Consider the following 54,449-nt stretch of genomic DNA (forward strand, 5'->3'; position numbering starts at 1 on the left):
GCATGGCGTGTTGGGCGAGGAATTTGCCCGGGTCTATGGCATCGTGAAACGCGCGGAATATGAAGAATTCCTGCAGGTCATCTCGCCATGGGAGCGGGAGCATCTGCTGCTGAACGTGTGATGTCAGGGGGCTTTGCCCCCTCGGCCTGCGGCCTCACCCCCAGGATATTTTTGAGCCAAAGAAGGACTGGACCGCGCCATGAACCTGCTGTTTTCCAATGATAAACAGGGGCAGTATCCGGATAGCTGGTACGCGGCGACTGCGGAGCTTCTTGACCCCTTTGCGCCCTTGCGCGGCGAGGTGCAGGCGGATGTCTGCATCCTGGGCGCGGGCTATACCGGGCTGTCGGCGGCGCTGGAACTGGCACGGGCGGGGCGGCGCGTAGTTGTGCTCGAGGCGCATCGCGTGGGGTTTGGTGCATCAGGGCGCAATGGTGGGCAATTGGGCTCGGGGCAGCGGGTGGACCAGCAGGCACTGGAAAAGATGCTCGGGCGCGCGGATGCGGCGAAATACTGGCAGATGGGAGAAGAAGCAAAGGCGCTGGTCAAGCGGCTGATCGCCGAGCATGAGATTGATTGCTACCTGCGTCCCGGCGTGGCCTGGACCGGGTCGAGCGACACAGAGGTTGCGGAGCTTTATGAATACGCCGGGTTCCTGCGGGATCGTTATGGCTATGACGCGATGGAGCGGCTCAATGCCGAGGCTTGCCACACGCTTTGCCCCTCGCCCGATTACAAGGGCGGTGTGATCGACTGGGACGCCGCGCATCTGCACCCGTTGCGCTATGTGCTGGGTCTGGCGCGTGCGGCGCGGGATGCCGGGGCGGTGATCCATGAAAACAGCCATGTGCATCGCGTGACGCCGGGGCTGGTCCAGACGGATCGCGGGCGGATCAGGGCCGATCACATCATCCTTGCCGGCAATGGGTATCTGGGCGGGCTCAACCGCAAGGTTTCTGCCCGCGTCATGCCGATCAACAATTTCATCGCCGCGACCGAGCCACTGGGCGCGCGAAAGGCAGAGGTGCTGACCCGCGACGTGGCGGTGGCCGACAGCCGATTTGTGGTGAATTACTTTCGCCTGTCCCATGACGGTCGGCTGCTCTTTGGCGGCGGTGAGACCTATGGATACCGCTTCCCAAGCGACATTGCCGCCAAGGTGCGCGGACCGATGCTGGAGATTTTCCCGCATCTGAAAGATGTGAAGATCGACTATGCCTGGGGTGGCACGCTTGCCATCACCATGAAGCGACTGCCCTATCTGGCGCGGGTGGGCACGGGCATTCTGTCGGCCTCGGGCTATTCCGGTCACGGCGTCGGCACCGCCACCCATGCCGGATGGCTGATGGCGCGCGCGGTGATGGGGGAACAGGACGGGTTCGACGCCATGGCCGCCCTGCCCGTCCCGGCCTTTCCCGGCGGAGGCATGTTCCGCACCCCGCTCCTGACCCTTGCGATGAGCTGGTACGCGCTGCGCGACCGGCTTGGGGTCTGACTTTTCCGGCACAGTTTCGCCCGTCTTCACCTGGTCATGGAAATTTCACTTTTGCGCCCAGCTCCTTTGTTTTACTTTTCCTGAAAGGCTAATTAAGGAAAAGCAAAATGACAGCCATGATGCAGGCCCCGAATGTCCATGATGCCGAACCGATCCCCGAGGCGGCCCGGGAAGAGATAGACCGTCTCCTGCAATCCGGAGACCTGTTCCGCTACACCGCGCCGGAAAACGCGCCGGTGTCTTTGCTGGAAGCCGAATTCGCCGCTTTCATGGGCGTGAAATACGCGCTGGCGGTGTCCTCCTGTTCCGCTGCGCTGTTCCTGTCGCTCAAGGCGTTGGGCCTGCCGCGTGATGCCAAGGTACTGATCCCGGCTTTCACCTTTGCCGCAGTGCCGTCGTCGGTCGTGCATGCGGAATGCCGCCCCGTACTTTGCGAGGTGGGCGACAATTACCGGGTCAACCTGGCGGATTTCGAGGCCAAGCTGGACGAGGTCGAGGCCGTCATCATCAGCCATATGCGCGGCCATACCTCGGACATGGACGCGATCATGACCATGTGTAACGCGCGCTCCATTCCCGTGGTGGAAGATGCCGCGCATTCGCTGGGCACCCGCTGGAACGGGCAGAAGATCGGCACCATGGGCAGGATCGGCTGCTTCAGCTTCCAATCCTACAAGCTGGTCAATGCGGGCGAAGGCGGGATCATGATCACCGACGATCCCGAGATTGTGGCCAAGGCGATCATCATGTCGGGTGCCTATGAGCATAACTGGAACAAGCACCCGGTGCTCATGGATGTGTTCCCCGCCATTCAGAATACCCTGCCGCTTTATAACCTTCGCATGTCCAACCTGTCGGCGGCGGTGATCCGCCCGCAGCTGGCCCATGTGGAACGGCGCGTGTCGGACGGGCGGCGCAACCATGATCATGTGGCCGCAAAGCTGAACCAGAGCCCATGGATCACCGTACCCGACAAGCTGCCCGCCGAAGAGCGCGCGCCGGATTCGATCCAGTTCAACCTTGATGGCATGAGCGAGGACGCGCGCCGCGACTTTGCCCGCATCGCCGCCGAAGCCGGGGTCAAGGTGCAGATCTTTGGCCTGTCGGCGGACAATGCGCGTGCCTTCTGGAACTGGCATTTCGTGCCGGACCTGCCCCGCGACCTCCCCGCGACACGCGCCATGCTGATGCGCGCCTGTGACGTGCGCCTGCCCGCACGCCTGACACCTGCGGAATGCGATTTCATCGCCGATGTGCTTGTCAGTGCCGCAGAGCAGGCCGTGACGCCGGAACGCGCCTACGGGACGTGAGCAGACACGGGGCCATCCGTCGCATTCTGCCGCAGATTGGGCGAAAACAGATTGACGGGGCCGACAATTGTCTGGCATCCCAAAGATACGACCGGAGTTGGCGCACCACATGCGCCAGCAACTAAGGGAATGCAGTGCGGCACCCCGCCAAATCTGCAGCTGCCCCCGCAACTGTAAGCGGAGAGCCGGGCCGAATACGCCACTGGAGAAATCCGGGAAGGCCGGTCGCAGGTGTTGACACGCGAAGCCAGGAGACCTGAGCGGTCCAACAAGAACACGCGCCTTCGGGTGAGAAGGAATATGGAGACAGAAATGACAACACAGACCGTCGCAGTCAAAAGCACCTCCCGCATCAGCGCCGCCATTCTGGCCGTGGCCTTTGGCATTGGCATCGTTGCGATCACCGGCCATGTTCAGGCCGCAGCGCTGCACGACGCGGCACATGACGTGCGCCACGCCACCGGCTTCCCCTGCCACTGACCTCATGTTCACACGGATTTTGACCAGCGCGCTGTTCGCTGGTGCTGCAGCAGGGCTGATTACCGCCCTGCTGCAGCTGTATTTCGTGCAGCCTGTGCTGCTCCATGCGGAGCTGTACGAGGGCGGCGACCTTGTGCATTTCGGCGCACAGGAGCTGGCCCCGGCAGTACAGGAGCTTGGCGGTTTCGACGCGGTGCGGGACGGGCTGAGTATCATCTTCACCATGCTGATCTATGCGGGCTATGCGCTGGTGCTCGTGGCCCTGATGTCGGTGGCCGAGGAGCGCGGTGCCTCCATCAACGGGCGCAGCGGCTTGATCTGGGGCGTCTGCGGTTTCATTGCCGTACATTTCGCGCCGGGTCTGTCGCTCGCACCGGAAGTACCGGGGGTGGCGGCGGCGGATATCACCGCACGGCAAATCTGGTGGGGGGCCACGGTGCTGGCTGCCGCGATTGCCATGTGGCTGATCGCCTTTGGTCAAAGCTGGACCGCCTGGGGCGCGGCGGTGGTGCTGTTGCTTGCGCCGCATGTGGTTGGTGCGCCGCAACCTGACGTCTTCACCGGCCCCGTCCCGACCGAGCTTGGCGCGCTGTTTGCCGCGCGGGCCTTTGGTATCGGGCTTGCGGCCTGGGTCATGCTGGGCGGATTCGCGGGATATTTCTGGTCCCGCGACGAAACCGCCTAGGGGCATGGATAATCTGCCTGTGCCTACCGATGGCCGCAGATAACCAAGACGACAACCGGGCTGCGAAACCGCAACGCGGCCCGGATTTAACTTCGCATTGAGCTATTCGGAGGACCACATGGATCGCTCCATTCCTCTATTCCTGATCGGGCTGGTCTTTGGCGGCGGGCTGGGGTTCACCTATGCGGCTGGCAACGGGATCACGCTGGATGGTCACGACCATGCGGACCCGGCCCATCACGGCGCGCTTGACGGCGGGCATGCCGGGCATGGCAAGCATGACGAAATGCTGCAGATCGCGCTGGGCAGCGATGCGCCGACGCTCATGACGCATATCACACCTGACCCGGCGAGCGGCTGGAACCTGCATATCATGACGCAGAATTTCGCCTTTTCTCCGGAACGCGCCAGCCTTGACCACGTGCCCGGCGAAGGCCATGCGCATGTCTATATCAACGGGGTGAAACTTGGGCGCGTCTACAGCCCCTGGGTGCATCTGGACAATCTGCCCGAAGGTGAGGTCGAGGTGAAGGTCTCGCTGAATGCCAATGACCATCGGCTGCTTGCCGTCGGAGACAGGGCATTGGAGGCGGTTCAGGTGATCACGGTGGCCCCGGGCGACTGACGCGATCTCTCTAGACCAGCGCCGGCACCCGCCCCTTGAGGCAAAAGCGCAAGCGACCACAGGCTGTTGCATCCTCGATCCAGCCCGCATCCGCCGCCAGATAGGCGTGCAGCGTGGCGATGATATCCGCGCAATCGGCCTCGGGATCGATCCCGCCAAAGAAATAGGTCGCCCGCCCCGGCCCCTGAAGCGCGAGCGAGACCGGATCGGAACAGCCATTCATGCAGGATTGGAACGCCAGCCGGACAGGCACGTCAAAGCTGGCCTGTTCCAGCGCAGCCTGCAACGCGTGTGCCCCCTGCCCCGGACAGGTGGCGCATAGCTGCAGCACGACAGCCCCGGGTGCAAAGCCATCCGGGCTGTCCGCCTTACGCATGTCGCCGTTCATCGCGCGGGTTACTTGTTCATCTTCGACAGCTTGGATTGCAGATCGGCGAGCTGCTTCTTGATCTCGTCCAGATCCTCACCCTCGGCCGCCTTCTCGGACCCACCGCTTTCGGAGGTATCCTTGGCCTCCGCGCCCGGAGCGGTCCAGCCGCCGGTCATCGCCTTCATGAAAGCTTCCTGCTGCGCCTGCATGGCCTCGAACCCGGGCATCTTGGCCATCGGGTTCATTTCCATCATCTTATTCTGGCCCTGCCGCAGCATGTCAAATGACGCGCTCAGGAACTGAGGCACCACGCTTTGCGCCTGTGTCGTGTAGCTGCGCACAAGATCGTTGAGCACGCCCAGCGGCAACACGTTCTCGCCGCGGCTTTCATGTTCTGCAATGATCTGAAGCAGATATTGCCGTGTCAGGTCGTCACCGGATTTCAGATCGATGATCTGAACATCGCGACCATCGCGGATGAAACCCGCGATATCTTCCAGCGTCACGTAATCGCTGGTTTCGGTATTATACAGCCTGCGGCTGGCATACCGTTTGATCAGCAATGGTTTCGATGCATCTGACACAAGCGACCCTCCCCGGACTTTTCAGCGCTGCAGCAAACCCTACGCTACCGCAGAAAAAAAAGGAAGTGCCGCGATGATGCGACGCAGCATGTCGCTGCACAACGAAAAAGGCGGACCCGGTCGGGCCCGCCTTTCCAATGATCCGCGCCTCAGGGAGGAGGTCGGCGCGAGATGCATGTCTTACTTTGCAGCGGCAGTCGCTTTCTGAACGGCAGCCGAAGCTTCCGCCTGGAAGGATTTGCCAGCCGACATGATCAGCTCAACGGTTTCGCTTTGTGCTTTCTTGGCGATCTCGGCAAAGGCGGCCAGGTTTTCGCTCACAACGGTTTGTTGGGCAGTTGCGAAATCGGTCACGGCCTGTGCGTAGTCAGCGGGCTGTGCTTTGGCTTTGGACACGTCGCCCAGCTTGGCCAGAGTGTCCTGGGTCCATTTGGTGGACAGCTCAGCGGATTTGGTTGCGGCTTCCAGAGCAACACCGGACAGCTTTTCGTTCAGGTCGGCCTGGTTCTTGAAGGCACCTTCCAGAGCGGCGGTGTCAACGGGAACGGCACCCATCATGTCTTTCAGCATTGCGGTGACGTCTTGTGCGGTTTTGGCTTTTGCAGCGGCCATGATCTTAATCCTTGTTTTGCGGCGAACGGGCCAATCCCGTTCTGTTATCGTCTGAACCCAAAGTAATTGCTGCACCGCGGCATTTCAAGTCTTTTTTCTGCACTGCAGCATTTTTCTTCGAGCGGGCAGCAACACGTTGCACCAACAAAGAAAAAGACGGGCTCTTTCGAACCCGTCTTTCCGAATGACAAGCGCCTCAGGGAGGAGGTCGGCGCTCTGGTCAATTCTTACTTCGCAGCAGCGGTCGCTTTCTTGGCGGCAGCAGTTGCTTCGTCAGTTGCTTTTTTCACAGCGGCAGTTGCTTCTTCGGAGAAGTCTTTGCCAGCCGCCATCATCAGCTCGACGGTTTCCATTTGCACTTTTTTCGCAACTTCAGCGAAGGCAGCCATGTTCTCGGCAGCAACTTCGGCCTGAGCAGAGGCGAAATCGGTCATTGCTTTGGCATAGTCAGCCGGCTCTGCCTTGGCTTTGGAAATCTCGGCCAGTTTGGCCAGAGTGTCTTTGGTCCATTTCGAGGAGATCTCGGTGGACTTTTCAGCGGCTTCCAGAGCAACACCGGACAGCTTTTCGTTCAGGGTTGCCTGAGTTTTGAAAGCGTCTTCGAATGCGGCGGTGTCTACCGGGAACGCGCCCATCATGTCTTTCAGCATTGCGGTGACGTCTTGTGCTTTTGCAGCGGCCATGTCTCAAATCCTTTGTCAGCTGTACGGGCCCACCCCGTTGTTTCTGCAGCTGCAAAATATATACATGCTGCGGCGCGGCATTTCAAGTATTTTTTCTGCGCCGCAGCATTGGAAATTTCTGCCGAAAAATCAGATGGCTGCCTTGGCCTTCACATAGGTTCCGGGCGCATCAGCAAGGGGCGGATGCTGGGAATCACCCGGTTCGCGCGCCTCGACCATCTTGCCCGCGCGGCCGCGCAGCCAGTTCTCCCAGCGCGGCCACCAAGAGCCTTCATGGAACTCCGCACCCTCCATCCAGGCGTCCGCCGTATCCGGCAGGTCGTCATTGGTATAGTGGCCGTATTTCTTCTTGCTCGGCGGATTGACGATGCCCGCGATATGGCCCGACTGTCCGACGATGAAGGTCTTGGACCGGCTGCCGGTCATCAGGAAACCGCGATACACGTCTTTCCATGGCGCGATATGGTCGGTCTCGGTGGCAATGGAACAGAGCGGCACGCTTACATCGCGGATGTTTAGCTTTTCACCCAGAATTTCGAAACCGCCTTCGATGAATTCATTGCGCTGACACAGCCCGCGCAGATACTGCACCGTCATCTTGCCCGGCAGGCCCGAACCGTCGCCGTTCCAGTAGAGCAGGTCAAAGGCGGGCGGGGTTTCGCCCATCATGTAATTGCGGATCGCCGGTTGATAGACCAGATCGTTGGAGCGCAGGAACGACATGGTCCGCCCCATGATGAAAGACCGCAGAATGCCCTGCTGCTTCACTTCCGCCTCGATCCCGTCGACGAAATCATCCTGCAGGAATGGGGTAAACTCGCCCTGGTCCGAGAAATCGGTCAGCGCGGTAAAGAAGGTTGCTGACTTGACCGATTTATCGCCGCGTTTCTGCAACAGCGCCAGTGTCAGGTGCAAAGTGGTGCCCGCGATGCAATAGCCGACGGTGTTGACCTGTTTCACGCCGCAAATCGACTTGGCCTCTTCGATGGCGCGCAGGAAACCGTCCTGAACGTAGTCATCCATGGACACGTCGCTATAGCTGACATCGGGGTTGATCCAGCTGACCACAAACAGCGTGTAACCCTGGTCGACCACCCACCGGATAAAGCTGTTCTTTTCCTTGAGGTCGAGAATGTAGAACTTGTTGATCCAGGGCGGAAAGAGCACCACCGGGATATCATGTACCTTTTCGGTGCTGGGGCTGTACTGGATCAGCTCCATCATCTTGTTGCGATACACAACCTTGCCCGGAGCCGTGGCAATGTTCTCGCCAATCGAGAAGGCACTGTCATCGGCCAGTTTCACCACCAGTTCGCCATTATTGGCTTCAAGATCGGCCACAAGGTTTTCCAGCCCCTTCACAACCGACTCGCCCTCGGTCTCGATCGCCTTTTGCAATGCGTCGGGATTGGTTGCGAAGAAATTGGTCGGCGCCATCATGTCGACGATCTGTTGCGAGAAGTAACGCAGTCGGCGCTTTTCCTTCTCATCCATGTCATCGATATCCTCGACGGCATTTTTGATGGCCTCGGAGTTGATCAGGTATTGCTGCTTGATGAAGTTGAAATAGGGGTTGGTCTTCCACATCTCGTTTTTGAAACGTGGATCGGCGGGGGTTTTGTCCTCGGGCGCGGCAAGCTTGCCGCTGGCCAGTTGCCTCTGCGCCTCGGCGAAATGGCTCAGCGTCTTGCCCCAATACTCGACCTGATGTTCGATGATTTTCGAGGGGTTGTTGAGCATTTCCTGCCAATAGGCCGTTGCCGCATGTGCAAACAATTCCTGATCCGGCGTCGAGATGCCCGGATTCGGTGGCTGCTTGCGGGTCAATGCTTGCGTAAGCCGCTTGGTCAAGTCCTCAATTTTGGCAATATTCTCGTCGAGATGCGCAACATTATTACCTGCGTCGTTCTCATTCATTGTCATCTCCACGAATCCCCTATATTCTCGCACTCGCAGCATAAAGGCGCTTTGCAGGAGGGGTCAAAGCGACAAAACAACCGGGCATAGATTCGCCCAAGGAAAGCAGGAGACGCCTCATGCGTTACATGGCGACCTATGATCTCATGGAGACCGTGCGCAACACCAACCAATGGCTCGGCGCAACCGCAGAGGCGATGGCCTCTTATCCGGTCTTCGCGCTCTGGCCCAACCCGGGCATGAACTGGCTGGCGGCCTGGGGTGAGGTCACGGAACGAGCCTTTCACCGCATGGTCGTGAAACCCGACTGGGGCATTCACTCTTTCACCTGCGAAGACGGCAAGGACCATCTGGTCAATGTTCGCACCGAAGTCAGCCGCCCGTTCGGCGATCTGGTGCATTTCGAAGTGGCCGGTCGTAAACCCGCGCCGCGCCGTGTGCTGCTGGTTGCACCCATGTCGGGCCACTATGCCACGCTCCTGCGCTCGACCGTGCGGTCGCTCCTGCGCGATTGCGAGGTCTTCGTGACGGACTGGCACAATGCCCGCGACATCCCGGTGTCCGAGGGCAAGTTCGACGTCGAGGATTACACCCAGTATCTCGTTGATTTCATGCGTCATCTGGGCCCGGAAACCCATGTGATCGCGGTGTGTCAGCCCGCCCCGCTGACGCTGGCCGCGACCGCCTATCTCGCCGAGGAAGACCCAGATGCACAGCCCCGGTCGCTGACGCTGATCGGTGGCCCCATCGACCCCGACGCGACCCCCACCGACGTAACCGATTTCGGCCGCCGCGTGACCATGGGCCAGCTTGAGGGAACCATGATCCAGCGGGTCGGGTTCAAATATAAGGGCGTGGGACGACTGGTCTATCCCGGCCTGTTGCAGCTTGCCTCCTTCATGTCGATGAATGGCGACCGCCACTCCAAGGCGTTCCAGGACCAGATCGGCCGCGTCATGCGGGGCGAGGCGTCCGACCACGATGCGCATAACCGCTTCTATGACGAATACCTTGCCGTGATGGACATGCCGGCTGAATTCTACCTGTCCACCGTCGAACGGATCTTCAAGAATCGCGAGATTGCCAAGAACGAATTCGTGGTGAACGGCAAGAAAGTGGATATCGGCAAGATCACCACCGTGGCCGTGAAAACCGTCGAAGGGGCCAAGGACGACATCTCGGCTCCCGGCCAATGTGTTGCCGCGCTGGATCTTTGCACCGGGCTGCCCGACAGCAAGAAAGCCAGCCATCTGGAGCCCGAAGCAGGCCATTACGGTATCTTCGCGGGCAAATCCTGGCGTAACAATATCCGCCCGCTGGTGCTCGATTTCATCGACGCCAACAGCGGCAAGGCGAAACCGGCAAACAAGAACGCTGCCGCGTAACGCTTTGATCTACAATTGAATAAAGGCCCTCGCCATGGCGGGGGCCTTTGTCGTTCAGCCCGGCTGACCCGCGGCGTCGAACACACGGTCGATCATCGCCTGCGTTCCCTTGGAGAACTCAAGCGGACAGGGATAGTCGGCTCCATCCAGCACTGCATTGTTGAAATTCTCGACCTGGCACACATACTGGTTCACCCCCGGCCAGCGCCATGTCACGATTTCCATCCCCGGGCGCTCCAGCGACAATTCCGCCTGATCGAACACGCCCGCGTTAAATGGCGCTTTAACCCGCAGGATTCCCTTGTCCCCCTGAAGGGTGACCTCCTGCCGGGGCATCATGCGCATGGAGTTGACGGCAGAGAAATGGAACGACGGGAATCGCGCCGTCACATGCGACCAGACATCGACCCCGTTTTCCCATGTGAACGCCGTAGACAGAATCTCGTCAGGCTCTTCTCCGGTCACGTAGCGCGCGGTGCCATAGGTATAGACCCCGATATCGGGGATCGCGCCGCCGCCGGTCTCGGCCCGGTTGCGGATATTGCCGCCGTCGCGCCGGTTGTCATAGGAAAACACCGTATCCCACAGGATCAGTTCGCCAATCTCGCCCGCCTGAACCAGTTCACGCACCTTTTGCCAGCGCGGGTGATGCACGACCATATAGGCCTCGGCGGCCAATAACCCGGTCTCATCGCGGAGCGCCATCACGCTGTCGAACGCATCGGCCCGCATCGCCAGCGGTTTTTCCACCAACACATGTTTGCCCGCGCGCAGGGCCTTTTCCGCCCATTCCACATGCAGATGATTGGGCAGCGGGATATAGACCGCGTCGATGCTGTCACTGGCCAACATCGCGTCGTAATCGGTGAACACATCCAACCCCGGCTCCATGTCCACGAAAGGCGCGGCCTTGTCGGCGCTCGACGTGGCAATCGCCGCGAAACGCCCCCGGCGCGCGGCGTGAATGGCGGGTGCCATATGTTCGCGTGCGAATTTCGCGGCACCCAGAACGCCCCAGCGCAGATGATCCGACATGTCATGCTCCCCGATTTGTTTGCGCAAACATGCCCCCTGCCCCGGGTGAGGTCAAAGAAAAAGGCCGGAGCGCGATGCTCCGGCCTCTCGTGCCTTTGAGGGAAGGCCCTGGGGAAAGTCTTGAGGTTTATGCCGCGGGCAACATGCCCTGTTTCTTGGCCAGTTCGCGCATGCGCTTTTGCAGCTTTTCAAAGGCGCGCACCTCGATCTGGCGGATGCGTTCACGGCTCACGTCATACTGACCGGACAGGTCTTCGAGCGTAACCGTCTCATCGGACAGGCGGCGCTGGGTGAGGATGTCCTTTTCGCGATCATTGAGCACATCCATCGCCTCGGCCAGCATGGCACGGCGCGATTCAAGCTCATCGCGTTCCTCGTAATCGGCGGCCTGGTCGGCGTCTTCATCCTCCAGCCAGTCCTGCCATTGCATCGAGCCTTCGCCCTCTTGCCCCACCTGGGCATTGAGCGAGGCATCGCCACCGGACATGCGCCGGTTCATCGAGATCACCTCGTCCTCAGTCACGCCCAGATCATGCGCAATCTGCTTGACGTTCTCGGGACGCAGGTCGCCATCCTCAAGCGCGCCGATCTTGGCCTTGGCCTTGCGCAGGTTGAAGAACAGCTTCTTCTGCGCGCTGGTGGTACCCAGCTTCACAAGGCTCCAGGACCGCAGGATATATTCCTGGATCGAGGCGCGGATCCACCACATCGCATAGGTGGCAAGGCGGAAGCCCTTTTCCGGGTCAAAGCGTTTCACGGCCTGCATCAGACCCACGTTTGCCTCAGAAATCACCTCGGCCTGCGGCAAGCCATAGCCGCGGTAGCCCATGGCGATCTTTGCCGCCAGTCGCAGGTGACTGGTGACCATCTTATGGGCCGCCTGAGTGTCTTCTTTCTCGACCCAAGCCTTGGCCAGCATGTATTCTTCTTCCGGCTCCAGAAGCGGAAACTTCCGGATTTCCTGCAAATACCGGGACAGGCCGCCTTCGGGCGTCGGGGCCGGCAGATTTGCGTAGTTAGCCATGTCAGTCCCTCCAATGTTTACACTGTTAACATTCAATATGGGGTAGGAAACATGCTTTTCAAGGGCATATATCCTCCGTTGCGATAAATATTAAACTGATCTGTTCAGAACGCCAACGTTGTGACACGCGCCTCACGCGGATGTGCGGGTTTTGACAATTGCTGTCATCTTAAGGGGTGATTTTGTGCTGATCATGCGAAATCGCAGACCGAAAATGAAACATTTGCGCGATAGCCTGCAATTCCGCATGGGAATATTACAGCCCATTCCCCCGCAACTGGGCCAGCAGGGCCTGCATATCCTCAGGTAAGGGCGCCTCGAAATCGAGCCAATCGCCCGTGACCGGATGCGCGAATCCCAGCTTTGCCGCATGCAGCGCCTGTCGCGGAAATCCCGCCAAAGCGCTCACCACAGGCTCCGGAAGAGCTTTTTGGGGCAGTTTGCGTTTGCCGCCATAGGTCGCGTCGCCGATCAACCCATGCCCGGCATGGGCCATATGCACCCGAATCTGATGGGTGCGCCCAGTCTCAAGGCGGCATTCCATCAGCGCCACCACCGGCGGCGTACCGAAACTCTCCAACAACCGTGCGCGTGTGACCGCATGTCGCCCGCCCTCGAAACAGACCGCCTGTTTCTGCCGATCGGTGCGGTGGCGCGCCAGTTGCGTGGTGATCTTCATGACATTACCCGGCTCGAAACTGATCCCGCGCAATCCGCGCAGCCGAGGATCGGCGGCATCCGGCACGCCGTAAACAATCGCCCGATAGGCGCGTTCGGCGCTGTGTTTCTCGAACTGCGCGGCCAGCCCGTGATGGGCCGCGTCGGATTTGGCGACCACCAACACGCCGCTTGTATCCTTGTCGATGCGGTGCACGATGCCCGGGCGCTTCATTCCGCCCACCCCGGACAGCGTGTCACCGCAATGATGCAAGAGCGCATTGACCAGCGTGCCAGACGGCGTACCCGGCGCGGGATGCACCACCATGCCGACCGGTTTGTTCACCACGATCAGCGCGTCATCCTCGAACAGGATATCCAGAGCGATATCCTCGGGCAGGATATGGCTCTCGGCCGCTTCCTCCAGCGTGATCGCCACCTCGGCCCCCTCGCTCACCTTGGCCTTGGGGTTCACCTCGACCTTGCCGTCCAGCGTGATGGCCCCGGCCTCCAACAGCCGCGCAAGCCGGGTACGCGACAGCGCCGCCTCCTCTGGCACATCGCGGGCCAAGGCCTTATCAAGGCGGGCGGGCGGATTGGCGCCAATGGTGAAACGGAGTTCCGGCATGAATATGGCCCCTGATGAGCATGACGATCTGCCCGAACCGTCGAACCTGCGTTTTCTGCGGGTGCTGGTGACGGTGCTCACGGGCGTGATGATTGGCGGGGTCATACTGATCATCGTGCTGATTGTCATCCGCTTCCGTGATCCCGGTCCGCAGGTGCCAGAGGATCTGACCCTGCCCGCCGATGTGACACCGCAAGCGGTGACCTTTGGAACAGGATGGGTTGCGGTGGTCACCGATGATGACCGCATCCTGATCTTTGACCGGGTCACGGGCCGGATGACGCAGGAAGTCGCGGTCACTGGTAACTGAGCGCGATCCAGACATGCACGGCAATGAGCGGTAACAGCGCCGAGGCCAGCGCGATATGCACCCACAGCCAGAGGTGATAGAGCCAGCTGCTGCGATAGGGGATAACCTCGCGATTGAGCAGCCCGGTCGCGGCCACGGCGATAAAGGTCACCGCCAGAACCGAGGTCCAGGCATGACCAAAACGCACCGCATGGACGGCAAAAAGCAGCGTTGTGGCCACCCCGACCCAGCGATGTGCCGTATAGTGTTTGCGTTGCTTGCGAGCGGGAGCTTTGCGGTCGCGGACCCAGAGCAGCACCCATTGATAGAGGATCGCGGCGAGCAAGGCGGTGCCCGTGGCGACCTGCCATGACAAAGACCCCGCCCAGCGCGTGGGCTGCAGCGCGGTTTCGGCAGTAAAGACCAGCACCACAAGGGACAGCCCTATCAACCCGAGAATGACATAGGGCCGGCGCCGGACCCGCAGGATCAGCGCGGTCATTGCCCCATCTCCTTTGCCGTGGTCAGGATCAGCGCCCGCATCACCGGATCCCCCGCCTTGGCCCGCACCGCGGCCATGAAGGTCGGTAGATCCGGCAGGATGCGGTTCTCTGCATCGGGCCAGCCCGGACCGGCGGGCACGGGATCGGCAAAGCCCGCGGCCTTGTCGAGATAATCCTGATACGCCTCTTCGACCGAGCGGTAGAGTGCTTCGGTCACCTCCAGATATTCCGCCGCGGACAGGGTCGCCGCCGGATAGGTCCATGTGGTCGCCCCCATGATGTCACCCAGCGTCCAATCCGTCTTGGGGCTGTCCTCGTGTTCATTGTGACAGGTCACACAAGGCTGTGCCGAGGCAATGTCCGGATACATCGCCACCTCATCGCCGCGTTCGGTCTTTGAAAACACCGGTGCCGATGTGGCACGCAACTGCTCAAAGGCATTGGCCTGCGCCCCCCTGAACAGGTTGGAGGCTTCGATCGGCGCGTCTGACCCCAGATACAGCCCCAGACGCGGCGGCTTGGCCTCCATCTTGGCCGCAGCCAGCCGCAGGAACAACGCGGGCAAAGGCCCCTTTTCGACCCCCGGCTCGGCCCAGTCCTCCCCGTATTTCAACCCGGCCTTCAGCCCGCCCCCCACCACACGCGCGGTATAGGTGGAGCGGGCCGCATCATTGATTGCGTTTACCGCGTCGAACAGATGCACCACCGGCAACGCCCGCGCGTCGCTTGCGCGCGCCGCCTGTGACGGCAAGGGCGGCGGCGCGGTGACAAAGAGGTAAATAGCAAGGCAGACAAACCCGCCCGCTGCGATGATCTTGTTCAGGCTCATTCCGGTTTCGCCTCATAGAGTTTACGTGATCCATAGTGAGGTGGCCCGTTTCGCAGATAGGCTTTGATCTGCTGTTCCGGGATGCGCGCCGCCATCAGACGGGGCGGCTCGAAAACGTGGTTGCCGTGAAAATCATGGCAGCCAAGGCAGCTTCCCCAGTTCTGCGCCGCGACCAGATCAACATGAGGCTGGTCCAGTGGATCGTTCTTCATCTTCAGGTCTTCATGGCAGGCGCGGCAAACGCCCATGTCGCTGGCGACACGCTCGTCCCTGTGCTCAGTATGGCAGCCAAGACAGGTATCCGCGGCCACGGTTTCCAGCGCCTCGATGAAGCGCGGCTCGCGGAACCGGTAAATCGGATGCCGTTCATTGGGACGCTCATGACAGTTCAGGCAGGTCTCGGATGTCACCGGGGCCTTGCCGAAATCGGCACTGTCGGGGCGCAGCCTGATGGCATAATGCACATTCGCCTGAATTTGCTGGCGAATGGTTCCCGGGCTGGCTTCGTGGCAGCCCGCACAATCCACCTCGGCATGTCCGGACTGGATCGGCCCCTGAGCCAGCCACACCTTGGCCATTGGCGATTCAAGCGCAACACCCCCAAGCACCATCACGGGCAATGCCATACACAACGCCGACTTCTTAAAGCCCAACATGATCCCTCTGATCGCACCCCAAGCCAAAAACACACGCTTAAGCTGTAAGTCATTTGTTAACAGTTCATTAAAAACGCCATGTTTCTGATGAATTTGTTTCCATTCTGGAAACATCAGTGCCGTGAGGGCCAGCACGGCACACACGACGCCATGGGCACGGAACACCGCTCCAATTCGGCACGCTCTTTGAGGCGAGTATCACATTGCTGCCGAATGCCTTGGCTAACGCGAAAGCGGTCCTGCCACACCACACGTTTAGCTAGAAAACCCAAGCCGTTGATTTAAGGCCAAAATACCCGCCTTACGCGTATCCAGTGCCACGTCGCTTCACTCTTAGGCGAACTTATTTTCGGACATAGATCACAGTTTGACTCGCATTATCGTTGCGTCAACTTCGCCTCCGGCCCACCGTCTGCGCACGTTCTGGTTGACGCACCCGTCTCCAGAATCGCTTTTGAGATAACAAACGAACACACCAACCGGAGGACTTCCACATGCATTCCATTGCCATTGCCGCATCCGCAATCAACTGGAACGGCGGCCAGCGCATCACCCTGCGCGCAGGCGACACAGCCACCTGCACCACCCTGCGCCCCGGGCAGATTTATGGCATCTTTGCCTATAACTCGGCCCAGAATGACAATGATGCTGATCTGGTCTGTGTCTGGTCAAACTCTCAACCGCCGGTCACCATCACGGTGCCGGGTACAACCGGGAACCATGGTCTGGCCTCGATGGGCTTTGTGTCCGGTGACGACACCCAGACCATCTCTGTCTCGCTGGGCACCAATTCCCAGAATGCACAGGTTGAGGTCTGGCTGGGTTCGGTCAGCATGCCGACCGACACATCGGGCCTCAGTAACCAGCAGCTTCCGGCCGATGGTACGCAGCATTCGTTCAACAAATATCAGCGCTATTTCGCCGTCCCGCCGTCGAGCTGGTACAACGTGACCCTCGTCAGCACGATCACCCAGTTCATCTCCTGCCAGTTCACGTCGAAAAAGGCCGAGGTCTTTGTTCTCAACGAAACGGCGGCCGGTTTGCTGGATGGCCAGGTGGTGACCATGGGGCCCAAAGCCTCGGCCAAGGACACGGTCGTGATTACCGCCGTCCAATCCCAAAGCACCAGCGCCAACATCTCGGGCGGTGGCCAGCAATATGTCTGGATGAATGCCGACAGCGAACAGGATTCGCAGAGCGCCAGCATCGCGCTTCAGTCACTGACCTGACACGCACAGGCAACCGAAAACCGTCAGGGTCCCGGCACGTCATCTCGCCGGGACCCTGACCGGAACGTGGGGGATGCGCCTCGACCATTGATTGGAACGATGGACGGCTACTGACGCTTCAGGGGGGACAGACGGCACGCTGCGCCAGCCTGAAAACGGGGGAATTGTATGTTGCACTGGTCTATAACAGCTCTCAGCACGACCAGACGGCGGATTTGAACGTGGTCTGGACGAACAGGAAACCACCGGTCACGGTGACGATCCCCGGCACCACCGGTGATGCGTCCATGGCCACGATGCTGTTCGTCTCCGGCACCGACACCGATTTCTTCAGCCTGTCTCTCGGAGCCTTCAGCGCCGCAACCCTTGAGATACTCCTTGTCAGCGTGTCGATGCCCGCCAATGCCAGTGGCATCACGAACACCGCGCTGGACGCCGACGGCAAGGTGTATCCCTTTCCCAAATTCACGCGCTACCACGCCGTCCCGCCGCAAGGCTGGAGCAGCATCAGCATGGCCAGTGCCACCCATCAGTTCATCAGCATCCAGATGCACAAGCAGCGTGCCAAGGTCATCGTGCTGAACAAAAGCGTCACCGGCCTGCATGCCGGACAAGTGCAGACATTCGGCCCCACCGCCAGCAAGGACACGGTCGTTCAGCCGGTATTCGTCTGCCAGCAGCATTACGAGAACAACCAGATCAAGGGGACCGGCCAAAGCATCGTCTGGATGTGTACCGACAGCGTGCCAAACGCGCGGGATGCGAAAATCGCCCTGCAATCTCTGTCCACGGCCCGCGCGCTTTTCTCCATCACAGGCAGCTATGCCAGCAGGCTTTTGGCCCGTTCCAGCTGCACCCAGACCGACCCGCCACCGATCACACGCAACCCCTAGCCCCATGCCCGCCACGTTTCCCGGGCCCGTTTGAAAGAGGACAAGACGATGCAACTGACCCAATTGTCGGACACAGGCCTCTATCTTGAGAATGTCGATAGCCCGGAAACCGCTGTGTGGGGGCTGATGATGTATGGCAACCAGCGGCCACAAAGCGTCAATCTTGGCACCAGCTTTTCGAATGCGGACAGTTTCTATGTCTTCTTCCCGGCCGCCAACCGGGGCGCGGGATGGGCCGGTTTTGCCAAGTCCATGGACCAGCAGATGGACAATGGCACCAACCGGCGGTTTGGCTTCTTTGACAATGACGCAACGCTTCTGGGGGTATTGAGCGTCACGGGCTCTGGCGGGTCGCAGGCGCTGAACGGTGGACAGGAGTTCAGTTTTCGAAATCTCACACTCAAGGTGCAGCAGCCTTCGACCGGTCAGGCGTCAGTCACCTATGACGACGGGTCGCAGACATTTTTCATCGAAAACCTCGCCGTTGGCGCACAACAGACGGTGCAATGGCTGGCCACCCCGCCGGGGGGGCCACAGCGCCCCCTGACACCCACCGGCAATCTCGCCATCCCGGTCAGCGGCCCGACCCCGGGCGTGCTGCGCACCGAGTTGATGCTCAGCCTTGACGATCAAGCCGCGCTGGAATGCGGGCCGATGTATTTCGCCCCGAACAGCGGCGGCGGCGACGTGATTGCAACGCGTTACCCCACCTTCCTGTCCGGCGATGACGGGACCCATGTGGCGGTGACCGCCTTTGCGGATGTCGCCCAACAGACAGCGCAGGACCGCACCTATTTCGCGCTCACCGACACAACGCTGAAATCCGGGTTTTCCTCGGTTCTGGGACGTCAGATCACGCTCGCCCCGCGCGACGGCAGCAGTGATCCGCAGAAACTCAGCACGCGCTTTGTGCTGGCCGGCCGCCCGGTCACCGGCCCCGGGAAAAACGAGGCCTATTTTCTGACCCCCATGGGCGCGGTCTCCATGACACAGACGGGCAGCGCCAGTTCGGGCGAATTGCTCTGCGCCTATTCCGCGACGGAAAGCTTCAGCTTTGAAAATGGCGATGTGCTGCATTTCTGGCCCGGCAAAGCGGCATGGCTGGTCAACAGCCCGGAAACCGTGGGCGACAAGGGTGACAAGACCCCGGCCGTCTATCTGGACGATCAGGCCACGACCTCCTGGATCAGCCTGACCTCGGACGCGGCGCAGAACACCTATTTCAGCCAGCCGCAGGGCAGCCCGATCTACGAAGATGACGGCCAGACCGGCGATGCGACGGTGAAGCCCTACAAGCTGAAATTCAAACCGATCCCGGCCTGGCCTGCGCTTGGCACCGATGCGGCCAATGCGACCTGCCCGCCTGTCCCGATGGCCCCCTATGGCGGGCTTCCCGGCCTGAACACCGACAGCAGCGCGCCTTTTACCTATCTCGAAAGCAAAGGCATCAACCCGGCCCGGCGGCAGGTTCTGAGCCAGTCCAACCCGCATCAGAGCCTTGCGCCCATGATGAAGGTCGCCGCAGGCACGGAGGCCGGCACGCTGACCAACGCGATGACGCCGCTGGGCCTTGTTGGCGGGTTTGACAACAACAACCTCTGGATGACCACCCATTTCGCCGTCAGCGGTGCGCAAAACAATCACAAGCTGCAATTCGAGGATATGGGCGAGGCCATTCGCGCGGCGTTTTATCAGAACCAGATTTTCATGGTCATTGATCAGGACATGTCGAATGGCACGCCCCTGTTCACCTTTGGAAAATCCGATGCCACGGTTGAGTTGTCTGACTGGTTCTTTGACCTGCAGCTTCAGGGTGAAAACCCTGACGGCACGCCGCCCATCCTGATCATCAAGTTCTTCCGCGACAAATCCATCAAGGAACTGGTGTCGGACCGCGCGCTTTGGGAAGCGGCAACGACGTTTTCGTCGGACCCGAAATCGCGCGAAAGCCAAATCCTCGACATCATCACCACCGCCGAGGCAGCGGTGAAGAAAGACCCCAATTCGATCTATGCGAATTTCGTGAAGATCGTGAATGACCCCAATTTCACCGGCCTGCTCGCGCTCAACACCGCGCTCGATCTTCAGGAACTGCCCGCCGTGATCAAGGCGCTTCTGGGCGGCATGGTGGATGAAAAGGGCAATTCCAACATCGCCGCCTTCCGCGCCCATCACGTGGGCGTGTCGATCTCGGACACTGGCAATGGCGGCGCGGTGGAGCTGGATTCAAGCTCGGTCTTTGCGCTGGTCGATTATGAGGATCCCGGCACCACCAATACCTCGCTGCAAATCCGCTCGGAGCAAGGTCTGGCGCGCGATCTTGATGTGCTCGATAGCATCTATCCCTGCGGCGCCAATGGGCTGACCTGCTATGGGTTCAAAGTGATCTACCTGCGGGCGCTGTTCACCAACAATGCGCTGTCCAGTTTCGATGCCGAGGTCGACCTGACGGTGGACAATCTCTTTGCCGTGGGCGTCAACCTGGGCAACGATGCCACAACGACGGCAGACGGAGAAAAAGCCAATATCATCAAGATCAACGGCTCTTATTCCGAGCATGACGGCGCGCAGACCTATTCGTTCATCGCCAAGAAAACCTATGAATTCTCCTTTGACGACAACACCTATCTGAAGAAAATCACCTTTGACAAAGTCCAGTTCTCGGCCACCGAGGAAGAGACCGGCAACGCCACCACCTCGACCATTTCTTCGCGCTTCGCGATCTGGGGATCGATGGAGTTCAAGGAACTGGACTTCCTCGACATGCTCAGTTTCGAAAAACTGTCCTTTGCCGATCTGGGTATCGAGATGAGCTATCAGCTCATCGCCAACCCGCCCCCTGCGCAGCCCGAAACCCGCGACCTGTCGTTGAAATTCTCGCCCGGCAACCTGCGGTTCGATTTCGGCCAGACCAAGCAGCGCGACGGTGACAAGAGCCTGCTCGCGCTCCTGCCCTTCAAGCTCAAGAGCTTCCTTTACAGCGAAAACGGTCAGGACATCTCCAAGCTCGATTATTTCGACGTGGGCATCGACATTCCCGGCGTGATCAAGACGGGCAGCGAATACAATTTCGCGCTGATCTTTGATCTTGATCTGGGTAGCCTTGGCGGGCTGGTTGGCGATCTGTCGGCCTTCAAATTCTCGATCATCATCGGCTGGAAGGCCTCGGCAACCCCGGCGGATGAGGCGCTGGTCTTTGGCGTGCAGATGCCCGAGGCCGACGGCAAGCTTGAGATCACCATCGAGGGCGTGCTGAAAATTTCCATCGGGAATTTCCAGCTCAAATATACCGAAGATGATCTGCTCGTCTTTGCGATGGTCAAATCCTACATGGAGCTTTTTGGCACCCGCGTGCCGCCGGGCAACGTGAATTTCGATCTGGCGATTTTTGCCCCGCAAAAAGGCGACGACAAGATCGGCTGGATCGCCGCGCTGAACGCCGAGGCCGAGAAGAAGAAAACCGCCCAGGCGATCTCCTATGAAGGTCCCTTGCAAGCGGTGCAGGACGCGCAGAATTCCATCAGCAAGGCCGAATTCGAGGACTTCCTTGCCCATTACGACGCCCTGCCCGAAGACGAACGCCGCGAGATGCAGCGGGTGGAACCGTTGGCCGTTTTGGCGGAGCAAAAGAAGAAGGACGGCGACGAGGGCGGCTCGATCCTCAAGCTCGACTATTTCGGCATTGGCCAAAGGGTTGGCCCCAAGGACAACCCCGACAGTTTCGACGCTTTCCTGAAATACATGAAGGGCGATTTCTGGACCGCCGTCGAAAAGGGAAAATACACCGATGTCTACAAGCCCGATGGCGGCTGGATCGTGGTGTCGAACATGGTTCTGCTCGATCTCGTCGGTTTGGGCTTTGTCTTTTACGATTCCACGCCGTTTTATTCGCTCAAGATCTACATCACCGCGGGCTCCATCAAGGGGCTGAGCTTTGAGATCACCTATACCAAGGTGAGCGACGATGTGGGGCTGTTCTTTATCAATTTCACCCTGCCCGACACGCTGCGCACCTTCCAGGCCGGGGCGGCGAGCATCACGCTGCCGGCGCTGAAGCTGTCGATCTACACCAATGGCGATTTCAAGGTCGATCTGGGCTTTCCGGCCAATGATGACTGGTCCGTTTGTTTCCGGGTCGAGGCCTTTGCCGGGCCCATTCCGGTCACCGGGTCGGGCGGGTTCTATATCGCCAAACTCAGCAGCGCGACGGACGACACCTTTACCGCCAAGGATTACGACACGATCCTCGCCGCCGGTTTCGGTGCACGGCTGGGCGTGGGCAAGAATTTCACCGCCGGGCCACTCAAGGCGGGTGTGAGCCTGACCTTCTTTGGGATCATCGAAGGCGCGATCGGCTACTACGCCTATGATTCAGACAAAGAAGACGTGGTTCAGTACCTGACCGACCCCAAGGCGCTGGCCATCAAAGGCCAGTTCGGCGTGATTGGCGAAATCTATGGCTCGATCGATTTTGCCATCATCAAGGCCAGCGTGAATGTCCGCATTCAGGCCTCGGTTGGCGTGCAACTCTTGATCGAGGCCGGGCTGGGCGGCGACATCATGCTCTATGTCGAAGCCAGCGTGAGCGTCGGCGTCAAGGTCAAGATCGGGCTGGGCTTCTTCTCGATCACCATCAGCTTCTCGTTCAAGGCCAGCTTCCGCTTTGAATGGCATCTGCTCAAACAGGACAATGCACAACATGTCGAACGTCTGGCGATGCGCTCGAACCTCGCAATGCTGGCAACCGGGGACGCATGGAACCCGGACTTCCCGCTTCAGACCGGCCTGAACGGCAAGCTGTCATCTTGGATGATCGGGGAATACACCACCGTCTGGACTGACACCACGGCCGTCGGTGCACCGTGGCTGGCCACATCGCTGACCATGGAATACCTGGAGGATCCGGCAAGCGCCAAGCTCGAGGATTTCAAACCGTTTGAAAACCTCGCCGCACAGATGATCACCTGGGCGCTGTCCGGCGCTCTGGGTATCGGCAACTGGGATGCCACGGTCACTCAGAAGGACATCGACGGGCTGAACCAGAACCCCGACCTGCTGACCGGCACGCTGGATTATGACACACTGATCGCCGGTCTGGGCAAGATGTTCAGCCTGAACATCATCCCGATCCCATCGGACACCAAGGAAGAGACAAATGTCTTTGCCACCATCTTCCCGATGCTGCCCTTCCTGACGCTCAAGACCGATGGGCGCGACAGCGAGCTGAGCTACGCGTTCAAGGACAAGAGCAACGTGTCGCAGACCTGGATCGACACCACGCTGCAGACCTATTTCGAAGAGCTTTACACCAACATCACCAGCGAAGGCGGCAATGAGATGCTGGCCGAGATGGCCGATCCCACCGTGCCGCTGGTTCAGGCGATGTTCCTTGACTGGTTCGACGCGGTAGTCCGCTCCACCAACAACGCGCTGCTGACGCAGATGCAGAATGACGACACCGACAGCGGCAAGCTCTCGGATGTCTATCTGGCCGCTGTGCAAAGCGGCCAGATCAAGAACGTGGCGGGCCAGATGGCGCAATTCTTCCGCTCGGGCCTGCGCCTGCCCCAGACCGATGGGATGGAACTGCCCGCTGGATCGCTGGAGGCAACCAACCCGCTCTATGCGTTGATCTGGCAGGAATTCCCGGTCGGCTCCAAGACCGATTACACCGTGTCGCTGACCGGCGACGCGAGCCAGCCCTGGGTCACGTCCAGTGCGACCTGGGCTGTCAAATCAGCGGATGTGACACCCTACGCGGTCAATGGCAGCGATCTGCCCGTGCCGTCACAACCGGCGGTGATCCCGATGCTGCAATCGGGGCCACAGGCCTTTGCACTGGCCAATCCGATCACATGGACCCCGGCGGGCGGCGATGCGCTGTCGCTGCGGCCTTTCTCGGCCTCAATGCTGACCGCGCTGAAATCCAGCGCGCCGCTGAACATGAGCCTGTTCACCCGCGAAACCGCCAAGGCTTACGATCTGGCCACCGATCCGGTGCCCACGGAAGACACGAAATTTGCGCTGAGCATCGATATGGTCATCCGCAAGGTGCCGGGCGCGGGCGGCGCGTCGCTGGCCAATACCTATGCGCTTGGCGCAGCCGATCTGACCCAACAGACCATGATGCGCGAGTTGATGGGTGCGTTGCAGGACAACAAGGTCAAGGCCGAAAACGTGCGCCTTCTTTACCAGACCGCGGCGGACGAAAGCGGGCTGGTCTCCGACCCGGCGGCCAAGCAGCTTTTCGTACTGCGCACCAACACCACCACCCAATCGGTGCCGCCCGCCACGATGGAGGCCATGCTGGTCACTGCCGAACAACAGATGGCCGTGGGGGCCAATGCCGATGATCCGCTGGGCTTCCTGCAAATCCTTGAGCAATCGAGCGTCACCAACCAGACCGGCTATTTCCTGACCTACGAGACCTCGGGCGGCAAGGGCCTGCCCGACGATCTCTTTGGCAGCCAGAATTTCGCGCAGGTCACATTCCTGATTGAGCTGGATATAGCGCCATCGGGCGCGGTCTATGCCCTGCCGAACTATGCCAATGCAGCCGTGCTGACCAATACCAAGCCCGACCTGCTATATTATGCCGAAACCACGGACGCGGCGGATGAGACGCAATATGTCTCCACCGCAGCGGGCACGCTGGGCTTTGAGATGGCGCGCACGGAACCCACCGGCGACACGGTACTTGCCCGTCTTGCGAACCTCTACAGCCTCATTGCCTATCAGGTTCCGCAAAGCACCGGTTTCCGGGCCTCGGGCCTGTCTGTCCCGGCCAGCCCGCAAAAAACGGACGAGGGCGACACGACCCAGAGCTGGCGGCTCTTTGCACCGCTTTACAAGCTGGCCAGTGACAACCCGGCAGGCGACGCCAACCCCAACCGCTATGCGTCGATTGGGGATACCGTGACGATCCAGTCGGTTGTGGTCGATGCCTTCGGCAACAGCTTTGGCGCGCCCACAGCCGTCATCGAGGATCAGGCGAACCTGTTCTTTGATGATCTGGTGCCGCTGGGCAACTGGACCGGCGTGCGTACGATCTTTGATTTCAATGCCTGGGACAGCCCGACCGACAACACGGTCTGCGCGTCGATTGACAGCAGCACGGGGCTTGCCACCGGCGGCGATCCGAAACCCGGCGCGCTTAGCGTCTATCTCTGCCCCAGTGTTGACGCCCTGCCCAAACCCGGCTCGCAAAGCGCGCTGGCCACGGCAGAGATGTATGACACGGTGATCAACCAGCTTGCGGCCAAGGGGCCGTCCGGACAGGCCACGACCGAGATGTTCGTGACCACCAATCTCGACAGTTCCGGCAGCGACATTGCGCTGGATACGGCACAGACCGCAGCGGTGATGAAAATGCTGGGCGATCTGCGTGATTACCTTGTCTCGGGTGGCACGGAACCGACCGGGGCCACGCTGACGGTGAACGTGCCAGGGGCGACTGACACCTTGCCGCTGGTCTTCGAGATTCAGGTGGATTTCGGCATCAAACGCACCGGTTTCATCTCACCGGACGTGCAGGATTACGCCAATGCCACCCGCGTGGTGACAAATATCCCGCCGCAATCGGACCCCGAAGCGCTCAAGCAACTGGCGAATGATTTCGCCGTCGCTTTCCCCGCCTTCACCCTCGCCACCGGCCCGGCGGATGCCGACGATGTTGTGGTGCACTCCATGGCACCCGAAATGCTGGCAGCCGAGACCGGCAAATCCTCGAACGCCCAGCCCAAGGGGCTCTGGGCGGTCTCCACCGCCGTGACCGATCTGCAAATCAGCCAGACCCGGCGCGCCTATCTTGCGCCCAAACCGCTGGATACCAAACTGCGCTCCGGCACGGTTTGTATGCCCAACAGCTTGGCCGGGCTTGGCAGCCTGCCCGAAAAACGGGCGTTCTCGGATGTTGATCTTGACCAGATGGCGCGCGGTGCCTTTGCCGCGATTGACAATATCCTTGGTGCGGAGAACGCATCCCACGCCTTCGAGCAGGCTCCGGCGGCTTACACGGCCATTGCCAATGCCCGCGAACAGATCGCCGACCGCTATGCCGATAACGAGGTTGCGTGGCTCCTGAACGATGCCACCTACCAGGGTCAGGGCAGCGACCTGTGTCAGGGTCAGGACCTGATGGCACAGCAGATGCGCGCCGCACTTGGCAGTGCCTATGCCATCAACACCATCGTGCAGACCGATGTGAGCTTTGCCCAATCCCTGCCCGCCAGCATGGACAACCGCCTTCAGCTCTTTGGTCAGATGCAACGTCCGGGCAGCAGCGACACGGGCGAACAATCGGGCGGCGGCTTTGGTCTTGGCACCGCGCGGGTCGATGTGCCCGCAGGCAGCGGAGGCCAGAATGCCACAACCAGCTTCCTCTATGGCGTCACCGATCAGAAGATCGAGGAAGAAACCTTTGAGACGATGAATCTGGAATGGGCGGTCTCGCATCTGCAAGTCTTCCTTGACCCGCGCCAGATTGATTATTGCGACCACGGCACCGCGGCACCGCCGTCGATCTGGCTGCAATTCATCAATGCCTTCACCCATGCCCCACAGATGGGCGAAACGGTGATCCCGCTGGCCTATCGCGATTATCCGACGCCGCCCACGATGGTGGTGCAATCGGCAGAGGCCGATATCCGGAAGGATCCCAAGACGCTGGGTGAACTGACGCTGTGGTACTACACGGCGATCTATCAGGCACGTCTGCTGAGCCGCGACGAGGTCATGCTCGACCTGATCTACAACACCGGCGGCGGCGATGAGAACACGCTTGCCTCGGTCGCGGCACAGGATTGCACCAGCCAGACCAGCTTTACCCTCTTCGAGGCGCTGGCCCGGTTCCAGGCGGCATACGAGATCCTGCAACCACAGCTCAGCCCGGTTCCCGAAAGCGGCGCGAAGGACGCGTTGGAGAGCTTTGCCACGCTGGTCACGCAACTGGCCAACAACACCAACTGGGTGCCAAATGCCTTCGACATGGCGGCGGGCTCCGGCCTGACCTTTACGCTGGAACAGGATCTGGTCACCGACATCGCCACCGGCACCGGCGACGCGCGCCAGGTCACGCTTGTACCCGATCCGCTCGCCCCCAAGGGCAACCCATGGATCGGCAACAAATGCGTGGCAGCACTCGATCCCACCACGATGAAACCCTATGGCGATCAGGCCGAAACCTGTTCGAAACCGGGCGACAAGATCGTGCAGGCCGCCTATACGCCCGATCCCCCGCTGAGTGCGAATTTCGTCACCCACAGGGTGCGGGCGCGCGGTTTGACCACACTGGCCTATGAAAACGCCAATTCCGGCATCGGCACGCGCCGCAACGCGCATCTCTACCCGGACAAAGCGGTGTTCTCGAACCCGGCCTTCATCTACCAGACGCCGATTGTGGCAGGCACCAACCCGATCACGCCCTTTGTACAGAACGACACGGCGTTCCAGATCTATCCCATGATTGTCCCCGACAAGGATCAGGACATGGGCAGCTATATCGCCACCACGCTGGAGGAGCTGATGGGCGTCGCCACCTCGACACGGCTGATGGCTGTTGCTGTGGATGACATGGACGCGGTGTCCGAAGCCGCGACCAAGACCCGCCGGATCAAGATCGACGCGCGCTATGGCTTCCCGATCGGCGCGCCCTCGGGCAGCGGCGATCAGGCCGACACGCTTGTCCCGCTCGCTCCCATGGCTCTGGTGCGCTCCTTTGACCTGCCAGTGGACGGGCTGGCGGAGGTCATCGTGAAATGGGTGGGCAAATCGGGCGATCCGGGCGTCAACGGCTTGAAACCCTATGCCGCAGTGCTTGCGGATTGGTTGACCGCGCAGCAGGGCATCGTGCTGGGCGAACCGGGTGATCCAAACGCACCGCCGCAAGGGGCCTTTGTATCCCTGGATGTGACGCTCTATTCGCAGCTGGACGCGGCCAGCAATCAGCAACCGCTTTTGCGCCTGACCGACCTGCGGCTGGAACTGGCAGCGGTCAAGGCACCGGGAACCGAGTAGCAGCGCCCCTCACCACGACGGACAAGGGCGGGCAATGTCTCGCCCTTTTTTTCTGCTTTCCACGCCCTGACAGCCCCTCTCATGCGGCAACAAACCACCGGGCATCAATGACATGCGCCCGGTTCTATCCGCGTTCGAGGCGTGACAGTCCGGCCCGGATGCATTTAAGGTGGCTCCGAGGTTGGTAGGCTTGGCAATTTTGCTCGAGAAGTCACATATGCAAGCAAGCCAGGACGTTGAGGCCGCATTATCGTCCCGGGTCCTGAGACTGCTCGATACCCTGCGCTTGAAAAAAGCGCGGGCGCTGATGATGTTCCTGCTGCTCTCCGACAGCCGCAAACACCGAAGCGAAAAGATCTACGAGCTTTTGTGGCGCGGCGCGGATGTCCAGAAAGCCAGTTCCTCTTACCGGCAAACCGTGCGCCATATCCGCGTCTCGGCCGAAGATATTCCCGAACTGACCCTGACCACCGGAAGCGGACAGGTGTCGGTCGAGATCAAGGACAACTGGAACCTGATCGACGAATTGGCCACGTTCCTGACCGGGCGCGACACATTCGATACAGGGCAAAACAATGTCCGCAGCTTTCTGGGTCAGTTGGACCTGTCGCTGGGCATTTCCGACAGCTTCGACAGCTGGATCGAGGTGGTGCGGGCGCGGGCGCTGGCCCGGTTCCAGCGCGCGCTCGAAAGTGTGTTCAAAGGCAATACCTCTCAGGACGCGTTGCGTGCCGCTGAATTTCTTTTGGAGATTGAACCACATAACGAGCTGGCCGCGCGTTTCATCATGACCCGGCATTGGCGGGACAACGCCGCGACCCGGGCGATTGATGTCTATAACCGGCTCTATGAATATCTCGATACCGAGTTCGATCAGGAACCGGAAACCGAGACAATTGAACTGCTCGCGGCGATCTCGAACGATCCGCAGGGCGGCAGTACCGCGGGCGACGCAGCGCCGCGTTCGGACAAGGTAACCTTGTCGGTGCAACTCAAGGAACAGCAATTTGTCGACACACGCGGGGCCAGTTTTCAGACCGTGTTGCTGTCCGACCTGCGCATGCGGCTCAGCCGGTTTCGCGAATGGCGCGTGGTGGATGATTATTCCAGCGCCAGCGATTTCCTGTTGATCCGGCTGCAATTGTTGCCTGTCGGGCAATCCTATCGTCTCTCGGTCGAAGTGAGCCACCCGCCGCATCGTGACCTGATCTGGTCGGAGCTGATTGACGAACCCGAGAATAACTGGGACGAAAAGGCCCGCGCGTTGGTGTTCAACGTGGCCAATGCGCTGCGCATCGTGGTGGCTGACCGGCAAGGCTCAGACATTCGCGCCTTTCAGTATGACAAATGGCTGCAATCTCTGGCCCTGATCGGCACATGGGAAGATTCCGACGAAGTCGAAGCCATCGAACTGCTGAGCAGCCTGACGGCGGAAGCGCCGAATTTCAGCCCCGCCCACGCCGAGCTGGCAGGCATCTACAACATCCGGCACATCATTCGCCCCGGCACGTTCCAGACCGATGACATCAAGGATCTGGCCCTGTTTCACGCGCTCGAAGCGGTATCACTTGACCCCACCGATACGCGCGCGCATCGCGTGCTGGCCTGGTGCTACTGCCACAAATCCGAGTTTGATTTGGCCGAGTTTCACTTTGATCAGGCGATGATGCTGAACCCGCAGAACCCGCATTCGCTGTCCTCCAGCGCATTGGGGTTCGCCTTTACCGACAATCTGGAACGCGCCCGCGAATTGAACGAACTGGCCGCACGCCTGCCCAATACGATGGAACCCTTCCATCTGATCTATTTCGCCGCGACCAACTATCTGCTCGGCAATTACGAGCTGGCGCTGGAGCAATGCGAAAAGGGCCGTGGGTTGATGTCCACGGTGGGCGGATGGCACAGCGCCACATTGGCCAAGCTGGGCCGGATCAAAGAGGCGCAGGCGAGGCTGGAGGATTATCACCTTGAGATTGCGCAAGGCTGGTATGGCGAACAGCCCGCAACCATGCAGAACGTCCTGACGTGGTTTACCTCGGTCTTTCCCCTGCGCAACACGACGGTGCGCGATGACTTGCAGCAGACCCTGAAAGCCTGCTGCAAATCCTGACACCTCGCCCGGTCAGTTGCACATCTCGGTGATGTAGATGCCCACCGCCCGATGAAAGGCCGAAACGGGCGAATTCAGGATCGCGTACATGTTCTGTTTCGCCGGGTCGGCGCTGTTGGCGAGGTCTTCCATACTGCCCAGACGCTCGTCGATAAGCTTGCCCAGCGCCTGTTTTACATCGTCCGACAGCGGCGCATCGTTGGAATCCCGCGCGTCATCAAGGATATCGTGGAACAGGCTGCCGAAATGCGCCTTCATCAATCGCCGGTCAAGCTCGTAGCTCAGCGGCGGCTCAAAGCCCGGTGTGTTGTCCATTGCCGCAATCTCGTCTGCGCGAAAGGCCAGCGTTTCCTTGACCGGCACAACCAGCTTGCGGACATTCGTATCGGTCTGGCCCTCTTCGCTCACCCGCTCGTCATAGTCGATCACGATTGTGGTCTTTTCCCAGATGCGGTCCAGCTCGGGATCGGACGGGTCATGACCGGTCGGCGGACGCACTGTCATCGCGTGTTTCAAAAGCCCCGCCATGCGGTCGTATTCGGGCGTGCCCTCTTGCAGGCGCTCGCCCTCGGACAGCTCGACCATCGTGCGGCCAATGAATTCCACCGTCAGCGGGATACCGGCCACGCCATCCTTTTCCGCGTTCATGTCAACAGTTTCGTTTTCGGTTCCCGCGCCGTGCAAATACTTGATGTCGTCATCGTCCAGACGGCGACCGACAATAATATAATTTTTCACCATGGTGTTTCTCCCTTTCAAATTGGTGTCGTTGAAATCAGCGCCAGCATGGAGCCCGGTTTGGACAGGTTCGGCAAGCCCGGATCGGGTGCGCGAAACACCGTCCGGGACATGGCGGTTTCAATGGCCCGCCGGAGCAGGATGCTGCCCAGCGGCCCGAACCGCCCGTCACGCCCATGAAACTGCGCCTCTAGCATGAGCACAAAGAACAAGGGACAATTGCCCAGCGCTTCCGTTGCAACCGGCTGTCCGATTGCAGCGCTCAGGCGCTGCGCAAGGGTATCGGGAGCAAGCTGCGCGGCCCATGGCGCGGGTAATTGCGCAATAAGGGCCACCATGTCCGGGCTGGCCAGGGTCAGCGGATCAGTGGTCTGCGCCGTGATCACATCCAGATCCAGCACCGGCGCGCCGCGCGCCATGAGATCGGGGGAACAGCTTGCGCAAAGGCCGGTCTTGGTGCCATCCGCCGGGACGCCGTTGGCAAGGTCGTGAAAGAAAAGCCGCCAGTCCAGCTTCCAGCTGCTCGACACTTTTTCATCATTGTCCGGACGCCCCAGCAGAAACTCGCGCAGCGACCGGTGCCTTTGGGTAAACCTGTATTCACTGCGCGGCAGCGCATGGAAGGTCCGGAAAACCCCGTGCAACAGCGTCGCCTCGTCCACCACGGCGAATGGGGCCATTTGCTGCGGGGTCATGGCCATCACGTCCGGGTCGCAAAAAATGTCCAGAAACTCGGTCTGGATCAGCTTGTGCCAGATGCTCAGCACATGTGACCGCGCCTGCGCATAGGCGGCAAGCTTGGTGACCTTGTCAAAGGTCCCGCCCCCGCCGAGCGCAGGTTCGATTTCCAGCGCGACCTTGTTGTGGAATTTCATCCAGATCACCGTCAGCCGGTGAAGGATCGTGGTATCCCGGTTGCGCCCGTCATAGAGCGCGCGGACGCTCTGGATATTGCGCCCCTGTGGACCGGGCTCACGATAGGGCTGCGAGATGATCGCACCGGGTTTGACCCGGAATAGAAATGTGTTCGGATCATAGAGATGCGGCAACATCATCGGGCCGGGACCATAGATGGTTTCCAGCGTCAGCGGATTCTCGATCAGGTTGTGACGGATCCGCGTCCAGTCATCCCCGCCATAGTCATGATCATCGCCGGTCTCGCGTGCGAAGGGCGCGTTGGCCAACGGCGTGCTGTTGCCCAGATCATGGCCGATCAACTGCCCGAAATAGGTGTAACCCACCGGAATATGTTCCTTGCCCGCGATGCTGATGTCACGCCAGGCCCGGCTTGAAAAATCAAACGGAGGAAGCCCACCCGCCCTGCCCGCTGGCGGCGTGTTATTGGTAAATGTGTTTGGCACGTGTCAAATTCCCCTTCATTCCGGTTTCAAATGAATGGCGATGTCGCTCCTTTCGGCTCAAAGGTTTCCCCGTTTTCCCAGCGGCAGAACCAGACCTCGCGCTCCATCCAGTCCGGACCAATCTCGAAAAAGCGAAACCCCGCGGGCGCATTTTGCACAAGATCATCTGGCACCGTTTCTGTGTCCGCGAGGACCGGGGTCGGCGCGTCCAGTTCCGGCAGGCGCTCTGGACAGCGCGCGACATACATCGCGATCTTGGCCTCGACGCGGGACATGTCCAGCCGCGAATGCCCGCTTCTTGTGGCGAGCACCTCCATCAGGTTAACCTCCATCAACAGGTTTTCACAAAACGCCTTGTCCATGGCATCGACCAATCTGTCAGAGGTGCCAAACCCCAGAATCGGGTCTTGCCCCGTCGAATAGCTGGACATGCAGATCACCACATGCACCGGCCCATCCGTATCGATGCGCCAGAACCGCGTGCTGCGTTTGACCGACGCCATCGCCCGGCTCTGGTCGATTCGCGTCCTGATCCCGAGGCTCTCCACCCATGTCTCCGGAATGCTCTGCGCCTCCAACGCGCCATCCCACCAGCGCGAGACCACGCTGCGTTCCCGTGCCTCGAAATAGGCATGCCGATATGCGATCGCCCGATCAGGATGCGCGGACACGCCATCCAACGGATCGAAATCCCCCATGCCGCCCGCCTCGCCGCCCTGCAGCCCGGACACGGCCAAACGCTCGGCCGTTTCGCTGAGACAGCGCGCCAATGCGCCTTCGCGCGTGTAGTCCAGCCCGCTGGCCGTGCGGCCGGACTTGGTGATCGCCTGAATGATCGACACGCCGGGCGCGAAAATCGACGCGCGCCAATCCTGCCTGTCCCATGTGGAAATCAGCTGCGTTTCATGACTGTTATTCATTCTGCAAACAAGGCTCTAAAAAATACCTGGTTACCATTTCGAGCCCAGACTTCTCTAAGGTCAAGAAATATTGGCCATTATTGCGACGCGCCGCCCCCGAACGAAACCGGCGACCGACATCGCGACACTGATCCGCGCCCGTGATTTTTCTGTGACTTTCCTGGGCGGCCCGACAGCAGCGGCCTGCAGGCAAACAGGGACCAAACGCCATGGCCTTGCGCGTCTGTTCACCGATGGAATGAGATGGTACCGCCTGCCCGGTTCGAACGGGCGACCTCTTGATCCACAATCAAGCGCTCTAACCTACTGAGCTAAGGCGGCACTGACGGGCGGAATAAACGCGGTGCGGCACGAATGCAAGCCATTTGCCACGGATTTTTTGCCGCTTCCGCTTACAAATCCACTTCCCAGGCCTGCTCCTCCAGAGTCACACCAAAACTCACCACAGGTTTGCTTGAAACACAGCGCCAACCGGCCTTTTCATAAAGCGCACAGGCCGCTCGATGGCTGGCATGTGTCCAAAGCACCATGCGCCTATAATCCTGTGCGCGGGCATGTGCCATGCAGGCGTCCAGCATCCGCCGCCCCAGCCCCTGCCCCCGCGCTTCGGGCAGCAGCAGGAAAAGCCGCAGCCTGGCCGTCCTGTCATCCACATGCACACATAACACCGACCCCAGACGCTGCGCGCCCCGCACCGCGATAAATCCACGTTCGCGCGGGGCGTCGCGCCCGCGCATGAAATCATCGAGGATGTCGGATACCAGCGGCCCGAACGTATCGTCAAAACCTTCGTCGCGCGCGTAAAGCAGGCTGTGTTGCGCCACAAGCCAGCCCACATCCCCCGGCTCAAGATCTCTCAGAGTGATCGCGGCCATGACATGCTCTTGCCTTTCCTCACCGCTCCGGCTAGCACCCTATGCCTGTCACAGGAGGCTGCACATGGGCATCAATAGCGAAACCGATATCGAGGCCAACCTTCAGATCGGCCCCACCGATCAAGGCATGGTGCGGCTTTTCATTGCTGCGGGCAATACCGAGATCCCGATGGATTTCGACCCGGATGAAGCCCGCGAGATTGCCGAGGAAATCACCGCCGCCGCCATGGCCGCCGAGAAGCTGGGCAAGAAGCGCTGAGCGCGTCACCGAAGCGACTTTCCCTAACCACACGATTTCTTTTAAAGAAATCGGTGCGGAAACTTCAAAAGTTTCCGCTTATCGGTTTTGAAATACATCACAGTAGCGCCCCCGGGTCCCGCAATACCTGCAACCGCCGCGCGGCATGGGTGGCGAACTGGTGCAGCATCTTCTTGCGGCGCGCCGGGGCCAGCTTGTCCTCGGGGGCCATGCGCAGGATTTCCGCGTCATAGGCATCGGCAATGATCAACCCCGTCTGTTCGGGCAGAAGATCGGTCGGGAACCCCTCATCCACGGCCCAGAAATAGCGGTCGCACCACTCAAGATAACCCTGCCATTTCCCATCAGACATGAAATCGGCGCGCGAGGATTTGCATTCCACCACCCAAAGCTCGCCCTTGGGCCCCAGCGCCATCACATCCACACGCAGCCCGCGCGTGACGGTAAACTCCTCGACACAGGCGAAATTCAAACTGGCCAGATGGCGCGCGACGCCACGGGCCAAAAGCTGACCGGGTTGCAGCGTTATGTCTGGTGCTGTCTGCATGGCAAAAGATTGGAACATAACGGGAACTTTTGCAATCCCTGAGCAATCCCCCGCCGATGTGAATTGCGAAACCCGCCCTCTCCCCTATTTTCCGGATGTTGTTAAAGCACAATGCGAAATGCTTTAGCAATCGGGCATCACCTAACGCGTTGAAATCTATGATTTCAGGCAGCGTTAGGTGATTCAGGTTTTTCGCATTGTGCTATAGTGAGGACCCAGAATGGACACTTCCCCACCCCAGACCGAAACCCAGGCGCGCGGCGTGCGCTATGCCCGCGAATTGCAGACCCATCTGGGCTGGCTCGACACGTTCACCGGCACCGCGCTTGGCGTGCTGGCCGTGGCGTCAGGCATCTATACCTATCTGGGCGTCTCGTCGCTTCTGGATGAAAACGGCGCCATGTCGGTCTTTGCCGCCATTGCCTATTCGGTGGCAGTGTCGGTGGGCATCTTTGTCTTCTGGTCCTACATGATGCGGCTTTTCCCGGCGGTGCGCACGGCGCAGGCGCGCATTGGTCTTCTGGCGGCCATGGGTCTGGGATCATTGGCGATTGTCGCAATGTCCTCATGGCTGAACGCGGCTGCGCTGGCCGGGTCTGCGGCGGTGGAACAGCATCTGGCGGAAACCGTGCAACGCTATCAGAACAGCCTTGAACGCGCCCATGAAGTGGCGTTGACCGGTCAGGCGCTGGAACGGGACGTGGCCCGAGTGCGCCAGAGCTTCGAAGACCTATCCGAACAGGAAGCCAGCGGCAATCTCTCGGGCCTTGCGGGGCGCGGCGCGGTGTTCCGGGTCTTGCGCCAGAAGGCAGGCGAATTGTCGGCGCTGGAGGCACAGATCGCGGCCCAGACACCACGCGTGGACGCCGCCTTTGCCGAAGGCAACGCGCTGCTCAGCCGAATGCGGGCATTGACGGTGGAGCGGGGCGCGGTCGAGCCGCGCTCGGTCGAGTTCTCCGAACTGGCCGTGCAGTTGCAGGGCCATATCACCCAGCTGCGGCAGCTCTCGGTTGCGCCGCTGGTGGAGCGCGCGGCGCAGGACCTGGCCGCGTCGGTGGTGTTGCCGGAACTGGACGGCTCCACCGCCGAAAACCGCGGCGATCAGGCCGCGACCATCACCTCGGTGCTGGATGTGCTGGCGCAGCGGGCCACCACCCTTCAAAAGGCCGCGCGCGATGTGCTGGCGCTCGCGCCCCCGCCCGAGGTCAGTTACACGCCGATTTCCTCGGCTGACGCGGTGATCCTCTATGCGGGCAATTTTGTGCCCTCCTGGGCCGGGGCGATTGCCATCGACCTGTTGCCCGCCGTTCTCGTGTTCATCCTCGCCATCACGCAGGCCGCCATCCGCTCCGGGCGCGAAGGCGCGGCGGTGGAGGACACCCTGACGCTCGCCGAACTGCGCGCGGCGCTGGCGGCGGTGCGAGATGTGGAAGTGGCCATGCAGCATATGCCCCGCGACGAGGTCGACACCCCTGCCCCACCGGACAATGACAAGGTGCATCCGCTGACCGGCAAAAGCTCATGAAACACAATGGCATCGCCCGCATCCTGACCGGGGTGCTGATCTTTCAACTCGGGATCGGCGTCTTGCTGGTGATTGGCGATGTACAACAGGGCGGGCTGCGTCTTCCGTCGCTGACCACCTCGACCCCGCGCCTGTCCGAACCGGTGCGTCCCGGCGATCAGCGGCGCGTGTTCCGCCCCGGACGCGACCGCCCGGCCACCGCCCCCGCCCGCGATCCCGGCGAATTGCCGGACCGGCTGGTCCTCACGCAGGAGACGGGCACGACCTGGCGGCTGGAGGGCGGCATCAGCGAAGGTGACGCGGCGCGCCTGACAGGCATGCTGGATCGCGCCGACCCCGCGCCGGAAACGATCATTCTGCAATCCCCCGGCGGGTCAGTTGCGGATGCGCTCGCACTGGGCCGCTACCTGCGGGACAAGGGCATCACAACGGCGATGCTGGCCGGTGAATATTGCTACTCCGCCTGCCCCTATTTGCTGGCCGGCGGCGCCACGCGTGAAATTGACCCCGCGGCCTCGATCGGGGTGCATCAGCATTATTTCGGCGAAAACAGCCTCTTGCCCGCCTTTGTCGCCGTCGAGGATATCCAGCGCGGCCAGGGCGAGGTCATGGCCTATCTCGATGAAATGGGCATCGACCCGCTGGTCATGCGCCATGCGCTGAACACGCCGCCCGATGAAATCTATGTCTTGTTGCCCGAAGAACTGGAGCGCTACGGCTTCCTGTCAAACCAGTGATACCGGCCCATGATACCTGCACTGTCGCGACAATTCGGCAATGCCCCCTTGCCCCGGTGCCGGTAAAGACCTATCTGCGCCTGAGGCGGGTTCTGCTCTTCCCGTGACACGGTTGCATTCCGGTGGCCTTAAGCAATTCCGAGGGAGCTGGCTCTGTCCGGATCGTGGTCCGGTTACCTGGCGCCCACCTGTATATACAGGTCCTCGGGAATGAGATAACCACACGGTCGCTGCGGTTCCCGCCGATTTTCTGAGTTGGCCACAAATGCGTGGAGCGCCGCTCCTATCCGTTTGGTTGCGGGGCGAACAGGCCGCCCCACAAGCCATAGGGTTCAAGGCTTGAACACCTCGCGCCGGTACATCGGTATCATGATGACAGCGATCGTCTTTTCCTGACCGTCAAAAAGGCTGGCCAGTTCGGGAATGGAAGAGCGTATCTCCATGTCTCCGTCCAGCGATTTGCCCAGCGGCGCGCTCATCGCCAGATCCGAGAGTTGTTCGAACCGGTTGAGGTGATGAATGGCGGGATCCACATTTGAATAGGATTGAGACTCTCTGGCCGACCAGGTCAGCGGACCGCTTGCATAAGCCAACGACATGGACAGCTCGCCACCATTGGCCATCAGGGACCACGCTTCGCTGAACCTGGGTTGCGCGTTGTCAGCGCTGTCCACCCCGGCCCGCCGGGTGATGGTTGCAGGGCTGGCATTGCCATAAGGATCAACGCTCTCATGGGGGCTGAACACCTTGGTGACGAATGTCCGGACCTCATCGGAGGTTGTCGATTTACCCAGGCTGGCAAAGGCGATGGCACGGTAGGTCGAGGGCTCGGTCGGATTGCCTTCCGCGTCCTTTGCCAGGTAACGGTCGGCAAAAATCAGCAGGGCATTCGCCCCCGCGACGGCACCGCCGGGAAACGCCATGAGCGTCCATCCATCAGGCAGCGTCTCCTGCACCGCCCCTTCGTCAAACTGCATGGCAACAAGGACGCGGCTATCGACATTGGAGCTGAGCAAGGTTTCCGCGCTGGCCCGCTGCGCCCCAGAGACAGACAACAAGGTTAACGCGGCCAACAGGACGAATTTACGCAATCTGAGCATGTTCATGATAATCCCCTTTTCGGTCCAGATCGGGCCACAAAGGCGATGCGCAACCCGGTTCCGCGGTGCAATCAGCCATCATGGCATGTGATCCAGAAAAGGCGCTAAGGGGCCTATCTGGCTAACGAATTTGGGTGAAATTTTACGAATTCAGCAATTGCAGTGCGCAGTGAACGCGCGCCCTGCGGTCAAATCCGACGACGCGATTTGCCCTCAACCACCGGGATCGTGGCATATTCATGCGTCACCGGCGCGCGCAGCCCGCCGCCTGGGCCGTCATCGTCATCGTCGCCCATGCGCATGATCGCGATGCCGAACTGCACACCGGCAAAGACGATGCCGTTGAACACCCACAGCAGGAAAACCGCCAGCAGCCCGGCCTCGGTATGGGTCACCAGGTGCCAGAGATTGCCGATATTGAACCATAACAGCAGCGCGACAAACACCGCCGAGGCGGCAAACCCGATCAATACGTGTTTGATATATTCGCGCACCAGCTTGGGCAGCTTGGCGTCAGACAGTTTTGGCTCTGGCATGGCATCCCCCTCATGCATGCCTAGAGAATAACCCTGATAGGCCGTGATACAAGCGCAACGCGGGAAATGAGCGGCAATTGGCCGCCCCCAAGGGCCTCAGAATGCCTCGGGTTTGGCCTCGCGTGCCATGTGATCCAGCACGGCGTTAACGAATTTCGGCTCTTTACCTTCGGGAAAGAACGCGCCTGCGATATCCACGAATTCGACAATCACCACTTTCGGCGGCGCGTCCCCTTCGACTAGTTCCGCGCCCGCGGCCCGAAACAGCGCCCGCAGTGTGGGGTCGATCCGGTCGATGGGCCATTTCGCCACCAGCGCCCGGTCGGTCATCTGGTCGATCCGCGCCTGATGGTTGACCGCATCATCGACGATCCGGGCGAAGAGGTCGGGATCGCCCTCCTGCATCTCGTCGCCCTCATAGACCGCGCCAAACCGGTGATCGAGGAACTCACGCTTGACCCGGGTCGAGCTTTGCCCCGCCGCTTCCATCTGGAACAGCGCCTGCACGGCATAGAGCCGCGCAGCAGAGCGCATCTTGCGTTTCTGGTTGCCGGACAGGGGTTTCGGCCCCTTGTCTTCTGTCTCGTCACTCATGCGGTCGGGTTGCCTTTGCTCTGGCCAGCGATCTGGAATTCATCCTGCGCGGGGCGGAATCCCACCCCTTTGCGCGAAGCGCCCCACTTACGGCTGAGCGCGACAAGATGCAAGGCCGCAGCGGCCGCACCACCGCCTTTGTTCGAGCGCTCCGGATCGGCACGCACTTCGGCCTGTTCGCGGTTTTCAACGGTCAGGATGCCGTTACCAATGCAGAGCCCCTGAAGCCCCAAAAGCGTGATGCCGCGCGAGCTGTCATTGCAGACCGTGTCGTAATGCGTGGTCTCGCCCCGGATCACGCAGCCCAGCGCCACGTAGCCGTCGAAATTGCTCAACCGCTCGGCAATGCCGATGGCGGTGGGCACTTCCAGCGCGCCGGGCACTTCGACAATCTCCCATGTGCCGCCTGCCGCCTCGATCTCGGCCTTGGCACCGGCCACGAGATTGTCGGCGATATCTTTGTAATAGGGTGCCACGACAATCAGGATTTTCACCGGCTTGTCGAATTCCGCACGCGGCAGGATGTAATGGGCTTCAGCTTCGGCCATGATGATTACTCCGTGATCGGGCGGGTGCCCACGATTTCCAGCCCATAGGCGTCAAGACCCACATATTTCGTGGCCTCGTGATCAGTCAGCAGGATCAGCTTCGACAGCCCCATGGCAGACAGGATCTGGCTGCCCAGCCCCACTTCGCGCACGGTTTTGGGGCCGTCCTCTTCATCGCGCAGCAAACGCGCCTGCGGGTTGCGGAACAGACAGATCGCGCCGCGCCCCTCGGCGGCCACGATCTCCATCGCGCGCTGCAACTCGTCCGAGCCACCCACGCCCAGCACATCCTCCAGCGCATTGAGCGCATGGGTGCGCACCAGAACCGGCTCGGGCGTGGTGACGTCGCCCTTGGTCATGACCACATGTTCGGTGCCTTCGGTCATGTCGGTGAAAATCCTGAGCGTCCAATCACCGCCATGTTTCGAGCTGACCTGCTGTGTCGCGGTCTCGCGCACAAGGTTGTCGTGACGACGGCGATAAGCGATCAGGTCGCTGATCGTGCCGATCTTCATCCCGTGTTTCTGGGCAAAAGCCACCAGTTCGGGCAGGCGCGACATGGTGCCGTCCTCGTTCATGATCTCGCAGATCACGCCGGACGGGTTCAGACCGGCGAGCCGCGAAACATCCACCGCCGCCTCGGTATGGCCCGCACGGACCAGCACGCCGCCCTCACGCGCGCGCAGCGGGAACACATGGCCCGGCGTGGCAATCTCGGAGGGCGTGGTGTTGGGATCAATCGCCACCGCCACCGTGCGTGCCCGGTCATGGGCCGAAATGCCGGTGCTCACGCCTTCGCGCGCCTCGATGGACACGGTAAAGGCGGTCTCGTGGCGCGAAGAATTCGACGTCGCCATCATCGGCAAGCCCAGCGCATCCAGCCTCTCACCCGGCATCGACAGGCAGATCAGCCCGCGCCCATGGGTGGCCATGAAATTGATCGCGTCAGGCGTGGCCATCTGCGCCGGGATCACCAGATCGCCCTCATTCTCGCGATCCTCATGATCGACAAGGATGAACATCCGCCCGTTGCGCGCTTCGTTGATGATTTCCTCGACGGGGGAAATCGCGTCGCTCCAGTTTTCCTCGACCGGTCCGGGGGTTTCAAAGCTCATGGCAAAGGCTCCTTTGGCTTGGGTTGGGGGGATAGTGGATCATGCAGGGTTTGGAAAGGGGATGTGACAGCGGTCATTGCCCCGCTTGCCTGCATTGCGTAGCGTCACACCCATGCGGAGGAGGCCGACCAATGGAGACAGAAACAAAGATCAAGCTGCTCGCCGGGCTCGTCGGGCTGGCGGGTTTCCTGTTCTCGGTCGTGCAATATGTGCAGGTCCAGCGCGTCAACGCCTCTGCCCCTTATCTCGAACGCAAGCTCGCTTGGTGCGAGGAAGCGATTGAGACCGCCTCGGCCATCGCCACGCGCCGCCCCGCTCAGGTCGAGGACCTTGCCCGCTTCGAGGAAATGTATTGGGGCGTCATGGGGTTGATCGAAAACGCCGCGATCACCCGTGCGATGGATGGTTTCCACACCGCTCTGGCCAATAACGCCCCGGACGCGGAAGATGTGAAATCCGACCCCTCCAGCCGCAAGACGCTTCAGGGTCATGCGCTGGCGATTGCCCATGCCTGCCGCCGCGAACTGTCCCATGACTGGTCATCCAGCTGGGCGCGGGAGCGTTAAAATATTGCGCAATTCCGGATGCAAAACCGGTATCCAGTTTTGCCGGAATTGTTTTAGTCGAAAATATCCTCGATCACGTCGAACGCGTCTTCAAACGCGTCGCTGAGAAAGTTTCCGAACCTCGATTTCTTTTTCTTCGGTTTCTTGCGCTTGCGCGTGATCTCGGGTTTTTGCCGTTCCCAGAGCGGATTGGGCGTGGCCCTTCCGCCCTTGGCCTTTTTGCCCTTGGCAGGTTTGGAACGATGCGCTGCCGGGTCGATATTCTCCGACGGCATCAGCTTCATGTCATGCAACGGCGCACCACAGGAGGAACAGGCCAGTTCATGCCGCTTGTCCCCGCGCAGCACCAGCGCCGCTCGCGTTCCGCAGTAACAACATGTGGCGATCTTGGTTCCCTGCGGCATGACAGCTCCTGTTTTGCTGCGCTCTATCTATGCACGATCACCCACGAGGCAAGCTGGCATAAAGCGCCACGGCGGCGGCATTGGACACGTTGAGCGAGCCGAACCCCCCGGCAAAGTCGATCCGCACCAACGCATCGCAGGTCTCACGCGTCTTTTGGCGCAAGCCCGGCCCCTCGGCCCCCAGAACCAGCGCCACGGGGCGGTCCATCCGCCCCTCCAGCGCGGCTTCGATGCTCTGCTCCGCCTCGCCCGCAAGTCCCAGAACGAGATAGCCCATCTCCTGCAATTCAACGATGGCATCGGCGAGGTTGCGGACCTGCAAATAGGGCTGGCGTTCCAATGCGCCGCTTGCCGTCTTGGCCAATGCGCCGGTCTCGGGCGCGGAATGATGGCGCGGCGCAATGACCGCGCGGGCACCGAACACCTCGGCCGAGCGCAGAATCGCCCCCACGTTATGCGGGTCGGTGACCCGGTCCAGCAGGATCAGCCGCTGCGGTCCCGCCCCGTCTGACAAAGCCACATCCGCCACGCTGCCCCATTGCAGCGGCTTGACTTCAAGCGCGGCGCCCTGATGTACCGATTGCGGATCGAGGGGCGCAGGAAACTTGCGCGGATCGGCCATTTCCGGCTCCATCCCGCTGGCCGCGATGGCCTCGGCCAGCTTGTCAGCGGCATTGCGCGTCACAATCAGGCGCAGTTTTTCGCGAGCCGGGTTTTGCAGCGCGTCGCGCACCGCATGCAGCCCGAACAGCCACACCGTTTCCGCCGCTGCCAGGCGCTTGGCCTGTTCCTTGGCCACGACCCATTTGGGTTTCTTCATGTCACGCCCTTTCTTTGGCGCGACAATGCCCGTCCGCCCCGCCCGGCGCAAGCCGCTGGCCGCGCGCGCAGAGGTCGAATTTTCGTCGAAAATTCGACGCCGTCAGGAAAGTTGAACCCGCGCCGGAAAACACGATTTTTCGCCTTGACCTCCTATCTCACCATCTTTAATCAGCCCGACACAGTGGGCGACAGGCCGCAAGGTGTGGCAGGGGACTGTAACTCCCTCGCGGAGACGCACGCCTGGTTCGATTCCAGGGTCGCCCACCACTTCCCCCAAGCTTGGACTGCGTGGTTTCCACGGTCCCTCCCTGATCTGCATCAAGGGATTCATCCGCACGGCTGCTAGGCTGACCCCGTGTTCAGGGAGGCAGCGGGCATATGGCTGAGTATCACAACAGTGCTCTCAGGGATGTTCTGGAACAGCTGGAAACCGGGGCAGACGGGCTGTCGTCACAGGACGCGCGCGCGCGTCTTGATCGCTATGGCCGCAACGAACTCAAGGTTTCACGCGATACGCCGGAAATCGTCAAGTTCCTGCTGCAGTTCAAGAATTTCTTTGCCATCTTGTTGATCATGGGCGGCGCGCTGGCGCTCACCGCCGAACGGCTCGACCCCGGACAGGGCAATCTTTATATTGCGATCGCCCTGATTGCCGTGGTCTTCCTGAACGCCGCCTTCACCTATTTCCAGGAGCATCAGAGCGAACGCATCATGGACAGCTTCCGCAAGATGCTGCCCTCGATGATCACCGCCCTGCGCGATGGCCGCCCGCAGGAGATTGCGGCAGCAGAACTGGTCCCCGGCGACGTGATCGTGCTCAACGAAGGTGACCGGGTGCCCGCCGATGGGCGGCTGATCGAGGCCAAGGAGTTGAAGGTCGACAATGCCTCGCTGACCGGCGAGAGCGAGCCACAACTGCTCGACGCGGGCAAATCCGCCAATGCCGTTCTGGAAAGCCCCAACATGGTCTTTTCCGGCTCGCTCGTGCAGAACGGCGAAGGCAAGGTGGTGCTGGTCGAGACCGGCATGAACACCCAGATCGGCAGCATCGTGGCCCTGACCAAGGCCACCGATGCCCATGAAACACCGATCCACAAAGAGCTGAAATACTTCATCAAGGTGATCAGCTTCATCGCGATCTTCCTTGGTGTGAGCTTTTTCGCGGTCTCGGTCGCCATCGGCAACGGTGTGATCGGCAGCCTGATTTTTGCCATCGGCATCATCGTCGCCAATGTCCCCGAAGGCCTGTTGCCCACCGTGACCCTCAGCCTGACCATGGCCAGCCGCCGCATGGCGCAGAAAAACGCGTTGATCAAGAACCTCGAAAGCGTGGAAACGCTGGGCTCCACGACCGTGATCTGTACCGACAAGACCGGCACATTGACCCAGAACAGGCTGGGCGTGAACACGGTCGTGGTGGGCGGCAAGGAACATGCCGCATCGGACAAGCTGGCCGCAGGCGCACCGGCTTTTGGCCAACTCCTGCGCGTCATGTGCGTGTGCAACAACGCCTATCTGACCGAGGATGGCTTTGCAGGTGACGCCACCGAAGGCGCGCTGCTGATCTATGCGCAGGACCACGTGGATTTGGCCGCGTTGCGCAAAGTCGAGGAAATCGCCGAACAGCCCTTCAACTCGATCACCAAGCGCATGATCACCGTGACGGATGCGGGCGACGGTCCCGAGGCGATGCTCAAGGGCGCGCCCGAGGTGGTGCTGGCGATGTGCGACCGTATCGCGCTCAATGGTGGCGAATACGATCTCACCGAAGAGCGCCGCGCCGAGGTCATCCAGACCTATCGCACGCTGGCGGGCCGTGGCGAACGCGGGCTGGCTTTTGCTGCGCGCCCCTGCCGCCGCGACGAGATGCCCGAGACGGGGTATGTGTTTCTGGGCCTGACCGGCATGATCGACCCGCCCCGCCCCGAAGTGCCGGACGCTTTGGCGCGCTGTCATTCTGCGGGCATCCGGGTGATCATGCTGACCGGCGATTTCGGCCTGACCGCCAAGACCATCGCCCAACAGATCGGTATGGTGGGCGAACATGGCCGCGTCATTCAGGGCGATGAACTGTCCGCCATGTCCGAGACAGAGCTGCAAAAAGTGCTGCGCGACGAGCCCGAGATCATCTTTGCCCGCATCGCACCGGCGCAGAAAATGCAGGTGGTGCAGGCGCTTCAAGCCAATGGCGAAACCGTGACCGTGACCGGCGACGGGGTCAACGACGCGCCCGCGCTCAAGAACGCTGATATGGGCGTGGCCATGGGCGTGATGGGCACCGATGTGGCCAAGGAGGCATCGAATATGGTGCTGATGGATGACAATTTCGCCACCATCGTCACCGCGGTCGAGGAAGGCCGCACCATCTTTGACAATATCAAGAAGTTCATCGCCTATATCCTGACCTCGAACATTCCCGAAATCCTGCCTTTCATCGCCTTTGTGTTGCTGGACATTCCGCTGCCGCTGACGGTGATCCTGATCCTGTCCATCGACCTTGGCACCGATATCCTGCCCGCGCTGGGCCTTGGCGCGGAAAAGCCCGAGACGGACGTGATGAAGCGCCGCCCCCGCCCGCGCGGCGAACGGTTACTCAGCCGCAAACTGCTGCTCATGAGCTATGGCATCGTCGGCATGTTGCAGGCCGCCGCCGGGTTCTTCACCTATTTCACCATCCTGTATTCCGGCGGCTGGGAATGGGGGCAGGATCTGGCCTCCTCCGATCCGCTCTATCGCACGGCAATCACCGGCTTTTTCGCCTCGATCATCATCTGTCAGGTGGCGGATGTGATCATCTGCCGGACCCGGCGGCAAAGCCTTTTGACCGTTGGCTTCTGGTCCAACAAGCTTGTGCTGGTGGGCATCGCGTTCGAACTCTTGCTCTTGGCCAGTATCAGCTACATTCCCGCCTTCAACACCTTCTTTGGCACCGCACCGCTTGAGCTGTGGCATCTGATGCTCTCGGTCCCCTTCGCATTGACAATCCTGATCGGGGACGAGATCCGCCGCGTCTTTGTCCGGCGCGGCAATCCGTTTGTGCTGCGCTGGTTGACATGGTGACGCTGCGAAAAGAACTGAACTGATCGCTTCATTTTGACACGAACACCCTATCTTGATCTGCAAGCAGACAGGAGGGGTCGCATGGAACTGACAGTCAACGGACACAAACATGAGGTGGATGTCGAAGACGACATGCCGCTGTTGTGGGTCTTGCGCGACGAGTTGAAAATTTCCGGTGTGAAATATGGATGCGGTATCGCCCAATGCGGTGCCTGCACCGTGCATATCGACGGCGAGGCCGTGCGCTCCTGTCAGGTGGCTGCCGCCGATGTCTGGGGCGCGGTGACCACCATCGAAGGGCTGGGAACGCCGGACGCGCTGCATGCAGTTCAGGCCGCGTGGATCGAACATCAAGTGGCGCAATGCGGCTACTGCCAGTCCGGCCAGATCATGCAGGCCGCGTCGCTTCTGGCCGAAAACCCGGCACCCAGTGATGCGGATATCGACGATGCCATGTCCGGCAATCTCTGCCGCTGCGGCACTTACAGCCGTATCCGTGCCGCCGTGAAAACTGCCGCCAAGAACCTGCAGGAGGCGTGATCCATGGCCAGCATCGGAAAAATCGCCCGCCGTACGTTTCTTATTGGCTCAGCCGCAATCGCCGGGGGCGTGGCCTTTGGCGTCTGGCGCTACAAGACCCCCTATGACAACCCGCTTGAAAGCGACCTGGCCGAAGGCGAGGCCGCGCTGACGCCTTACGTCAAGATTGACGCAAATGGCGTCACGCTCATCACCCCGCGTGCCGACAAGGGGCAAGGTGCCTATCACGTGCAGGCGGCGCTGATCGCGGAAGAGCTGGACGTGGATCTGGACCAGATCAGGGTCGATCCCGGCCCGCCCGACCGCGCGTATTGGAACACGGCGCTTTCCGCCGAGGCGGCCGATTTCATGTCCCCCGGCGAAGGCGTGATGAACCGCCTCGCGGGCGGCGCGGCAGACGCGATGATGAAATTCATCGGGCTTCAGATCACCGGCGGGTCCACAACCGTCCCGGATGGGTTCACCAAACTGAGACAGGCCGGGGCCAGCGCGCGCGAGACGCTGAAACTGGCGGCATCAGAGCAGACCGGCACGCCGGTTGCGCAGCTGACGACCAAGTCCGGACAGGTGATCCTGCCCGACGGCACCGCCCTGCCCTTTACCGAACTGGCGGCAATAGCCGCAACGCTCGATCCGGTGCAGGATGTGGCTCTGCGCGACCCGTCCCAATGGCGCTATATCGGCAAACCGATGCAGCGGCTGGACATCGTGGCCAAATCCACCGGCACGCAGGATTACGGCATCGACGCGCATGTGCCCGGCATGGTGCATGCCACCGTGCTCTTGAACCCGGCCCAAACCGGATCGTTGCGCGACTATGACGCCACGGATGCGCTCAATATGCGCGGGGTCAAGGCGGTACTGCCGATCACCGGCGGGCTGGGCATCGTGGCCGACAACACATGGCGCGCATTTCAGGCGGCACAGGCCATCAAGGCCGAGTGGGGCCCCGCCCCTTTTCCCGCCGATATGCAGGATCACTGGAAGCGCCTGTCCGACAGCTTCACCGATGGCGCGCAGGACAGCCGCAAACGCGATGACGGCGATGTGGAGGCTGCGCTGACCGGCGATGTGATCGAGGCCGAATACCGCGCGCCCTATCTCGCACACGCGCCGCTGGAACCGATCAGCGCCATTGTCCGCGTCGATGACGATGCGGTCGAGGTCTGGACCGGCACCCAGATCCCGCGTTTCATTCAGGCCAATATCGCCCGCATCACCGGCGTGGATGCCGACAAGGTCACCGTGCATGTGTTGATGATGGGCGGCTCTTTCGGACACCGGCTGGAGGATGAGGTGGTCAAACAGGCGACCGAAATTGCCATGCAGATGAAGGGGACACCGGTCAAACTCACCTATTCGCGCGAAGAAGACATGATGCATGACTTCCCGCGCCAGATCGCCATGGCCCGCGCCCGTGGCAAGGTAGAGGGCGGCAAGGTCACAGCACTGGATCTTGGCATTGCCATGCCATCGGTCATGGCCTCGCAAATGGGGCGGCAGTCGCTGTCAGCCCCCGGCCCCGACAGCCAGATTGTCGCCGGAGCCTGGGACCAGCCTTTTGCAATTCCGAACAAGCGCGTCACGGGCTACCGGGCCGAAGGACTTGCGCCGATTTCATCCTGGCGCTCGGTGGGGGCATCGTCCAACGGGTTCTTCTACAACGCCGCGTTGGACGAGTTGATCCATGCGGCAGGGGCCGATCCGCTGCAAGAGCGCCTGCGCCTGTGCGATGACGATCGCGCGCGCAAGGTGCTGGAGGCCGTGGCGGAGATGTCCAGCTGGGACGGGCCGACCCCGTCCGAGGGCAAGGGGCGCGGCGTCGCACTGACCTATTCCTTTGGTGTGCATTGCGCAGAGGTGGTCGAGGTGACCAACACCCCCGATGGCATCCGCATCGACACTGTCTGGACCGCCGCCGAGGTGGGCACCGTGGTGGACCCGGTGAATTTCGAAAACCTCGTGCAGGGCGGCGTTATCTTTGCGCTGGGCCACGCGATGAATTGCGAGATCACCTATACCGATGGTGTGGCGGATCAGTGGAACTTTGACAGCTACCCCGGCATGCGGCTCAATCAGGTGCCGCAGATCGAGATACGTGGACTGGAAAACGGCGACACGGTCCACGGGATCGGCGAACCTCCGGTGCCGCCCGCCGCCCCCGCGCTGGCCGGGGCGATCTTTGCCGCCACCGGCACCCGGCTGCGCGAAATGCCGTTCAACAAATTCGTGGATTTCGTCTGAGGCGCTGCGCTACGCGGCGATATCGATCACGACGGCCCCCTGTTTGTGACGCCCCTGCACCAGAGCATGGGCGTCGCGAATATCGGCAAGCGCATAACGCGCGCCCACCACGGCGCGCAGCCGCCCCTGTGCCATCCAGTCACGGAGCACAGCAAGATCGGGCTTTCTGTCTTCGTTCACCCCGATTTTGACCCGCTGCCCTCCGCGAAAACAGGACCAGAACGCCTGCCAAACCTCGCGCAGCCCGAAATTGAGCGGCACGAAGACACCTTTGGGTTTCAACAGCGTGCGCGCCCGCGCGAAATCCATTGTGCCAATCGTGTCAAAGACAACGTCAAAGCGTTCATGCAGCGCCGCAATGTCCTGCGTCATGTAATCGACGAACCCCGTGGCCCCGAGAGCCCGCACCATATCCTCGCGTGCGCCCGACGCCACGCCCGTCACCTCGGCCCCCAGAAGCCGCGCCACCTGCACCGCGTAGCCCCCCACGCCACCCGAGGCCCCAACGACCAGCACGTTCTGCCCCGCTTGCAGATTCGCGAAATCACGCAGGAAGACCAGCGCCGACAGCCCGCCAAAGGGCACCGCGACCGCCTCGCCTGCCCCCACTCCATCCGGCAAGGGCAGCACCGCGCCATCCTCCCTGTGCGTCAGGAATTCCGCATGCGCACCCGACGGGGCAAAGCCGAACACCGCATCGCCCACGGCAAACGCGCTCACGCCCGCGCCCAGCGCCGCGACCGTTCCGGCAAATTCACTGCCCAGAACCGGGTTGCGCGGGCGGGTGAGCCCGAACATCAACCGCCCCGGCACCGCCAGCACACCGGGAAAAGCCGCCGCGCGCAACCGCCAGTCCGCGGTTGTCACCGTGCTGTGCGATACCTTGATCAGCACCTCGCCCGCACCCGGTTCGGGGGGGGCAATCTCTTTGATCCGGACCACATCCGGCCCGCCATATTCCGTGTAGACCGCCGCTTTCATGCCTGTCCTCCTTTCCGTTTGAGGCGAAGGTAGCCATGCGGATGAAAAAGGGAAATTGACCAAATCCTGCGCTCTGATATGCAAAACCGCATGGATTGGCGTAGCATCACCTTTGACTGGAACCGCGCGCGGGCGTTCCTCGTGACGGCCGAAGAGGGGTCTCTTTCGGCCGCGGCCCGCGCACTGGGCATGGCGCAACCGACGCTGGGGCGGCAGGTCACGGCGCTGGAAGAAGAACTGGGCGTTGCGCTTTTCGAACGCACCGGTCGCGGCCTTGCGCTCACACCGACAGGACTTGACCTTGCCGAACATGTGCGCGCCATGGGCGAAGCGGCCACGCGGGTGTCGCGCACCGCCTCGGGCCACACGACGGAAATCGCCGGTCAGGTCTGTATCACCGCGTCCGAGATCTATTCCGCCCACCTGCTCCCCGCCGTGGTCACCGAACTGCGCGACAGCGCGCCGGGACTGGAGATCGAAATATCCGCCACCAATTCCGTCACCGACCTGCGCCGCCGCGAGGCCGATATCGCCATCCGCAATACCGAGCCCGCCGATCCCGAACTGATCGCCAAGCGCATCGCCGATGACACCGGGTGGTTCTACGCCTCTGACGCCTATTTGGCCCGGCACGGCCTGCCGCGTGACATGGAGGACCTTGCGGGGCATGATTTTGTCGCGATGGTCGAGGCGGACGAGATGGTCAAGGCGATGGCCGGTTATGGCGTGCCGCTGACCCATGACAACCTGCAGATCCGCAGCGACAATCACCTTGTGCATTGGGAACTGGCCAAACAGGGCACCGCCATCGGCATCGTGCCCGATTTCCTTGGCCACGCCACGCCGGGCATGCAGCGCGTGTTGCCCGATCACGGCCCGGTCCGCTATCCGGTCTGGCTGGTGGCGCATCGCGATCTGCGCACGTCGCGCCGCATCCGGCTGGTCTGGGATACGCTGGAGCGGCATCTGGCTTCGGTTCTCAAACCGGGGTCTGTGGGATGATCCACATGTCCCGTTATGCCATCTATGCAACCTTTCCGCCCGGACCGTTTGGCGATGCCCTGTCCGCATGGCTGGGTTGGGACAGTCTGACCGGGCAGGACAAACCGCATCCTGACCTGCCCTTGCCCGTCGCAGAGATTACCAAGAGACCACGTAAATACGGCGCCCATGGCACGATCAAGGCGCCGTTTCGGCTTGCTAGTGGCCGCACGGATACCGAACTGCGTGCGGCCCTGCGCGCGTTTTGCCTGGGCCAGCCCCCTGTCAGCCTGCCCGGTCTGGAGATTGCCCGGCTGGGGCGGTTTCTTGCCCTTGTGCCCGCCGCCCCCTGCCCGGCGCTCGACGCGCTGGCCGCCGCCACGGTCGCCGGTCTCGACGAATTCCGCGCCCCGCCTGACGAGGCGGACCTGGCCCGGCGACGCAACGCGCGCCTCACGCCCCGGCAGGACGCCAACCTGACCCGCTGGGGATACCCGCATGTGATGGAGGATTTCCGGTTCCACATCACGCTGACGGGACCGTTAAAGCCGGATATCGTGCCAGATGTTCAGGCCGCGCTAACGGACTATCTGCGCCAATTTCTGGAGCAGCCCATGCGCATCGACGCCCTGTCGCTGATGGGGGAAGACGCGCGAACGGGGCACTTTCACGTTCTGGAGCGGGAGCCGCTCGGCCAGTGATCGCTGACTGGGCATTCCGCACCTGTCAGGCCATGTCGGGATGGTTTAGGCTGGAATGCGTGTCATTGTTGAAAGGTGCCCGCGCCCATGTCCGAAACTGCCCTCACCATTCTGATCATCGCCATCCTTGTCATGGTTGTGCTGCGCAAGGTCTTTGGCGGATCGTCGCGCTCAAACAACAGCCGCGGCGCGGAGGGTGGGTCATATCCGGACGGTAATCGTGCCGATACATCGGATGGGTTTGACGGCGACGGCGGAGGAGACGGCGGCGGCGAATGACCCCGCTCAGGGGATCAGGACACCCGACCGATCCACCGATATCCGCTCTTCGGCCAGATCGTCATAGACAATCGTCACGTCGATGCGCTGCACATAGCCCTGGGAAAACCCGACATAAGGCAAGCCGTCCTCGGGCTTGAGCGCGTTTGGCGCGGCCTCGTCCTCATGGCATGTGGGCAAGGGAAACACCGCGTCCGGGCCGCCATTGACCGCATAGCGCAACTGCACCAGACCGCAGCGCCAGGCGAGAAGATGCGTGAAATAGACCAGATCCTGCCCGTTGAAATCGCGCACCGCGACCCAATTGCCGCGCGTCGCCTGCAGGATGGGCCGGATTTCGGTAGCGGTGGTAAAACGCCCCGTGGGCTCCTGCGGCTCGGCGACAAGCCCGCCGGCGGGCGGTGGCGCGGCCTCGGTCACCCGCGGCTGTGATCCGCCCCCGTCATTGTCGATCTGGCCGATCACGCCAATCAGGAAGAATATCAACCACATATCTGCCCCCTCTGTGTTCGTTTTCCCGCGCAAGACTCTTTTTGCGGGCGACGATCCTGATTATAGTCGCCGCCAACAAGATAGCAGGCAATCGCGCAGCAGGGGCAGAATACATGGATGAGACGCTGTTCAACATTCTCATCGTCGGACAGGCCGGTCGCCTGCAATACGAGGCGCTGATCTTTGCAGCCTCCTTCCGGGCCTTCAACCGCGGCTTTCCCGGCAAGCTGATCCTGGCCGAGCCGCAACCCGGCGATCACTGGCCCAATGATCCGCGTATCAAGGGCGATGATTTCCACGCCATTATGGCCGATCTGGGTGCGGAGATACGGCCTTTTGAAAACCGGCATTTCGGCCATCACTACCCCTATGGCAACAAGATCGAAGCGCTGAAGGTCTTGCCCGAGGGTGAACCCTTTGTGTTCTTTGACACCGACACGCTGATCACCGGAGACCTGCGCGACATCCCGTTTGATTTCGACCGGCCCACTGCGTCCATGCGGCGCGAAGGGACGTGGCCGAATCTCGAACTTTACGGGCCGGGCTACAGCCAGATCTGGAAATCGCTCTATGACAAGTTCGGGCTGGATTTTGACAGCTCGCTCGATCTAAGCCAGCCGGACGAGTACTGGAAACGCTATCTCTATTTCAACGCCGGGTTCTTTTTCTACAAATGCCCCAAGCTTTTCGGCGAGCGCTTCCTCGATTATGCGCTGGCCATTCGCGATGACGCGCCCGAGGAACTGGTCTGTCAGCCGCTGGATCCCTGGCTCGATCAGGTGGCGCTGCCACTGGTCATCCACAGCTTCGGCGGCGGGCGCGATACGATCCCCGAAGGGATGCTGGACGGGTCGCATTCCTGTCACTACCGGGTGCTTCCCCTGCTCTATGCGCGCGAAAGCGACACCGTGGTGCGCACGCTCGAAGAGGTGGTGGCTCCCAACAAGATCAAGAAGCGGCTCAAGGAATACGAACCCGCGCTGCGCATGATCTATCAGGGACGCGGGCACAAGGTGCGCGACATGTTCGACCAAAACGACCTGCCCCGCAAGGAACAGGCGATCCGCAACCGCATAAAGCGCGAAGGTTTCTGGATGCGGTGAGCCCGATTTCTTTGAAAGAATGAGGCTGAGAAAACTGTCCGGGGGACAGTTTTCCAGCTGAACGGACCGAAATCTTCAAAAGATTGCGGAACGACATACGCGGGCATATGCTGTCATGCCCGGCTCTTGTAAGCGCTTTCAATTGCCCCTAATCGGTGAGCAACAGACAAGGGAGAACAGCATGCAGAAAACCGTGGTCAACAGCTGGAATGAATGGGACCCGCTCAGACATGTGATCGTGGGCCGGGCCGACGATTGCCATATCCCGCCCGAGGAACCGGCGCTGGACGCCAAGGTCCCCGAGGACAGCGATATGCGCGGCCAGTGGGGCCGCCGCCCGCAGGAGACAATTGACCGGGCCAATGAGCTTCTGGACAATTTCGCCGCCCAATTGCAGGCGCGCGGCATCCGCGTCGACCGGCCCACGCCGATTGACCATTCGCTGCCCGTGACCACGCCGGATTTCCACACCGACAGCCAGTTCGGCTGCATGCCGCCGCGCGACGTGCTGCTGACCGTGGGGTCTGAAATCCTTGAAGCCACCATGTCCTATCGCTGCCGCTGGTTCGAATATCTGAACTACCGCCCGCTCTTGCAGCGCTATTGGGAGGAAGACCCCAATTTCCGCCACGAATCCGCGCCCAAACCGCGTTTGACGGATGCGGATTACCACCCTGATTACCTGTCCGAGACAATCGGTGTGGAGAAGCGGCTGAAATGGACGGCCGAGAAATTCTTTGTCACCACCGAGGAAGAGCCGCTCTTCGACGCCGCCGATGTGCTGCGCTTTGGTCGCGATCTGGTGGTGCAGCATGGCTTCACCACGAACCTCAAGGGTATCGAATGGATCCGCCGCCATTTCCCGGACCATCGCGTCCATGCGGTCAACTTCCCCGGCGATCCCTACCCGATCCATATCGACGCGACTTTCACGCCGCTGCGCCCCGGCCTGATCCTGAACAACCCGCAGCGCCGCCTGCCGGATGATCAGCGCAAGATGTTCGAGGCCAATGACTGGGAGATCGTCGATGCCGCCCAACCCGCCCATAACACCCCGCCGCCGCTGTGCTATTCCTCGACATGGCTCAGCATGAATGTGCTGGTGCTCGACCCCAAAACCGTCTGTGTGGAGAAATCCGAGGTCTATCAGGCCGAGCAGATGGACAAGCTGGGCATGGAAGTGGTCGAGGTGGAGCTGCGCGACGCCTATGCCTTTGGCGGCGGGTTGCATTGCTGTACGGCGGATGTGTACCGCGAAGGGACCTGCGAGGATTATTTCCCGAAGCAGTGATTTGATTTCGCCGCGGGCTACGCCCGCGCCGACCGGGGGGGGGGGGGGGGGGGGGGGGGGGGGGGGGGGGGGGGGGGGGGGGGGGGGGGGGGGGGGGGGGGGGGGGGGGGGGGCGGG

The 54,449-nt window shown here is 61.1% G+C and carries 49 protein-coding genes, 2 tRNA genes, 1 other RNA gene and 1 riboswitch (1 of these 53 only partly in view); of the genes, 26 read left to right on the forward strand and 26 right to left on the reverse strand.

The features are described 5' to 3' along the window. From PGB28_RS01435 to PGB28_RS01460, 6 genes are all read left to right on the forward strand, one after another. Positions 1-121, forward strand: partial view of a glutamine synthetase family protein gene (locus PGB28_RS01435; RefSeq protein WP_271419686.1) — the 3' portion only. The gene continues 1,238 nt to the left of window position 1, outside the view; the window shows 121 of its 1,359 coding nt (coding positions 1,239-1,359); its start codon lies beyond the left edge, outside the window; its stop codon occupies positions 119-121. 78 nt (positions 122-199) lie between these two features. Next, positions 200-1,495, forward strand: coding sequence for an NAD(P)/FAD-dependent oxidoreductase (locus tag PGB28_RS01440; RefSeq protein ID WP_271419687.1), 1,296 nt, complete (start codon positions 200-202; stop codon positions 1,493-1,495). A gap of 116 nt (positions 1,496-1,611) precedes the next feature. After that, positions 1,612-2,805, forward strand: a complete 1,194-nt coding sequence (locus PGB28_RS01445) for a DegT/DnrJ/EryC1/StrS family aminotransferase (protein WP_271419743.1) — start codon at positions 1,612-1,614, stop codon at positions 2,803-2,805. An 82-nt stretch (positions 2,806-2,887) separates the two neighbouring features. Then, positions 2,888-3,077, forward strand: a riboswitch (cobalamin riboswitch). Between the two features lie 40 nt (positions 3,078-3,117). After that, positions 3,118-3,285 (forward strand): CbtB domain-containing protein, encoded by a 168-nt coding sequence (locus PGB28_RS01450; protein WP_271419688.1) that lies wholly within the window; start codon positions 3,118-3,120, stop codon positions 3,283-3,285. Positions 3,286-3,289: 4 nt separating this feature from the next. Then, positions 3,290-3,970, forward strand: a complete 681-nt coding sequence (locus PGB28_RS01455) for a CbtA family protein (protein ID WP_271419689.1) — start codon at positions 3,290-3,292, stop codon at positions 3,968-3,970. Positions 3,971-4,088: 118 nt separating this feature from the next. Beyond that, positions 4,089-4,595 carry a hypothetical protein gene (locus tag PGB28_RS01460; RefSeq protein WP_271419690.1) on the forward strand — a complete coding sequence of 169 codons (507 nt, stop codon included), beginning with the start codon at positions 4,089-4,091 and terminating at the stop codon, positions 4,593-4,595. Positions 4,596-4,605: 10 nt separating this feature from the next. Here the strand turns inward: PGB28_RS01460 and PGB28_RS01465 are convergent, their stop codons facing one another. From PGB28_RS01465 to PGB28_RS01485, 5 genes are all read right to left on the reverse strand, one after another. Beyond that, on the reverse strand, positions 4,606-4,971 hold the full coding sequence (locus tag PGB28_RS01465; protein ID WP_271419691.1) for a DUF1636 family protein: 366 nt from the start codon (positions 4,969-4,971) through the stop codon (positions 4,606-4,608). A gap of 20 nt (positions 4,972-4,991) precedes the next feature. Continuing rightward, positions 4,992-5,549, reverse strand: a complete 558-nt coding sequence (phaR, locus tag PGB28_RS01470; protein WP_271419692.1) for a polyhydroxyalkanoate synthesis repressor PhaR — start codon at positions 5,547-5,549, stop codon at positions 4,992-4,994. 180 nt (positions 5,550-5,729) lie between these two features. Then, on the reverse strand, positions 5,730-6,161 hold the full coding sequence (locus tag PGB28_RS01475) for a phasin, PhaP (RefSeq protein ID WP_271419693.1): 432 nt from the start codon (positions 6,159-6,161) through the stop codon (positions 5,730-5,732). A 227-nt stretch (positions 6,162-6,388) separates the two neighbouring features. Next, positions 6,389-6,844 carry a phasin, PhaP gene (locus tag PGB28_RS01480; protein WP_271419694.1) on the reverse strand — a complete coding sequence of 152 codons (456 nt, stop codon included), beginning with the start codon at positions 6,842-6,844 and terminating at the stop codon, positions 6,389-6,391. Positions 6,845-6,973: 129 nt separating this feature from the next. Beyond that, positions 6,974-8,767, reverse strand: a complete 1,794-nt coding sequence (locus PGB28_RS01485) for a PHA/PHB synthase family protein (protein ID WP_271419695.1) — start codon at positions 8,765-8,767, stop codon at positions 6,974-6,976. 113 nt (positions 8,768-8,880) lie between these two features. Here PGB28_RS01485 and phaZ point away from each other — a divergent pair, with 113 nt between their 5' ends. After that, on the forward strand, positions 8,881-10,146 hold the full coding sequence (phaZ, locus tag PGB28_RS01490) for a polyhydroxyalkanoate depolymerase (protein ID WP_271419696.1): 1,266 nt from the start codon (positions 8,881-8,883) through the stop codon (positions 10,144-10,146). 54 nt (positions 10,147-10,200) lie between these two features. Here phaZ and PGB28_RS01495 read toward each other — a convergent pair whose 3' ends face one another. From PGB28_RS01495 to PGB28_RS01505, 3 genes are all read right to left on the reverse strand, one after another. Then, on the reverse strand, positions 10,201-11,181 hold the full coding sequence (locus tag PGB28_RS01495) for a Gfo/Idh/MocA family protein (RefSeq protein ID WP_271419697.1): 981 nt from the start codon (positions 11,179-11,181) through the stop codon (positions 10,201-10,203). A 127-nt stretch (positions 11,182-11,308) separates the two neighbouring features. After that, on the reverse strand, positions 11,309-12,205 hold the full coding sequence (gene rpoH / locus PGB28_RS01500) for an RNA polymerase sigma factor RpoH (RefSeq protein ID WP_271419698.1): 897 nt from the start codon (positions 12,203-12,205) through the stop codon (positions 11,309-11,311). 256 nt (positions 12,206-12,461) lie between these two features. After that, positions 12,462-13,490: an RluA family pseudouridine synthase gene (locus PGB28_RS01505; protein ID WP_271419699.1), complete on the reverse strand. Its 1,029-nt coding sequence runs from the start codon at positions 13,488-13,490 to the stop codon at positions 12,462-12,464. Between PGB28_RS01505 and PGB28_RS01510 the strand changes: the two genes are divergently transcribed. Next, a complete protein-coding gene (locus PGB28_RS01510; protein WP_271419700.1) occupies positions 13,489-13,800 on the forward strand; it encodes a DUF6476 family protein in 312 nt (103 codons plus the stop codon). The two genes, PGB28_RS01505 and PGB28_RS01510, sit on opposite strands and share 2 nt — an antisense overlap. Here the strand turns inward: PGB28_RS01510 and PGB28_RS01515 are convergent. Genes PGB28_RS01515 through PGB28_RS01525 form a run of 3 tightly spaced genes read right to left on the reverse strand, consistent with a single transcriptional unit; the run spans position 13,787 to position 15,932 of the window. After that, a complete protein-coding gene (locus PGB28_RS01515; RefSeq protein WP_271419701.1) occupies positions 13,787-14,281 on the reverse strand; it encodes a hypothetical protein in 495 nt (164 codons plus the stop codon). The two genes, PGB28_RS01510 and PGB28_RS01515, sit on opposite strands and share 14 nt — an antisense overlap. After that, positions 14,278-15,111 carry a c-type heme family protein gene (locus PGB28_RS01520; RefSeq protein WP_271419702.1) on the reverse strand — a complete coding sequence of 278 codons (834 nt, stop codon included), beginning with the start codon at positions 15,109-15,111 and terminating at the stop codon, positions 14,278-14,280. The genes PGB28_RS01515 and PGB28_RS01520 overlap by 4 nt, the downstream gene beginning before the upstream one ends. Continuing rightward, the gene (locus tag PGB28_RS01525) at positions 15,108-15,932 is read right to left on the reverse strand and encodes a cytochrome c3 family protein (protein ID WP_271419703.1); all 825 of its coding nucleotides are present in this window, start codon (positions 15,930-15,932) and stop codon (positions 15,108-15,110) included. Before PGB28_RS01525 ends, PGB28_RS01520 begins: the two co-directional genes overlap by 4 nt. Before the next feature lie 329 nt (positions 15,933-16,261). Here PGB28_RS01525 and PGB28_RS01530 point away from each other — a divergent pair, with 329 nt between their 5' ends. The 4 genes from PGB28_RS01530 to PGB28_RS01545 all read left to right on the forward strand — a co-directional run bounded on the left by PGB28_RS01530 (position 16,262) and on the right by PGB28_RS01545 (position 30,013). Beyond that, the gene (locus PGB28_RS01530) at positions 16,262-16,996 is read left to right on the forward strand and encodes a hypothetical protein (RefSeq protein WP_271419704.1); all 735 of its coding nucleotides are present in this window, start codon (positions 16,262-16,264) and stop codon (positions 16,994-16,996) included. A 164-nt stretch (positions 16,997-17,160) separates the two neighbouring features. After that, on the forward strand, positions 17,161-17,889 hold the full coding sequence (locus tag PGB28_RS01535) for a hypothetical protein (RefSeq protein ID WP_271419705.1): 729 nt from the start codon (positions 17,161-17,163) through the stop codon (positions 17,887-17,889). A gap of 48 nt (positions 17,890-17,937) precedes the next feature. Further along, the gene (locus PGB28_RS01540) at positions 17,938-27,903 is read left to right on the forward strand and encodes a hypothetical protein (protein ID WP_271419706.1); all 9,966 of its coding nucleotides are present in this window, start codon (positions 17,938-17,940) and stop codon (positions 27,901-27,903) included. Between the two features lie 217 nt (positions 27,904-28,120). Then, a complete protein-coding gene (locus PGB28_RS01545; protein ID WP_271419707.1) occupies positions 28,121-30,013 on the forward strand; it encodes a BTAD domain-containing putative transcriptional regulator in 1,893 nt (630 codons plus the stop codon). 12 nt (positions 30,014-30,025) lie between these two features. Here PGB28_RS01545 and PGB28_RS01550 read toward each other — a convergent pair whose 3' ends face one another. The 5 genes from PGB28_RS01550 to PGB28_RS01570 form a co-directional block, all read right to left on the reverse strand. Beyond that, complete coding sequence (locus PGB28_RS01550) at positions 30,026-30,751, reverse strand: hypothetical protein (RefSeq protein ID WP_271419708.1); 726 nt, start codon at positions 30,749-30,751, stop codon at positions 30,026-30,028. 17 nt (positions 30,752-30,768) lie between these two features. Continuing rightward, on the reverse strand, positions 30,769-32,112 hold the full coding sequence (locus PGB28_RS01555; protein WP_271419709.1) for a peroxidase family protein: 1,344 nt from the start codon (positions 32,110-32,112) through the stop codon (positions 30,769-30,771). A 26-nt stretch (positions 32,113-32,138) separates the two neighbouring features. Then, entirely contained in the window at positions 32,139-33,032 is an 894-nt protein-coding gene (locus tag PGB28_RS01560) for a YcaO-like family protein (protein ID WP_271419710.1), read from the reverse strand. 244 nt (positions 33,033-33,276) lie between these two features. Further along, positions 33,277-33,353: transfer RNA gene (locus PGB28_RS01565), tRNA-His, on the reverse strand. Between the two features lie 71 nt (positions 33,354-33,424). Beyond that, the gene (locus PGB28_RS01570; RefSeq protein WP_271419711.1) at positions 33,425-33,907 is read right to left on the reverse strand and encodes a GNAT family N-acetyltransferase; all 483 of its coding nucleotides are present in this window, start codon (positions 33,905-33,907) and stop codon (positions 33,425-33,427) included. A 64-nt stretch (positions 33,908-33,971) separates the two neighbouring features. Here PGB28_RS01570 and PGB28_RS01575 point away from each other — a divergent pair, with 64 nt between their 5' ends. Then, positions 33,972-34,166 carry a DUF6324 family protein gene (locus PGB28_RS01575; RefSeq protein ID WP_271419712.1) on the forward strand — a complete coding sequence of 65 codons (195 nt, stop codon included), beginning with the start codon at positions 33,972-33,974 and terminating at the stop codon, positions 34,164-34,166. Positions 34,167-34,263: 97 nt separating this feature from the next. Here PGB28_RS01575 and PGB28_RS01580 read toward each other — a convergent pair whose 3' ends face one another. Continuing rightward, positions 34,264-34,713 carry an MmcB family DNA repair protein gene (locus PGB28_RS01580; protein WP_271419713.1) on the reverse strand — a complete coding sequence of 150 codons (450 nt, stop codon included), beginning with the start codon at positions 34,711-34,713 and terminating at the stop codon, positions 34,264-34,266. A 220-nt stretch (positions 34,714-34,933) separates the two neighbouring features. Here PGB28_RS01580 and PGB28_RS01585 point away from each other — a divergent pair, with 220 nt between their 5' ends. The 3 genes from PGB28_RS01585 to ssrS all read left to right on the forward strand — a co-directional run bounded on the left by PGB28_RS01585 (position 34,934) and on the right by ssrS (position 37,218). Then, complete coding sequence (locus tag PGB28_RS01585; protein WP_271419714.1) at positions 34,934-36,238, forward strand: AAA family ATPase; 1,305 nt, start codon at positions 34,934-34,936, stop codon at positions 36,236-36,238. Next, complete coding sequence (locus PGB28_RS01590) at positions 36,235-36,975, forward strand: COG3904 family protein (protein WP_271419715.1); 741 nt, start codon at positions 36,235-36,237, stop codon at positions 36,973-36,975. Before PGB28_RS01585 ends, PGB28_RS01590 begins: the two co-directional genes overlap by 4 nt. An 86-nt stretch (positions 36,976-37,061) precedes the next feature. Then, a non-coding RNA gene (ssrS, locus tag PGB28_RS21355) (6S RNA) lies at positions 37,062-37,218 on the forward strand. Between the two features lie 89 nt (positions 37,219-37,307). On the opposite strand, the gene PGB28_RS01595 is transcribed toward ssrS, so the two are convergent. The 5 genes from PGB28_RS01595 to ribB form a co-directional block, all read right to left on the reverse strand. Next, positions 37,308-38,081 carry a hypothetical protein gene (locus tag PGB28_RS01595; RefSeq protein ID WP_271419716.1) on the reverse strand — a complete coding sequence of 258 codons (774 nt, stop codon included), beginning with the start codon at positions 38,079-38,081 and terminating at the stop codon, positions 37,308-37,310. Positions 38,082-38,263: 182 nt separating this feature from the next. Then, on the reverse strand, positions 38,264-38,581 hold the full coding sequence (locus tag PGB28_RS01600) for a hypothetical protein (protein ID WP_271419744.1): 318 nt from the start codon (positions 38,579-38,581) through the stop codon (positions 38,264-38,266). Between the two features lie 126 nt (positions 38,582-38,707). Then, positions 38,708-39,205, reverse strand: a complete 498-nt coding sequence (gene nusB, locus PGB28_RS01605) for a transcription antitermination factor NusB (protein ID WP_271419717.1) — start codon at positions 39,203-39,205, stop codon at positions 38,708-38,710. Next, the gene (locus PGB28_RS01610) at positions 39,202-39,753 is read right to left on the reverse strand and encodes a 6,7-dimethyl-8-ribityllumazine synthase (protein ID WP_271419718.1); all 552 of its coding nucleotides are present in this window, start codon (positions 39,751-39,753) and stop codon (positions 39,202-39,204) included. Before PGB28_RS01610 ends, nusB begins: the two co-directional genes overlap by 4 nt. Positions 39,754-39,758: 5 nt before the next feature. Then, on the reverse strand, positions 39,759-40,868 hold the full coding sequence (gene ribB / locus PGB28_RS01615; protein WP_271419719.1) for a 3,4-dihydroxy-2-butanone-4-phosphate synthase: 1,110 nt from the start codon (positions 40,866-40,868) through the stop codon (positions 39,759-39,761). 131 nt (positions 40,869-40,999) lie between these two features. On the opposite strand from ribB, the gene PGB28_RS01620 reads away from it, so the two are divergent. Further along, positions 41,000-41,434, forward strand: coding sequence for a hypothetical protein (locus PGB28_RS01620; RefSeq protein ID WP_271419720.1), 435 nt, complete (start codon positions 41,000-41,002; stop codon positions 41,432-41,434). Positions 41,435-41,487: 53 nt separating this feature from the next. Here PGB28_RS01620 and PGB28_RS01625 read toward each other — a convergent pair whose 3' ends face one another. Beyond that, the gene (locus PGB28_RS01625; protein WP_271419721.1) at positions 41,488-41,838 is read right to left on the reverse strand and encodes a hypothetical protein; all 351 of its coding nucleotides are present in this window, start codon (positions 41,836-41,838) and stop codon (positions 41,488-41,490) included. A gap of 37 nt (positions 41,839-41,875) precedes the next feature. Further along, on the reverse strand, positions 41,876-42,658 hold the full coding sequence (rlmB, locus tag PGB28_RS01630) for a 23S rRNA (guanosine(2251)-2'-O)-methyltransferase RlmB (RefSeq protein ID WP_271419722.1): 783 nt from the start codon (positions 42,656-42,658) through the stop codon (positions 41,876-41,878). Between the two features lie 185 nt (positions 42,659-42,843). On the opposite strand from rlmB, the gene PGB28_RS01635 reads away from it, so the two are divergent. From PGB28_RS01635 to PGB28_RS01650, 4 genes are all read left to right on the forward strand, one after another. Further along, positions 42,844-42,927: transfer RNA gene (locus tag PGB28_RS01635), tRNA-Tyr, on the forward strand. 111 nt (positions 42,928-43,038) lie between these two features. After that, the gene (locus PGB28_RS01640; protein ID WP_271419723.1) at positions 43,039-45,720 is read left to right on the forward strand and encodes a cation-translocating P-type ATPase; all 2,682 of its coding nucleotides are present in this window, start codon (positions 43,039-43,041) and stop codon (positions 45,718-45,720) included. A gap of 81 nt (positions 45,721-45,801) precedes the next feature. Further along, positions 45,802-46,260 (forward strand): (2Fe-2S)-binding protein, encoded by a 459-nt coding sequence (locus PGB28_RS01645; RefSeq protein ID WP_271419724.1) that lies wholly within the window; start codon positions 45,802-45,804, stop codon positions 46,258-46,260. Between the two features lie 3 nt (positions 46,261-46,263). Then, entirely contained in the window at positions 46,264-48,504 is a 2,241-nt protein-coding gene (locus PGB28_RS01650; RefSeq protein ID WP_271419725.1) for a xanthine dehydrogenase family protein molybdopterin-binding subunit, read from the forward strand. Positions 48,505-48,513: 9 nt separating this feature from the next. Here the strand turns inward: PGB28_RS01650 and PGB28_RS01655 are convergent, their stop codons facing one another. Continuing rightward, positions 48,514-49,485, reverse strand: a complete 972-nt coding sequence (locus PGB28_RS01655) for an NAD(P)-dependent alcohol dehydrogenase (protein WP_271419726.1) — start codon at positions 49,483-49,485, stop codon at positions 48,514-48,516. Between the two features lie 90 nt (positions 49,486-49,575). On the opposite strand from PGB28_RS01655, the gene PGB28_RS01660 reads away from it, so the two are divergent. From PGB28_RS01660 to PGB28_RS01670, 3 genes are all read left to right on the forward strand, one after another. Continuing rightward, positions 49,576-50,487 carry a LysR family transcriptional regulator gene (locus tag PGB28_RS01660; protein WP_271419727.1) on the forward strand — a complete coding sequence of 304 codons (912 nt, stop codon included), beginning with the start codon at positions 49,576-49,578 and terminating at the stop codon, positions 50,485-50,487. 5 nt (positions 50,488-50,492) lie between these two features. Beyond that, positions 50,493-51,167 carry a DUF1045 domain-containing protein gene (locus tag PGB28_RS01665; protein ID WP_408636195.1) on the forward strand — a complete coding sequence of 225 codons (675 nt, stop codon included), beginning with the start codon at positions 50,493-50,495 and terminating at the stop codon, positions 51,165-51,167. A gap of 87 nt (positions 51,168-51,254) precedes the next feature. Then, positions 51,255-51,446 carry a hypothetical protein gene (locus PGB28_RS01670; protein ID WP_271419729.1) on the forward strand — a complete coding sequence of 64 codons (192 nt, stop codon included), beginning with the start codon at positions 51,255-51,257 and terminating at the stop codon, positions 51,444-51,446. Positions 51,447-51,452: 6 nt separating this feature from the next. Here the strand turns inward: PGB28_RS01670 and PGB28_RS01675 are convergent, their stop codons facing one another. Then, the gene (locus tag PGB28_RS01675) at positions 51,453-51,938 is read right to left on the reverse strand and encodes a hypothetical protein (RefSeq protein WP_271419730.1); all 486 of its coding nucleotides are present in this window, start codon (positions 51,936-51,938) and stop codon (positions 51,453-51,455) included. A gap of 113 nt (positions 51,939-52,051) precedes the next feature. Here PGB28_RS01675 and PGB28_RS01680 point away from each other — a divergent pair, with 113 nt between their 5' ends. Then, entirely contained in the window at positions 52,052-53,041 is a 990-nt protein-coding gene (locus PGB28_RS01680) for a hypothetical protein (protein WP_271419731.1), read from the forward strand. 181 nt (positions 53,042-53,222) lie between these two features. Then, a complete protein-coding gene (locus PGB28_RS01685) occupies positions 53,223-54,332 on the forward strand; it encodes a serine/threonine protein kinase (protein ID WP_271419732.1) in 1,110 nt (369 codons plus the stop codon). Positions 54,333-54,449: the final 117 nt, after the last annotated feature.

The organism is Primorskyibacter aestuariivivens, assembly GCF_028023675.1.
GTDB lineage: Bacteria > Pseudomonadota > Alphaproteobacteria > Rhodobacterales > Rhodobacteraceae > Marinovum > Marinovum aestuariivivens.

Bases quoted from the DNA above. Each gene is read 5' to 3' on its own strand.
- PGB28_RS01530 (WP_271419704.1), top strand. From the start codon at position 16,262: ATGCATTCCATTGCCATTGCCGCATCCGCAATCAACTGGAACGGCGGC.
- PGB28_RS01515 (WP_271419701.1), bottom strand. From the start codon at position 14,281: ATGACCGCGCTGATCCTGCGGGTCCGGCGCCGGCCCTATGTCATTCTC.
- PGB28_RS01520 (WP_271419702.1), bottom strand. From the start codon at position 15,111: ATGAGCCTGAACAAGATCATCGCAGCGGGCGGGTTTGTCTGCCTTGCT.
- PGB28_RS01545 (WP_271419707.1), top strand. From the start codon at position 28,121: ATGCAAGCAAGCCAGGACGTTGAGGCCGCATTATCGTCCCGGGTCCTG.
- PGB28_RS01465 (WP_271419691.1), bottom strand. From the start codon at position 4,971: ATGCGTAAGGCGGACAGCCCGGATGGCTTTGCACCCGGGGCTGTCGTG.
- PGB28_RS01590 (WP_271419715.1), top strand. From the start codon at position 36,235: ATGAAACACAATGGCATCGCCCGCATCCTGACCGGGGTGCTGATCTTT.
- PGB28_RS01610 (WP_271419718.1), bottom strand. From the start codon at position 39,753: ATGGCCGAAGCTGAAGCCCATTACATCCTGCCGCGTGCGGAATTCGAC.
- PGB28_RS01650 (WP_271419725.1), top strand. From the start codon at position 46,264: ATGGCCAGCATCGGAAAAATCGCCCGCCGTACGTTTCTTATTGGCTCA.
- PGB28_RS01460 (WP_271419690.1), top strand. From the start codon at position 4,089: ATGGATCGCTCCATTCCTCTATTCCTGATCGGGCTGGTCTTTGGCGGC.
- PGB28_RS01640 (WP_271419723.1), top strand. From the start codon at position 43,039: ATGGCTGAGTATCACAACAGTGCTCTCAGGGATGTTCTGGAACAGCTG.
- PGB28_RS01670 (WP_271419729.1), top strand. From the start codon at position 51,255: ATGTCCGAAACTGCCCTCACCATTCTGATCATCGCCATCCTTGTCATG.
- PGB28_RS01540 (WP_271419706.1), top strand. From the start codon at position 17,938: ATGCAACTGACCCAATTGTCGGACACAGGCCTCTATCTTGAGAATGTC.
- PGB28_RS01455 (WP_271419689.1), top strand. From the start codon at position 3,290: ATGTTCACACGGATTTTGACCAGCGCGCTGTTCGCTGGTGCTGCAGCA.
- PGB28_RS01495 (WP_271419697.1), bottom strand. From the start codon at position 11,181: ATGTCGGATCATCTGCGCTGGGGCGTTCTGGGTGCCGCGAAATTCGCA.
- PGB28_RS01445 (WP_271419743.1), top strand. From the start codon at position 1,612: ATGATGCAGGCCCCGAATGTCCATGATGCCGAACCGATCCCCGAGGCG.
- PGB28_RS01575 (WP_271419712.1), top strand. From the start codon at position 33,972: ATGGGCATCAATAGCGAAACCGATATCGAGGCCAACCTTCAGATCGGC.
- PGB28_RS01655 (WP_271419726.1), bottom strand. From the start codon at position 49,485: ATGAAAGCGGCGGTCTACACGGAATATGGCGGGCCGGATGTGGTCCGG.
- PGB28_RS01585 (WP_271419714.1), top strand. From the start codon at position 34,934: ATGGACACTTCCCCACCCCAGACCGAAACCCAGGCGCGCGGCGTGCGC.
- PGB28_RS01620 (WP_271419720.1), top strand. From the start codon at position 41,000: ATGGAGACAGAAACAAAGATCAAGCTGCTCGCCGGGCTCGTCGGGCTG.
- PGB28_RS01560 (WP_271419710.1), bottom strand. From the start codon at position 33,032: ATGAATAACAGTCATGAAACGCAGCTGATTTCCACATGGGACAGGCAG.
- rlmB (WP_271419722.1), bottom strand. From the start codon at position 42,658: ATGAAGAAACCCAAATGGGTCGTGGCCAAGGAACAGGCCAAGCGCCTG.
- phaZ (WP_271419696.1), top strand. From the start codon at position 8,881: ATGCGTTACATGGCGACCTATGATCTCATGGAGACCGTGCGCAACACC.
- PGB28_RS01580 (WP_271419713.1), bottom strand. From the start codon at position 34,713: ATGCAGACAGCACCAGACATAACGCTGCAACCCGGTCAGCTTTTGGCC.
- PGB28_RS01505 (WP_271419699.1), bottom strand. From the start codon at position 13,490: ATGCCGGAACTCCGTTTCACCATTGGCGCCAATCCGCCCGCCCGCCTT.
- PGB28_RS01645 (WP_271419724.1), top strand. From the start codon at position 45,802: ATGGAACTGACAGTCAACGGACACAAACATGAGGTGGATGTCGAAGAC.
- PGB28_RS01485 (WP_271419695.1), bottom strand. From the start codon at position 8,767: ATGACAATGAATGAGAACGACGCAGGTAATAATGTTGCGCATCTCGAC.
- PGB28_RS01685 (WP_271419732.1), top strand. From the start codon at position 53,223: ATGCAGAAAACCGTGGTCAACAGCTGGAATGAATGGGACCCGCTCAGA.
- PGB28_RS01475 (WP_271419693.1), bottom strand. From the start codon at position 6,161: ATGGCCGCTGCAAAAGCCAAAACCGCACAAGACGTCACCGCAATGCTG.
- ribB (WP_271419719.1), bottom strand. From the start codon at position 40,868: ATGAGCTTTGAAACCCCCGGACCGGTCGAGGAAAACTGGAGCGACGCG.
- PGB28_RS01675 (WP_271419730.1), bottom strand. From the start codon at position 51,938: ATGTGGTTGATATTCTTCCTGATTGGCGTGATCGGCCAGATCGACAAT.
- rpoH (WP_271419698.1), bottom strand. From the start codon at position 12,205: ATGGCTAACTACGCAAATCTGCCGGCCCCGACGCCCGAAGGCGGCCTG.
- PGB28_RS01570 (WP_271419711.1), bottom strand. From the start codon at position 33,907: ATGGCCGCGATCACTCTGAGAGATCTTGAGCCGGGGGATGTGGGCTGG.
- PGB28_RS01625 (WP_271419721.1), bottom strand. From the start codon at position 41,838: ATGCCGCAGGGAACCAAGATCGCCACATGTTGTTACTGCGGAACGCGA.
- nusB (WP_271419717.1), bottom strand. From the start codon at position 39,205: ATGAGTGACGAGACAGAAGACAAGGGGCCGAAACCCCTGTCCGGCAAC.
- PGB28_RS01660 (WP_271419727.1), top strand. From the start codon at position 49,576: ATGGATTGGCGTAGCATCACCTTTGACTGGAACCGCGCGCGGGCGTTC.
- PGB28_RS01510 (WP_271419700.1), top strand. From the start codon at position 13,489: ATGAATATGGCCCCTGATGAGCATGACGATCTGCCCGAACCGTCGAAC.
- PGB28_RS01440 (WP_271419687.1), top strand. From the start codon at position 200: ATGAACCTGCTGTTTTCCAATGATAAACAGGGGCAGTATCCGGATAGC.
- PGB28_RS01665 (WP_408636195.1), top strand. From the start codon at position 50,493: ATGTCCCGTTATGCCATCTATGCAACCTTTCCGCCCGGACCGTTTGGC.
- PGB28_RS01480 (WP_271419694.1), bottom strand. From the start codon at position 6,844: ATGGCCGCTGCAAAAGCACAAGACGTCACCGCAATGCTGAAAGACATG.
- PGB28_RS01595 (WP_271419716.1), bottom strand. From the start codon at position 38,081: ATGAACATGCTCAGATTGCGTAAATTCGTCCTGTTGGCCGCGTTAACC.
- PGB28_RS01680 (WP_271419731.1), top strand. From the start codon at position 52,052: ATGGATGAGACGCTGTTCAACATTCTCATCGTCGGACAGGCCGGTCGC.
- PGB28_RS01450 (WP_271419688.1), top strand. From the start codon at position 3,118: ATGACAACACAGACCGTCGCAGTCAAAAGCACCTCCCGCATCAGCGCC.